The 56,860-nt window shown below is 65.5% G+C and carries 54 protein-coding genes, 1 tRNA gene and 2 pseudogenes (3 of these 57 running past the window's edge); 33 read left to right on the top strand and 24 right to left on the bottom strand.

Annotated elements, in window-relative coordinates; genetic code table 11:
* The 3 genes in view from G6N33_RS17555 to G6N33_RS17545 are tightly spaced (at most 20 nt apart) and all read left to right on the top strand, a layout consistent with a single transcriptional unit that may run on beyond the window.
* Positions 1-23, top strand: partial view of a MaoC family dehydratase gene (locus tag G6N33_RS17555; RefSeq protein ID WP_044507958.1) — the final stretch only. 430 nt of this gene lie to the left of the window's left edge; only the last 23 of its 453 coding nucleotides appear in the window; the start codon falls outside the window, past its left edge; it ends in the stop codon at positions 21-23.
* Positions 20-1,198 (top strand): lipid-transfer protein, encoded by a 1,179-nt coding sequence (locus G6N33_RS17550; RefSeq protein WP_044507960.1) that lies wholly within the window; start codon positions 20-22, stop codon positions 1,196-1,198. The genes G6N33_RS17555 and G6N33_RS17550 overlap by 4 nt, the downstream gene beginning before the upstream one ends.
* Positions 1,199-1,218: 20 nt before the next feature.
* Positions 1,219-1,815, top strand: a complete 597-nt coding sequence (locus tag G6N33_RS17545) for a TetR/AcrR family transcriptional regulator (RefSeq protein WP_044507962.1) — start codon at positions 1,219-1,221, stop codon at positions 1,813-1,815.
* Positions 1,816-1,862: 47 nt separating this feature from the next.
* Here G6N33_RS17545 and G6N33_RS17540 read toward each other — a convergent pair whose 3' ends face one another.
* Positions 1,863-2,768, bottom strand: a complete 906-nt coding sequence (locus G6N33_RS17540) for a helix-turn-helix domain-containing protein (RefSeq protein ID WP_101528107.1) — start codon at positions 2,766-2,768, stop codon at positions 1,863-1,865.
* Between the two features lie 96 nt (positions 2,769-2,864).
* Here G6N33_RS17540 and G6N33_RS17535 point away from each other — a divergent pair, with 96 nt between their 5' ends.
* From G6N33_RS17535 to G6N33_RS17510, 6 genes are all read left to right on the top strand, one after another.
* The gene (locus G6N33_RS17535) at positions 2,865-3,914 is read left to right on the top strand and encodes a zinc-binding dehydrogenase (protein WP_044507964.1); all 1,050 of its coding nucleotides are present in this window, start codon (positions 2,865-2,867) and stop codon (positions 3,912-3,914) included.
* The gene (locus tag G6N33_RS17530) at positions 3,914-4,321 is read left to right on the top strand and encodes a nuclear transport factor 2 family protein (RefSeq protein ID WP_044507966.1); all 408 of its coding nucleotides are present in this window, start codon (positions 3,914-3,916) and stop codon (positions 4,319-4,321) included. The genes G6N33_RS17535 and G6N33_RS17530 overlap by 1 nt, the downstream gene beginning before the upstream one ends.
* Positions 4,314-5,147, top strand: a complete 834-nt coding sequence (locus G6N33_RS17525; RefSeq protein WP_101528106.1) for an SDR family NAD(P)-dependent oxidoreductase — start codon at positions 4,314-4,316, stop codon at positions 5,145-5,147. The genes G6N33_RS17530 and G6N33_RS17525 overlap by 8 nt, the downstream gene beginning before the upstream one ends.
* Before the next feature lie 8 nt (positions 5,148-5,155).
* Positions 5,156-6,109 carry an LLM class flavin-dependent oxidoreductase gene (locus tag G6N33_RS17520; protein WP_101528105.1) on the top strand — a complete coding sequence of 318 codons (954 nt, stop codon included), beginning with the start codon at positions 5,156-5,158 and terminating at the stop codon, positions 6,107-6,109.
* Between the two features lie 130 nt (positions 6,110-6,239).
* A complete protein-coding gene (locus G6N33_RS17515; RefSeq protein WP_044507970.1) occupies positions 6,240-7,466 on the top strand; it encodes a cytochrome P450 in 1,227 nt (408 codons plus the stop codon).
* A 188-nt stretch (positions 7,467-7,654) separates the two neighbouring features.
* Positions 7,655-8,764 carry a dihydrodipicolinate reductase gene (locus G6N33_RS17510; protein ID WP_231382458.1) on the top strand — a complete coding sequence of 370 codons (1,110 nt, stop codon included), beginning with the start codon at positions 7,655-7,657 and terminating at the stop codon, positions 8,762-8,764.
* Positions 8,765-8,914: 150 nt separating this feature from the next.
* Here G6N33_RS17510 and G6N33_RS17505 read toward each other — a convergent pair whose 3' ends face one another.
* From G6N33_RS17505 to G6N33_RS17490, 4 genes are all read right to left on the bottom strand, one after another.
* On the bottom strand, positions 8,915-9,463 hold the full coding sequence (locus tag G6N33_RS17505; RefSeq protein ID WP_044507972.1) for a hypothetical protein: 549 nt from the start codon (positions 9,461-9,463) through the stop codon (positions 8,915-8,917).
* On the bottom strand, positions 9,460-10,698 hold the full coding sequence (locus G6N33_RS17500; RefSeq protein WP_044507974.1) for a cytochrome P450: 1,239 nt from the start codon (positions 10,696-10,698) through the stop codon (positions 9,460-9,462). The genes G6N33_RS17505 and G6N33_RS17500 overlap by 4 nt, the downstream gene beginning before the upstream one ends.
* The gene (locus tag G6N33_RS17495; RefSeq protein ID WP_044507976.1) at positions 10,695-11,927 is read right to left on the bottom strand and encodes a CaiB/BaiF CoA transferase family protein; all 1,233 of its coding nucleotides are present in this window, start codon (positions 11,925-11,927) and stop codon (positions 10,695-10,697) included. The genes G6N33_RS17500 and G6N33_RS17495 overlap by 4 nt, the downstream gene beginning before the upstream one ends.
* A gap of 140 nt (positions 11,928-12,067) precedes the next feature.
* Complete coding sequence (locus tag G6N33_RS17490) at positions 12,068-12,598, bottom strand: nuclear transport factor 2 family protein (RefSeq protein ID WP_049919352.1); 531 nt, start codon at positions 12,596-12,598, stop codon at positions 12,068-12,070.
* Positions 12,599-12,711: 113 nt separating this feature from the next.
* Here G6N33_RS17490 and G6N33_RS17485 point away from each other — a divergent pair, with 113 nt between their 5' ends.
* Positions 12,712-14,331, top strand: coding sequence for a class I adenylate-forming enzyme family protein (locus G6N33_RS17485; RefSeq protein ID WP_044512326.1), 1,620 nt, complete (start codon positions 12,712-12,714; stop codon positions 14,329-14,331).
* On the opposite strand, the gene G6N33_RS17480 is transcribed toward G6N33_RS17485, so the two are convergent.
* Entirely contained in the window at positions 14,321-14,761 is a 441-nt protein-coding gene (locus G6N33_RS17480) for a hypothetical protein (protein WP_044507980.1), read from the bottom strand. The two genes, G6N33_RS17485 and G6N33_RS17480, sit on opposite strands and share 11 nt — an antisense overlap.
* Positions 14,762-14,817: 56 nt before the next feature.
* Positions 14,818-15,542: pseudogene (locus tag G6N33_RS17475) on the bottom strand (SDR family NAD(P)-dependent oxidoreductase).
* Between the two features lie 119 nt (positions 15,543-15,661).
* Between G6N33_RS17475 and G6N33_RS17470 the strand changes: the two are divergent.
* The 3 genes from G6N33_RS17470 (at position 15,662) to G6N33_RS17460 (ending at position 18,397) form a co-directional block, all read left to right on the top strand.
* Positions 15,662-16,420 (top strand): SDR family oxidoreductase, encoded by a 759-nt coding sequence (locus G6N33_RS17470; protein ID WP_044507981.1) that lies wholly within the window; start codon positions 15,662-15,664, stop codon positions 16,418-16,420.
* Between the two features lie 32 nt (positions 16,421-16,452).
* Entirely contained in the window at positions 16,453-17,256 is an 804-nt protein-coding gene (locus G6N33_RS17465) for an SDR family NAD(P)-dependent oxidoreductase (protein WP_044507983.1), read from the top strand.
* Between the two features lie 103 nt (positions 17,257-17,359).
* The gene (locus G6N33_RS17460) at positions 17,360-18,397 is read left to right on the top strand and encodes a dihydrodipicolinate reductase (RefSeq protein ID WP_101528120.1); all 1,038 of its coding nucleotides are present in this window, start codon (positions 17,360-17,362) and stop codon (positions 18,395-18,397) included.
* Between the two features lie 59 nt (positions 18,398-18,456).
* Here G6N33_RS17460 and G6N33_RS17455 read toward each other — a convergent pair whose 3' ends face one another.
* From G6N33_RS17455 to G6N33_RS17445, 3 genes are read right to left on the bottom strand one after another with little or no spacing between them, the layout of a single operon-like run.
* Positions 18,457-19,413, bottom strand: coding sequence for an SDR family NAD(P)-dependent oxidoreductase (locus G6N33_RS17455; protein WP_163771561.1), 957 nt, complete (start codon positions 19,411-19,413; stop codon positions 18,457-18,459).
* Positions 19,395-20,474: an NAD(P)H-dependent amine dehydrogenase family protein gene (locus tag G6N33_RS17450; RefSeq protein WP_044507986.1), complete on the bottom strand. Its 1,080-nt coding sequence runs from the start codon at positions 20,472-20,474 to the stop codon at positions 19,395-19,397. The genes G6N33_RS17455 and G6N33_RS17450 overlap by 19 nt, the downstream gene beginning before the upstream one ends.
* A gap of 12 nt (positions 20,475-20,486) precedes the next feature.
* The gene (locus tag G6N33_RS17445; protein WP_044512330.1) at positions 20,487-21,737 is read right to left on the bottom strand and encodes a cytochrome P450; all 1,251 of its coding nucleotides are present in this window, start codon (positions 21,735-21,737) and stop codon (positions 20,487-20,489) included.
* A 128-nt stretch (positions 21,738-21,865) separates the two neighbouring features.
* Here G6N33_RS17445 and G6N33_RS17440 point away from each other — a divergent pair, with 128 nt between their 5' ends.
* Entirely contained in the window at positions 21,866-22,924 is a 1,059-nt protein-coding gene (locus G6N33_RS17440; protein WP_044512332.1) for a dihydrodipicolinate synthase, read from the top strand.
* Here the strand turns inward: G6N33_RS17440 and G6N33_RS17435 are convergent.
* Positions 22,916-24,061, bottom strand: a complete 1,146-nt coding sequence (locus tag G6N33_RS17435; RefSeq protein ID WP_044507988.1) for an ABC transporter substrate-binding protein — start codon at positions 24,059-24,061, stop codon at positions 22,916-22,918. The genes G6N33_RS17440 and G6N33_RS17435 overlap by 9 nt on opposite strands.
* Before the next feature lie 138 nt (positions 24,062-24,199).
* Here G6N33_RS17435 and G6N33_RS17430 point away from each other — a divergent pair.
* The 6 genes and pseudogenes from G6N33_RS17430 to G6N33_RS17405 all read left to right on the top strand — a co-directional run.
* A pseudogene (locus G6N33_RS17430) lies at positions 24,200-24,421 on the top strand (dihydrodipicolinate reductase); the annotation flags it as partial.
* A gap of 191 nt (positions 24,422-24,612) precedes the next feature.
* Positions 24,613-25,245, top strand: coding sequence for a TetR/AcrR family transcriptional regulator (locus G6N33_RS17425; RefSeq protein ID WP_044507992.1), 633 nt, complete (start codon positions 24,613-24,615; stop codon positions 25,243-25,245).
* 121 nt (positions 25,246-25,366) lie between these two features.
* Positions 25,367-26,647 (top strand): amidohydrolase family protein, encoded by a 1,281-nt coding sequence (locus tag G6N33_RS17420; protein ID WP_044507994.1) that lies wholly within the window; start codon positions 25,367-25,369, stop codon positions 26,645-26,647.
* On the top strand, positions 26,640-27,434 hold the full coding sequence (locus G6N33_RS17415; RefSeq protein WP_044507996.1) for an SDR family oxidoreductase: 795 nt from the start codon (positions 26,640-26,642) through the stop codon (positions 27,432-27,434). Before G6N33_RS17420 ends, G6N33_RS17415 begins: the two co-directional genes overlap by 8 nt.
* Positions 27,428-28,900: an aldehyde dehydrogenase family protein gene (locus G6N33_RS17410; RefSeq protein ID WP_044507998.1), complete on the top strand. Its 1,473-nt coding sequence runs from the start codon at positions 27,428-27,430 to the stop codon at positions 28,898-28,900. The genes G6N33_RS17415 and G6N33_RS17410 overlap by 7 nt, the downstream gene beginning before the upstream one ends.
* Before the next feature lie 21 nt (positions 28,901-28,921).
* Entirely contained in the window at positions 28,922-30,085 is a 1,164-nt protein-coding gene (locus G6N33_RS17405) for an NDMA-dependent alcohol dehydrogenase (RefSeq protein WP_044508000.1), read from the top strand.
* Positions 30,086-30,095: 10 nt separating this feature from the next.
* Here G6N33_RS17405 and G6N33_RS17400 read toward each other — a convergent pair whose 3' ends face one another.
* A complete protein-coding gene (locus tag G6N33_RS17400; protein WP_044508002.1) occupies positions 30,096-31,715 on the bottom strand; it encodes a thiolase C-terminal domain-containing protein in 1,620 nt (539 codons plus the stop codon).
* 733 nt (positions 31,716-32,448) lie between these two features.
* Here G6N33_RS17400 and G6N33_RS17395 point away from each other — a divergent pair.
* On the top strand, positions 32,449-32,688 hold the full coding sequence (locus G6N33_RS17395) for a hypothetical protein (RefSeq protein WP_155945904.1): 240 nt from the start codon (positions 32,449-32,451) through the stop codon (positions 32,686-32,688).
* Positions 32,689-32,967: 279 nt separating this feature from the next.
* A complete protein-coding gene (locus G6N33_RS17390) occupies positions 32,968-33,375 on the top strand; it encodes a hypothetical protein (protein WP_044508006.1) in 408 nt (135 codons plus the stop codon).
* Between the two features lie 271 nt (positions 33,376-33,646).
* Here the strand turns inward: G6N33_RS17390 and G6N33_RS17385 are convergent.
* The 5 genes from G6N33_RS17385 to G6N33_RS17365 all read right to left on the bottom strand — a co-directional run bounded on the left by G6N33_RS17385 (position 33,647) and on the right by G6N33_RS17365 (position 38,177).
* A tRNA-Ala gene (locus G6N33_RS17385) sits at positions 33,647-33,722 on the bottom strand.
* Positions 33,723-33,875: 153 nt separating this feature from the next.
* Positions 33,876-34,916 (bottom strand): divisome protein SepX/GlpR, encoded by a 1,041-nt coding sequence (gene sepX / locus G6N33_RS17380; RefSeq protein WP_044512333.1) that lies wholly within the window; start codon positions 34,914-34,916, stop codon positions 33,876-33,878.
* Positions 34,917-35,192: 276 nt separating this feature from the next.
* On the bottom strand, positions 35,193-35,846 hold the full coding sequence (locus G6N33_RS17375) for a GNAT family N-acetyltransferase (RefSeq protein WP_044508007.1): 654 nt from the start codon (positions 35,844-35,846) through the stop codon (positions 35,193-35,195).
* A 21-nt stretch (positions 35,847-35,867) separates the two neighbouring features.
* Positions 35,868-37,160, bottom strand: coding sequence for a molybdotransferase-like divisome protein Glp (gene glp / locus G6N33_RS17370; RefSeq protein ID WP_101528104.1), 1,293 nt, complete (start codon positions 37,158-37,160; stop codon positions 35,868-35,870).
* 102 nt (positions 37,161-37,262) lie between these two features.
* Positions 37,263-38,177 carry a UTP--glucose-1-phosphate uridylyltransferase gene (locus G6N33_RS17365; protein ID WP_101528103.1) on the bottom strand — a complete coding sequence of 305 codons (915 nt, stop codon included), beginning with the start codon at positions 38,175-38,177 and terminating at the stop codon, positions 37,263-37,265.
* 76 nt (positions 38,178-38,253) lie between these two features.
* Here G6N33_RS17365 and G6N33_RS17360 point away from each other — a divergent pair, with 76 nt between their 5' ends.
* The 4 genes from G6N33_RS17360 to mscL all read left to right on the top strand — a co-directional run bounded on the left by G6N33_RS17360 (position 38,254) and on the right by mscL (position 40,516).
* The gene (locus G6N33_RS17360; RefSeq protein WP_044508009.1) at positions 38,254-38,847 is read left to right on the top strand and encodes a 5-formyltetrahydrofolate cyclo-ligase; all 594 of its coding nucleotides are present in this window, start codon (positions 38,254-38,256) and stop codon (positions 38,845-38,847) included.
* A 73-nt stretch (positions 38,848-38,920) separates the two neighbouring features.
* Positions 38,921-39,262, top strand: coding sequence for an FmdB family zinc ribbon protein (locus tag G6N33_RS17355; protein WP_044508011.1), 342 nt, complete (start codon positions 38,921-38,923; stop codon positions 39,260-39,262).
* A 62-nt stretch (positions 39,263-39,324) separates the two neighbouring features.
* Positions 39,325-39,993 carry an SAF domain-containing protein gene (locus G6N33_RS17350; protein ID WP_044508013.1) on the top strand — a complete coding sequence of 223 codons (669 nt, stop codon included), beginning with the start codon at positions 39,325-39,327 and terminating at the stop codon, positions 39,991-39,993.
* Between the two features lie 61 nt (positions 39,994-40,054).
* Positions 40,055-40,516 carry a large-conductance mechanosensitive channel protein MscL gene (mscL, locus tag G6N33_RS17345; RefSeq protein WP_044508015.1) on the top strand — a complete coding sequence of 154 codons (462 nt, stop codon included), beginning with the start codon at positions 40,055-40,057 and terminating at the stop codon, positions 40,514-40,516.
* Between the two features lie 24 nt (positions 40,517-40,540).
* Here mscL and G6N33_RS17340 read toward each other — a convergent pair whose 3' ends face one another.
* The 5 genes from G6N33_RS17340 to rpmF form a co-directional block, all read right to left on the bottom strand.
* Positions 40,541-41,086, bottom strand: coding sequence for a MogA/MoaB family molybdenum cofactor biosynthesis protein (locus G6N33_RS17340; RefSeq protein ID WP_044508018.1), 546 nt, complete (start codon positions 41,084-41,086; stop codon positions 40,541-40,543).
* Positions 41,086-42,624, bottom strand: a complete 1,539-nt coding sequence (locus G6N33_RS17335) for a S1C family serine protease (RefSeq protein ID WP_101528102.1) — start codon at positions 42,622-42,624, stop codon at positions 41,086-41,088. The genes G6N33_RS17340 and G6N33_RS17335 overlap by 1 nt, the downstream gene beginning before the upstream one ends.
* Before the next feature lie 73 nt (positions 42,625-42,697).
* Positions 42,698-44,236, bottom strand: a complete 1,539-nt coding sequence (locus G6N33_RS17330) for a HAMP domain-containing sensor histidine kinase (RefSeq protein ID WP_101528101.1) — start codon at positions 44,234-44,236, stop codon at positions 42,698-42,700.
* Entirely contained in the window at positions 44,236-44,922 is a 687-nt protein-coding gene (gene mprA / locus G6N33_RS17325; protein WP_044512336.1) for a two-component system response regulator MprA, read from the bottom strand. Before mprA ends, G6N33_RS17330 begins: the two co-directional genes overlap by 1 nt.
* 120 nt (positions 44,923-45,042) lie before the next feature.
* Positions 45,043-45,216 (bottom strand): 50S ribosomal protein L32, encoded by a 174-nt coding sequence (gene rpmF / locus G6N33_RS17320; RefSeq protein WP_036471323.1) that lies wholly within the window; start codon positions 45,214-45,216, stop codon positions 45,043-45,045.
* Between the two features lie 273 nt (positions 45,217-45,489).
* Between rpmF and G6N33_RS17315 the strand changes: the two genes are divergently transcribed.
* The 7 genes from G6N33_RS17315 (at position 45,490) to G6N33_RS17285 (ending at position 54,646) form a co-directional block, all read left to right on the top strand.
* Positions 45,490-47,220 (top strand): acyclic terpene utilization AtuA family protein, encoded by a 1,731-nt coding sequence (locus G6N33_RS17315; RefSeq protein WP_101528100.1) that lies wholly within the window; start codon positions 45,490-45,492, stop codon positions 47,218-47,220.
* Positions 47,217-48,365, top strand: coding sequence for an acyl-CoA dehydrogenase family protein (locus tag G6N33_RS17310; protein WP_044508026.1), 1,149 nt, complete (start codon positions 47,217-47,219; stop codon positions 48,363-48,365). Before G6N33_RS17315 ends, G6N33_RS17310 begins: the two co-directional genes overlap by 4 nt.
* A 2-nt stretch (positions 48,366-48,367) precedes the next feature.
* Positions 48,368-49,957, top strand: a complete 1,590-nt coding sequence (locus tag G6N33_RS17305; protein ID WP_179962713.1) for an acyl-CoA carboxylase subunit beta — start codon at positions 48,368-48,370, stop codon at positions 49,955-49,957.
* Between the two features lie 5 nt (positions 49,958-49,962).
* Complete coding sequence (locus tag G6N33_RS17300; RefSeq protein WP_044508030.1) at positions 49,963-51,975, top strand: acetyl/propionyl/methylcrotonyl-CoA carboxylase subunit alpha; 2,013 nt, start codon at positions 49,963-49,965, stop codon at positions 51,973-51,975.
* On the top strand, positions 51,976-53,142 hold the full coding sequence (locus G6N33_RS17295; protein ID WP_044508032.1) for an acyl-CoA dehydrogenase family protein: 1,167 nt from the start codon (positions 51,976-51,978) through the stop codon (positions 53,140-53,142).
* Between the two features lie 10 nt (positions 53,143-53,152).
* Entirely contained in the window at positions 53,153-53,971 is an 819-nt protein-coding gene (locus G6N33_RS17290; RefSeq protein WP_044508034.1) for an enoyl-CoA hydratase family protein, read from the top strand.
* 75 nt (positions 53,972-54,046) lie between these two features.
* A complete protein-coding gene (locus tag G6N33_RS17285) occupies positions 54,047-54,646 on the top strand; it encodes a DUF1707 SHOCT-like domain-containing protein (protein WP_163771559.1) in 600 nt (199 codons plus the stop codon).
* Between the two features lie 226 nt (positions 54,647-54,872).
* On the opposite strand, the gene G6N33_RS17280 is transcribed toward G6N33_RS17285, so the two are convergent.
* Positions 54,873-56,860, bottom strand: partial view of a vWA domain-containing protein gene (locus G6N33_RS17280; protein WP_101528099.1) — the 3' portion only. It continues 7 nt past the right edge of the window; only the last 1,988 of its 1,995 coding nucleotides appear in the window; the start codon falls outside the window, past its right edge; its stop codon occupies positions 54,873-54,875.
* Position 56,860, bottom strand: partial view of an ATP-binding protein gene (locus G6N33_RS17275; protein ID WP_061556919.1) — a 1-nt sliver only. 1,385 nt of this gene lie beyond the right edge of the window; just 1 of its 1,386 coding nucleotides falls inside the window; its start codon lies beyond the right edge, outside the window — the gene reads right to left on this strand; only part of the stop codon is in view: it crosses the right edge, with 1 base visible at position 56,860. Before G6N33_RS17275 ends, G6N33_RS17280 begins: the two co-directional genes overlap by 8 nt.

The following is a 56,860-nucleotide window of genomic DNA, read 5'->3' as shown; positions in this document are numbered from 1 at the left end:
TGCTGCAAGGTATCCAGGCATGAGCGACGGCTCGGGCGGTATTGGCGGCAAGACGGCGCTCGTCGGGATCGGCCAGACCGAGTTCTCCAAGGAATCGGGTCGCACTGAGATGCAGCTCGCCTGTGAGGCGGTCATCGCCGCGATCCGCGACGCCGGCCTGCGGCCCGCCGACATTGACGGCATGGTGACCTTCAGCGTCGACGAGAACGAGGAGATCGAGGTCGCCCGGAACGTCGGCATCCGCGACCTGACATTCTTCACCCGGGTCCCGCACGGTGGTGGGGCGGCCGCGGGCACGGTGATGCAAGCCGCGATGGCGGTTGCGACGGGAGTGGCGGAAGCGGTGGTGTGCTACCGCGCGTTCAACGAGCGCTCCGGCTTCCGCTTCGGCGGGGCCGGCCGCCAGCCGGGCGTGACACCGCTGTGGATGGCGCCCTATGCGCCCTTTGGGTTCATGACACCGGCCGCCTGGGTTGCCTTGCACGCCCAGCGCTACATGACGACCTATGGGGTGACAAACGCCGATTTCGGCAAGATTTCGGTCATCGACCGCAAGCACGCCGCGAAGAACCCCGACGCCTGGTTCTACGGTAAGCCGATAACGCTTGAGCAACACCAGCAATCGCGCTGGATCATCGAGCCGGTGCTCCGTCTGCTCGACTGTTGTCAGGAAAGCGACGGCGGCGTTGCGATGGTGGTGACAAGCGTCGAGCGCGCCCGAGACCTAGCCAAGCCGCCCGCCGTCATCACGGCCGCCGCTCAGGGCGCCGCTTATGACGGCGAGGTGATGACGAGTTACTACCGCGAGGAGATCACCGGCCTGCCCGAGATGGGTGTCGTGGGCGACAAGCTGTGGCGGGATTCCGGCCTCAAACCACAGGACATATCGACGGCGTTCCTCTACGACCACTTCACCCCGTTCGTGTTCACACAACTGGAGGAACTAGGGTTTTGCGGTCGGGGTGAGGCCAAGGACTTCGTCTCGGTCGACGAGCTCTCACTTGGCGGCCGCATGCCGATCAACACTAACGGCGGGCTGCTCGGCGAGGCCTACATCCACGGCATGAACGGCATCACCGAGGGCGTGCGTCAGGTGCGCGGAACGTCGCACAACCAAGTCGACAACGTCGAACACGTGCTGGTCACGTCGGGCACCGGCGTTCCGACCAGCGGATTGATTCTCGCTCCCGATCACTGAGTACGTAGGCGAGAAGGCCGATGACACAAGCCACCGCGGTGGACACCCGCGCGGCGCTCATCTCGGCCGCGTTCGCCTGCTTCCGAACGCGCGGGTTGCGCAAGACGACGATCGTCGACATCGCTCGGACCGCGCATGTCTCCAGAAGCACGTTCTACGAGTACTTCCGGGATAAGGAGAAGATTGTCGAGACGTGCGCGGAGGCGGCCTCACAGAGCTTTTATCGCCAGTTGGCAGCCGCTATCGACCGCGACGGCGGAAGTACTTTGGAGGAAAAGCTGGTGCGCGCGGCGGTCTTCGTCACCCAGGCCCGCCGAGTGGTGGAACCCGAGTCTTATTTCGACGAAGAACAGGTCGATCTGATGTTGACCAAGAACGCGTCAACGCTCCTGCGCGAATGCGGCGAATTTTTCGCCCCGTATATTTCGGCGGCGAGGCTGACCGGTGAGGTGCGCAGCGATCTCGACATTCGGTCGGCATCGGAGTGGTATGCGCGAATTGTGTTCTCGCTGTTCACGACCCCGTCGCCGCATCACGACGCAAGCGACGTAGCGGTGGGCGATTTCATCCGCTCGTATGTGGTGCGGGGATTCGTCCCTGACCGACGCAAGGTATAGCAGCCCGTAGCTCACGGAAGGCCTTGAGCCCTGGCCATGTTCGCCGGCTAGGACCGCGCCTTGGCCCGGGCGCCGTCGAGAGAGGGCACTCGGTGGCCTCCCATTCGGTCGATCTCGCGCAGCAGCGGTTGCGCCGCAGCATGGATTTCGCTCATCGTCATGACGCGTAGCGGGTGGCATCCAAGGATGAGTCGCACATGCCCCCGCTCGTCCAGGACAGGCGCGGAGATTGTGGCAACCGGGAGCGGATCGCGTGCGCTGTCGTCGGATAGCAGGTTCGCCGAGATGAATTCGACGCGCAGTTGGTCGACGATGGAACGCAGGTTGTGCGGCACTGTCTCGGTAGACAACGTTTCGATCGCATGAGCCGCCTGCGCCAGCGCGGGAGTCATCCAATCGACGTCATAACCGCGGTCGCGCGTCTGACCCAACACCGTGCGAAGTCGCTCTGCCAGCGACGTGTCTCCAGCGGCGCCGCGCTGAATCCACGATTCCTGTTCGCTTGGGACATCCCATGCTGCGCAGGCGATCCCGAACGGCGGCGCATACGGGATGCGCTCGTGGGAAGCGACCGGCTCGGTAGACCCGTCGGGAGTTTCGAACGCGGTGATCACCAGTTCGTCTCCAGTGCGCTCGACTACCGAGGCCGGCGCACCGGTTGCCTCCGCGAGACGGCGGATGGCTTCGCGAGCGGCAGCCAGAAGCGGATGCGCCGCTTGGAACCTCTCCGCGATCAGGGCCACAGTGGGGCCAAGGTCGAACTTCTTGGAAAGCGGATCCCGAATCGCCCAACCGCGGTCGCACAGCGTCTTGAGTATGGAGTGCGCCGTGGCCTGCGAAAGGCCGAGTTCGCGAGCGACGTCGGAGAAGCGGTGGCCGCCACTCTCCGCCCGGCTCAGCAACTCAACGACATCGAGGACACGCGCGGCCGGCGCTGAAGTGACTCCGCGCATCTTGACTCCTCTCGCGGCGCATTCTACGGTCGATTCAATATTTGGATAAATAATTCTCTAATAGTAGAGATTATCGTAGGAGGATGTGGGTGTGCCGTGCGTGCCGTAGTGCTGCGAGGCGGTGAGCTTACGGTTCGCGAAACTGCCAATCCCATTCCTGGGCAGGGTGATTTGCTGCTCAAGACGTTGAGCACCGCGATCTGCGCGTCGGATGTGCACTTCATGGACCATCCGGAGCTGGCGATCGACGATCCGACGGGTCGGTCCCTTTACGACCCGGACTGCGACATCGTTTTGGGGCACGAGTTTGTGGGTGAAGTGATCGGCCACGGCCCTGGGTGCAGCGATGCCTTCCCGGTCGGCGCCAGGGTGACGTCGATGCCGATCCGGTTGGTGGACGGCGGCGCCGGGGGCTTACGCATCATCGGACAGCATCCCGAGGCGCAGGGCAGTTTCGGCGAGTTGCTGGTGGTACCCGAGGCAACGGCGAGGGTGATAGCGGGCTCGGTCTCCAGCGATGCGGTCGCCGTGGTCGACGCCTTCGCGGTCGGCGAGTTCTATGTCCGCGCCTCGAATTTGCAGCCCGGCGAAATTCCGATCGTCGTCGGCGCGGGTGCCATCGGGCTGTCCGCGGTCGCTGCGCTGAGCGCGCGCGGGGTTGATCCCATCATCGTGTCCGACTTCAGCGCCGACCGACGCGAACTGGCCCACACAGGGTTCGGCGCGCATGTTCTGGTCGACCCGGCACAGCAGTCGGTGTTCGACGTCTTCCGCAAGGTGCGTGCCGAACGCCACCTGGCCGGCTCCGCCGTGGTATTCGAATGCGTAGGTGCTGCGGGTCTCATCGACAAGATTGTCGCCGAGGCGGAGTTCTCGTCGCGCATCTACTGCGCGGGCGGCTGGTATACCGGCGACACTCTCGACATCACCACGGCCACGCGAAACGGCCTCACACTGCAGTTCGGTGGCGGACCGCTGCCGCAGGACTGGTACGGCGTTTTGGATGCGGTCGTCGAGGGAAAGCTGGACCCACTGCCCAGCGTCGGCAAGATCATCGGTCTCGACGAGGTGCCCGCGGCACTCGAGGCGGCCCGGCGGTCCCAAGGGCCACCCCGCGTCGTGATCCACCCGAACGGTGACCTCTGATGTCGGACCGCGACGACCTCTTCGACCTTACGGTCCGGTACGCAACCGCAATCGACAGCCAGCAATACTGGCTACTCACAACGGTGTTCACCGAGGACGCCCACCTCGACTACGGTGTGGTCGGCCGGTGGACCGGCGGCGCAGAGGTTGCAGCGTTTATGGAGGCAGCCCACGTCGGCGCGGCGCACACGATCCATCGAATGACCAACCAGGCCATAGCAATAGACACCGACACCGCGACGATACGCAGCTACGTCGACGCGCTGATTCTGATGGAGGACGGCTCGGGCGCGAACCCCGTCGGTTACTACGACGACCACGCCGTACGGACGCCGGACGGTTGGCGGATTGACCGTCGTACCTACACCTCTGTTCGGCTCACTGCAGTGACGGCCGCCCATGGGTGACATCGCCAACAAATATGGACCGTGGGCGCTGATCGTCGGCGCGTCCGACGGATGCGGCACGCTGTTCGCCGAGCGGTTGGCGCAGGAAGGTGTGAACGTTGCGCTCGTCGCCCGACGCCAGCACCTTCTCGATACGGTGGCCGAGGCGGTTCACGAGCGCACCGGTGTCGAAACTAGGACGCTCGCCATCGATCTCACCCAGGCCGATGCGTCGCAGGCCATTATCGACGCCACCGCAGACCTCGAGGTCGGCATGCTGGTGTACTGCGCGGGCGGCGATCCGAACTATCAACCTTTTCTCGCCAATCCGGTATCGGCAGCCGAGGCTCTGCTGCAGCGCAACTGCCTGGTACTGATGCGGTTGTGTCACCACTTCGCGGGCCTCATGGTCGAGCGAGGACGAGGTGGCATCGTGAACTTCACTTCGGGTGCCGCACTCGCCGGTGGCCGAAACATGGTGGCATACGGTGGCACCAAGGCCTTCGACATGGTTTTCACCGAGGGCCTCTGGGCGGAGTTGCACGACAAGGGCGTGGACGTCCTGGGTCTGGTCCTGGGCATGACCGACACACCGGCGCTGCGGCAATTGGAGTTCGAACGCGGCCGACTCAAATCTGTCGACGAGATTCCCCCGGGCGCGGTGACCGCGGCGAGCGTGGTAGATGAGGCGTTCGCCAATCTCGGCAACGGACCGACGATCGCCACGGGCGATGACGTCCGGATGGCGTCTGAACTTTTCAAGTCCATGTCACGCAATGAAGTGGTTCGTCTGATCATGCAGGCAAGTGCCGAAGTCATGGGTTGCGACGCACGGGATCTGGGTTAGCCGCAGCCATGTTCACCCTTCGCTTCGACATGCGAGCGCCCGCCATCGGAGCGCCGGCCACCGAGTTGTACGCGGCGGCAATTGAGATGTCGGCCTGGGCCGAGCAGCATGGCTGTGTCGCGGTCGTGCTGTGCGAACATCACTACGCAGACGACGGTTACCTGCCGTCGCCGTTGCTGCTCGGCGCGGCCATTGCCGCTCGCACGAAGCAGCTGATGCTCAACCTGACGATTCTGCTGCCGTTCTACGATCCGGCGCGGCTCGCCGAGGACATCGCCGTGCTGGATCACATCAGCGCGGGCAGAGCCACGTACGTGTTCGGAATCGGCTATCGTGCTGAGGAATACGCTCACTTCGGGCTCTCCATGTCCGACCGCGGCAAGCTGGCGGACGAGAAGCTGGGCATGCTGCGCCGCCTCCTTGCCGGCGAGGAGGTCGAACACGGCGGCAGGCAAATGAAAGTCACCCCACGACCGCGGACGCCGAAAGGTCCCATGATGAGCTGGGGCGGCGCCAGCCTAGCGACCGCCCGGCGTGCTGGACGCAACGGTCTCGGGCTGCTTGCCAACGGCGGGGTGACCGGAATGCGGGAAACGTACGAAAGGGCTTGCCGCGACAGTGGATTTGAGCCCGGCTTCGTCCTCATCCCCGAGCGTGACGCGGCGACCAACTGCTTCGTCGCCGACGACGTCGACGCGGCGTGGGACGAGATCGGCAAGTATCTCCTGCACGACGCCATGGCCTACGCGGAGTGGAACCCCGACAACGCGGTGTCCGCCAACATCACCACCGCCACGACCATCGACGAGCTTCGCAATACGTCGTCGCATGTGATCCTCTCGGTCGACGAAGCGCACAAGCGCATCGCGGCAGGTGAAATGTTCAACATCGCACCCCTCTGCGGCGGCATACCGCCCGCCATCGCATGGCCCTACTTGAAGAGATTCGCCCAGCTGCAGTAGTGGAAAGGACAAGGCCAGTTCTCAGCAGTCCGTGGCGGTCTTTATGCGGGGGCACAGAAAGTGGGGCGCTGAACGGGTCGGCCAGCTGACTCACGATCAGATGGCGCACATCGAAAGGTAAAGAATGGCGATGGACGATCACACCGGCACGTCACCGGGATCCGTTCACTTCGATCCTTTCTCGGATGAGTTCTTCAGCGATCCGTTCGAAACTTACCGCCAGCTGCGCGATCGGGCGCCGGTCTATTACAGCACGCAGTACGACTTCTGGGCCCTTTCCCGCTATGAGGATGTCGCGAGCGCAATGCGTGATCACGAAAAGTATTCCTCCGCAAAGGGTGTGACCCTCGATCACTTCATCGATCCGAACGCGATGATCCCCGAAGGCGTGATCATCATGATGGACCCTCCGCAGCACACCAGAATGCGGTCGCTGGTGAACAAGGTGTTCACCCCACGTGCGATCGCGAAGCTCGAACCGATGATCCGGAAGGTGATCGACGAAATCGCGCAACGCATCGATGTGACGTCGTTCGACATGGTCGAGGACTTCTCGGCGCTGTTTCCAGTCGAGATCATCACCACGATGTTGGGGGTGCCGCCCGACGGTCGCCAGCAGATCCGACACTGGCTCGACGCACTGCTGGAACGCGAGCCCGGAAACGTCAGTACGACGCCGCACGGCCGTGAGGCAGCGGTGACCATGTGGAGGTATTACTACGATCTTGTCGTCGAGAAACGCGCCAACCCGCAAGATGACATGATTTCGCGGCTCACCGAGGTCGAGGTCGAACGCGATGACGGTACCAAGACTCGCCTCGATGACATGGAAATTTCGGCCTTTGCATCGTTACTCGGCGGTGCGGGCGCCGAGACGGTGACCAAGCTGGTCGCCAGCGCGGCAGTGGTGTTTGCGCGACACCAAGACCAATGGCAAGCGCTGGGGCGAGACCGCAGCCTCATCCCCGCCGCGTTCGAAGAGCTGCTGCGCTACGAGGGGCCATCGCAATACGACATCCGTTGGAGCAAGGTCGATGTCGAGCTCCATGGCACGGTGATACCCAAGCACAAGCCGGTGATGCTGATCAACGGCTCGGCCACCAGGGATGAGCGTGCGTTCATCGATCCGGACCGCTTCGACATCAATCGCCGGCATTCCGGCCACAATCTGGGATTCGGCTACGGAATACACAGCTGTCTCGGCGCGGCACTGGCCCGCATGGAGGGACGCATTGCCATCGATGCTCTGTTGGACTTGATACCCGAGTACGAGGTGGACGTCTCCGGCCTGCAGCGAGTCAAGATGCCGAATGTCTTCGGCTGGGGACGCGTACCCGTGCGTGCGGTACCGCAATGATCTGCGCTGACGACGAATTCGCTGCGGTCATCGCTGCGCGAAGCGGGTGCGGACGCATCGTGACCTTCGAGCACCACCGGGGTCCGGGTGCACCGATGCCCACCGTCGCAATGCATCACGGGATCAGGCTTGGGGTGGGGCAGCCGCGGTCCGGCGCTCTTGGGAAAACGCACATAGGAGGTTGAACGGTGGCAGCTGAGAAATCCAGAAGGTATCGGGTTGTTCACGTAGGTACGGGACTGACCGGGAAGGAGGCACTCCGAGCAATCATCGATGATCCGGCACTGGAGCTCGTCGGAGTCAAAGTGTCGACGCCCGAAAAGGCCGGAGTCGACGCGGGTCGCCTGTGTGGCCGAGCGGATGTCGGTATATCGGCAACCGACGATCTCGACACAGTGCTGGCTCTCACGCCGGACTGTGTTACCTACTGTGCCACCGCCGTCCGGCGCGAGAACGACGCAATTGCCGACATTGTCACCTACCTCGAGGCGGGCATCAACGTGGTGACGATCTCGACGATCCCGCTGGTCTACCCGCCCGCCGCGCCGCCGCGGTGGCGCGCGGCCGTCGAAGCCGCGGCGGCGAAAGGTAATTCGACGTTCTATGCCACCGGCGCCGAGCCGGGCTTCGTGAGTCTCAACATCCCCACCGCCCTGCTTGCCGGCGCCGGAACCGTCGAATCGTATCGGATGGACGAATACGCAACCGACCTGGACAGGTCCTATCCCATCTGGGACGTCCTACACGAATCCATGGGATTTGGAAAGCCAGACGGGCACGTGCCCGCGCGAATCGCGTCGGGGAAAGTCAACCAGGATTGGGAGACCGTGGTGCGTTACATCGCCGACATCCTCGGTCTGGAACTCGACGGAGTCGAATTGGACTGGGAAACATTGCTCGCACCAACGGATCTGCAGACCACTCTCGGCACGATTGCCGAAGGAACGATTTGCGCGCACCGCTGGCGGCTCGCCGGCGTCATCGATGGCCGGCCCGTCGTCGCGGTGCAGTATTTCGCGACGGTGAGTTCCACACCCTGGCCGCAGCGATGGCCGAGGCCGTCCCGGGAGAACCAAGGTGGCATGGTCATCCGAGTCGAGGGACACCCCAGTATGTGTTTGGAGCTGTACTTCGAGCAATCGCCCTCGGATCGGGTCAATCCCGGTGTCGCGGTGACAGCGCTGGCCGCGGTGAACTCCGTACCGGAGGTCGTCGACGCGGCACCTGGTGTGCTCGGCTATCCCTTGGCGGGTCCAGCAGTGGTGAGCCGGCAATCACGAACGCGCCCTATCCAGTGACCGGCTTGCGCGAATCAGGCGGCCGACGCGCGACCGCGATGTGGTCGAAATTACGCCGCAAACCCGGCACGATCAGAACTTCGGTCGCGAGTTGTGTTGGGCTGGAGGCTATCTCACCTTACTCACACCCGTGACCGAGGCAGCGAAATCTCAGCCGACGATGCTGCCTTCCCGCAGGAAGTTCACGGTGTAGGCCTGATACGTCAGACTGTCGCGATCGAGGCCGATGAGGTCGAGGAAGGGGTGCCACTCCCGGGAATCGACAAACCAGTCCCAACGAGTGATGTGGCCCTCGTCATTGGTCCAGACGTAATCCCATTCGTGAAGCTCGAGCACGGTCCCGTCGGCCAGCGTTCCCGCATAGGTGTCGCGGGCCGCAAAACCCCAATCGGCAGGCCTGCAGTCGAACAGAGTGACGATTCGAAAGTCGGGCATGTGCTTCCACCACATCCGGAATTCGCAGGTAAGCATGTCGCCGTCGGGTGCGTAGTGTTGCATAGCCGCGAGAACCTCTTCGGAGGCGAGGTCGACCATCACATGATCGGCGCCGCCGTTGAACAAGGGGCACATCATTACGGCGTCCGGCGCATAGATCCACTCATCACCGTAAGTGATCTTTTTCGTTTCCGGGGCCTTGGCGTACGTCTCCCATTTTGAGTGGGCCAGCCTGCGGTGCAGGGCAACTCGATCGGAGCTCATGCTCTTTGCCTCCTGCGCACGGGCACATTGGACCACCCACAAACATTGGCCATCGCCACCCTTCGCAGTCCGCCGCGGTCGACTTCATAGTCAGGAAGGAGATCGAGCAGCGCCTCGAGCGCGATACGGCTCTCCATCCTCGCCAGCGCTGCCCCCAAACAACTGTGCACGCCATAGCCGAACGCGAGGTTGAAGCCCATTTTGCGCTCCCGGTCGATGTCCAGCCGGTCGGGATCGGGAAACATCCGTTCGTCGCGGGTCGCCGAGCCCGTGACGAGCAGGACGGCGCTGCCTGCGGGAATGGTGCTGCCGTGCAAGGTCACATCACGGGTGGCGGTGCGGACCTGGTACTGCGAGGGCGCCTCATAGCGCAGCAATTCTTCGATGGCGGCGGGCACCTTACTGCGATCCTTCTGCAACTTCTGCCACTGATCCGGAAAGTCGGCGAAGGCAACCATGGCGTTGCCGACGAGTTTCGTCACCGTCTCGGCGCCCGCTCCCCCAAGCATGGTCGCGAATCCGGTGATATCGACATCGGTGAGCTTCTCCACCTGTCCATCACGCTCGACCTCGGTCTCGATGAGCCGGCTGATCATGTCGTCACGAGGTTCGGCGCGGCGCTGCTGTACGAGGTCGTAATAGTAGAGCCCGGTTTTCATCGACGCTTCCCGGCCTGCGGCAGTGGTGGCAATCCCACCCGGGTGGCGTTCAAGGAGCAGATCCAGCCAAATGCGGATCTGGTCGCGATCCTGCTTGGGCACTCCGAGCATGGTGGTGATGACCTCATTCGGGAACAGCGCCGAGAAATCGGCCACCACGTCGAACGACGACGGGTCGAGCGCGTCGACTCGTTCGTAGACTTTCTCGCGCACCATGTCTTCCAACGCCGCGATGGCGCGCGGCGTGAACACGTTGCTCACCAGCCTGCGCATCTTCTGGTGCTCGGGTGGATCCATCGAGATGATCACGTTGGGCACTGGTATCGCGTCGTCGTGCGCCTGAACCATATCCAGCGTCGCACCCTTTGCCGACGAATAGGTTTCGTGGTCCTTGGTCGCGGACGCCACGTCGTCGTAGCGGGTCAATGCCCAGAAATCCCACTTTGAGTTGTAGTAGACGGGCGCACTGTCGCGCAGGCGTCGGTAGGTGTCGTACGCCCCGTTGAAGAAATCGTCTGAGAAAGGGTCGAATTCGACATGGCCTTCTGAGACCTCCGATGGCGTAGTTGGGGTCACAGAATCGCTCCGGCTTCTTTGTAGGCTTCGATGGTGTCCCAGTCCAGGCCCGCTTCCATCAGCACCTCTTCGGTGTGCTGGCCGTGCTCGGGCGCCCCCGAAGGGGTAACGGCCTTTTCGTCAAATTGGACCGGATTGGCCGGCAACGAGTACGGCGCTCCGCTCATCGTCGCGGTCTTCGCGACATAGCCGTTCGCGGTCACCGCCGGGTCCTGGCACAGTTCCGCCGGCGTCTGCACCACGCCCCAGGCGCCGGCGAGGTCTGCGAGCGCGGCACGCCATTCGGCGAGCGTGCGCTGGGCGAAAGCATTGTCCATGAGAGCGATGAGCTCGGTGCGGTTGGCGAATCGGGCTGCGGGATCGGCAAATCTCTCGTCGTCGATCAATTGTGGGAGGCCAATGGCGTGCATGGCCTCCGGGAAGAACTTGTCGAGTTGGAGCATCATCAGCTGGACGTATCGGTTGTCTTTGGTGCGGTAGGTTCCCACCAACGGATTGGGCGCGTCGGCATGGCCGTACTTCGGAATGGCGCTGCCGCCGTGGATCTGGCTCACGGCGACGTCGGGGCTGAGGTTCCAGGCCGCCAGTCCCAGCAGGGAGACGTCCACGACCGACCCCTGGCCGGTGGTGACCTTCTTGTACAACGCGGCCGCAATCCCGCCCGCGATTGTCATGCCGCCGAGGAGATCTCCGAAGGCGGGCCTCGATCGCACCAGCTCGTCACCGTCCTCGGTGAGCATGGTGGCGATCCCGCCGCGCGCCCAGTAAGAGACGCCGTCGTAACCAGGCTTGTCGGCATCGGGCCCCTTGGGCCCGTGGCCCGACCCCCGCACGTAAACGATGCTGGGATTGGCGGCCCGGATGTCGTCGACGTCGATGCCCAACTTCTTGCGACGGCCCGGCAGATAGCTGGTGAGGAACACGTCGCAGGTGGCCGCGAGCTTACGGATAACGTCTTGACCGCCGGCAGTGCTCAGGTCGACGCCGATCGACTTCTTCCCACGATTCGGAATTTCGATCATGTAGTTGACCGCGCCACCACCTTCGTCCACGATGCCCATCGTCACGAGGCCACGCTGCGGATCCCCGCCCTCACGCGGCTCGACCTTGATGACCTCGGCACCCCATTCCGCCAGCACGGCGCCGGCCGAGGGTACGAAGGTCCACGCGGCTACCTCCAGCACGCGCACACCGCTGAGTACTTTGTCGACGGAAATGACGGCCTCCATTAGGGATCACAGCGGCATGGGTGCGAGCGCACCGACAGGTCTGCAAGGGGCGATAACGCCTATTTGCATTAAGCGAGAATGTCAGTTTTGCAGGAATTTGTAAACCAGAATGGACCGATGAGGCACCCTCGCGCGGAACGCTAGGGGCGTGCCGATAGCCGTTCGGGCAGGGCCGGGTCGCCGTCCGCCCAAAAGGCCCGCCAGGTCGGCATCCGTTGGGGCATGGCCGCGCGCAACCGAACGTCATTCGGCCAGCGCATGAACTCGGGCCCCGGGCGCTCCGTCACATCGACGGAGTACCAGGGATGCTCCCGCCGCTTCACGAAACACCACTGGCCGGCGCGGCGCTCGTAGACGTCGTCGTAGCGCATCGTGATCACATACCATCCGTCGCCGTCCTCGTGTTCGGCGCGGCAGTAAATCGCCCCGGTCGCATGATCGGCGTCGACGAAGTCGAACTGGTGACCGCAGATCAGGTGGATGCTGCGGTAGAACCGTCGGAGCACGCGGTCATACCAGCGCTTCAACGCGTCCCTGCCGCGCCCCTCGGCGCCCGCGTCGACATCGTCAACGAACAACGCCACCAACGCGTCGAGATCACGGGCATCGAGGGCCATCGCATACTTGCCGGGCAACTGACTGATTGCGAGGCTCGACTCAACGCGGTCCAATCGGTCATCGGCGGTAGAGCTCTTCAACCCTGTGGCCATCGCGGTATTGTAGGCGCAACCACCCAATGAGAACCGATGTTCTCGGTTTTCGCAAAGGCTACTATTCTGCGCTCATGCCCTTTCCGACGATCCTGCCCACGATCCCTGCACTGGTGAGGTTTTGCGCGGCGCGTTTCGGCGACAGGCCGTTCCTCATCGCCGACGGGCGGAGACTGTCCTACGCCGATCTCGACCGGCGCTCAGCCGCCCTGGCCGTCGCCCTGTTGGGTCAGGGCATCGGCAAGGGTGACCACGTCGGAATCCTGATGCACAACAGCGTCGACTGGGCACTGGCGTGGTTTGCCACCACACGCATCGGTGCGGTCGCTGTTCCGCTCAACACCTTCTACAAGGCCTCCGAATTGGCTTGGACCGCCCGCCATGCGGACCTGAACGCGATCTTGGCGTGGCCGCGGTTCCGCAATCACGATTTGTTGACACGACTGGAAGATGCACTGCCGGGGCTCGCCGGTCAGGACCGGCCAGGCCGCATCATGGTCCGCAAGGCCCCCTTCCTGCGGACCGTCGCGGTGTGGGGACCGTCCGATCGCGCCTGGACGACGCGGGTCCACGCCGACGGCGCGCTGCCGGCCGCCGACACGGACTTTCTCGTCGACGTGGAATCGTGTGTGACCCCGGCCGACGAGGTGATGATCATCTACACCTCGGGCAGTACCGGTGACCCGAAAGGGCCTGTGCACACCCATGGCACGCTGGTCCGCCACACCTACAACCTCACGTACATGTACTGCGTCACCCACGACGACGTGATGTTCACCGCCATGCCCTTCTTCTGGGTGGGCGGGCTGATCACCGGATTGCACGCGGTGATCCATCACGGCGCAACCTTGGTCACTCAGCCGACGTTCGACGCGGCGGAAGCATTGGAACTCATGGAACGCCACCGCGTCACCATCGCGCTGGGTTGGCCGCAGCAGGGCAAGATACTGGCCGAACATCCAGATTTCTCGGCACGAGATCTGAGTGCGGTGCGGCGCACCAGTATGCCGGCGATGGTGCCACTCCATCGTCAGCCCACGGGCTCCAGTGGCCTGGGAATGACCGAGCTGTGCGGCAATCATCTCGGCGTCGACCCGTATCTGGTGCAGCCGGCCGAACGCTCCGAAACCGGCGGCCTACCGATAGACGGGCTGCACCATCTGCTTGTCGACCCCGATACCGGACAGCCGACGCCTATCGGCTCGCCGGGCGAAATCTGGGTGCGTGGGTACTCGTTGATGCAGCGGCTGCACAAGTGCGAGCGCGAGGACGTGTTCACGCCGGACGGTTACTACCGAACGGGCGACTGCGGCATCGAGTACGAGGACGGTTGGATCAAGTTCACCGGCCGGTTGGGCGACCTGATCAAGACCGGTGGGGGCACCAACGTCACACCCAGCGAAGTCGAACTGGCACTGGCCGACTGCGACGGTGTGCTCGAGGCATATGTGGTCGGAGCGGAGAGCGCTGAGCACGGAACGGTGGTCGCAGCGGCGGTGGTGCCGCGCGGGGAATCCGCACTCGACGCCGAGTCTTTGCAGGTTCAACTGCGCGACCGGCTGTCGGCGTACAAGGTCCCCAAGTACATCTGGGTCACCACCAAGCGAGACCTTCCGTTCACCGCGACCGGCAAGGTCAAGAAGTCGGAGCTGGCGCAGCAACTCAGCGGACGGTTGCGCTCGACTAGGGGCTAACCGACTGCCCGTCGGCCATATTCGTCGTCATCAATGTCAACGGGATGCCGAACAACGGCTCGAGTTTGACCTCGGTCAACTCGAATCCCTCCCCTTCGTGCCGCTGCCGGAAGTCGGACTTGGCGCCGTACCGCGCGGCGATGTGCTCGCCCGCAGCACAATCCGCCATGCGCACGATGACGGAGAACAGTCCGTCGCCGTTGCGCGCGAGGAAGTCCGCCGCGGTACCAGCGTCCGTTGGCGCCGCGGCCATGGGGGCGATGAGCTCGAACCCGCGGTCCCAGTCGAGGCGAACCTGCAAACCAAGGTGCTCGAGCTCGAAAGCCTGAAACCGAAAGCCCAGGGCGCTCAGGTAATCGGCAGCACGGTCTAGCCGCTCGAGTCCGATCGCGAATACAACGTGGTGCAACTGAGGCAGCGGGGCTGACATGGCAACGACTCTACGAGCGCACAAACACAGATTTCAATTATCGGAAATAATGATTCTCATTGCGGTAGATTCGCGGCTGCATACCCCACGTCCTGGCGGAATAGCACGCAGCCCGCGATGTCCTGCGGGGTTCCGAAGCGGCCCAGCGGAATCCAGCGCGGGATATTGTGTCGCTGCGATGGGTGAATCATGCGGTCCAGCGGGACCTGGGCGCTATCAGTGGTTTCCGGCGCCACGGCATTCACTCGGATGTTCTCTGGACCCAGCTCGAGGGCGAGGCTCATCGTAAAGCCGGTCACCGCTGCCTTGAAGGCTCCGTACACCGCGAACTGCGGTATGCCCCGGAAGCCCTCGATCGACGAGACGTTCGTGATGCTCGCGCCGCCGGCGGCGGCACGCAGCAGCGGCAGCATGACGCGGCTGACCACGAAGATGTGTTTGAGTTCAGCCGATAGATGTCGTCGATCTGTTCTTCCGTGAGCCGCTCGAAAGGCGTCGGCCGCGTCACGAAATGACCGACATTGTTCACCAACGCGTCGAGGCGCCCGTACCGACTGCCGATGACATCGGCGAGCGCCGACACGTCGGCTGCCGCAGTGGCATCGCCCGTGATTACGAGCCCCTTATCGCCGAGTCCGGTGCGCAGCTCCTGCGACCGCGCCGGGTCGACCTCGAGCGCGACGACCGACGCACCCAGGTCGGCAAAGGCCGTCGCCGTGGCGCGCCCGATGCCCGCGCCACCGCCGGTGACAAGCACCACCTTGCCCGTGAAGTCGATCATTGCGCCTCCTGTTCGCGCCGCCGAAGCGCCGACGATCGGGCCTCGACGGGAATACTGATTCTCACATGCGAGAATTACGGCTAACCTTCAGTGACGGATTCGGGCAGAGGAAGCGGGTTATGAGCGATCGGCACTCCAACATCGCGGGGACACGGATGCTGATCATCGGAGCGTCGTCCGGCATCGGGCAGGCGCTGGCCATCGCCGCCCACTCCAGGGGAGCTCATGTCGCGCTCGCCGCACGGCGAGTGGACCTACTCTCGGCACTGGCCGATCGGCTGCACGGATCGGCGTATGAACTGGACGTTTCCGACCCGCGAGCCGTAGAGACCGTCATCGATGATGTCGCCGCCAAGTTGGGCAAGCTCGATGCGGTGGTGTTCACCAGCGCCGTGGTGCCCTTCGTGCTGATCGAAGACACCGATGTTGAGACGTGGCTGCATTCGTACGCGGTCAACGCAGTCGGCGCATCCCACGTGCTGCGGGCGGCTCTGCCCCAGTTGACCGACAACGCCACGGTCGTCGTCGCATCAAGCCACGATGTCGGCCGCCCCCGCGCCGGTGTGGCGGCCTACCACGCAAGCAAGGCCGCGCTCGACGAGATCTTGCGCTCTTGGCGGGCCGAGCATCCGGAGCTGGCCGTGATCCGGGTTAGCGTTGGTCCCACGTGTGACACGGAGATCCTGCGCGGCGCCGACCGCGATCTGCTGGCCGATCTATACCGGACCTGGGCGCGCGCGGGCCAGATTCCCGACGAGATGTCCACGGTGGACGACGTGGCCAACGCGATGCTGTCCTTGATCGCCATCTCACGCGCGAACCCCACCGTCGTCAGCGAGATCGTGCATCTTGCCCCACGAATCGGGAAGAATCGGTGACGATTACCGAATCGCGAAGGGCGGATGGCTGAATGGATCTCGGCTTCGAGGGTGCCACGGCAGTCGTGACCGGCGGTAGCAAGGGGATGGGGCTGGCGATCGCGGAGAGTCTTGGGGCTGAGGGTGCCTCTGTGGCGATCATGGCGCGCGGCCGGGCGGCGCTGGATTCGGCCGCCGAGCAGATCCGTTGCGCCGGTGCCCCAGAGGTACTACCGATCAGCGTAGACATGGCCGACGCCGATTCCATTGCGTCGGCGTTCGCAACCGTCGGTGACACCTGGAGCTCCCTGAACGTCTTGGTGCACACGGTCGGCCCGAACGCGGGCGCATTCGACGATCTCGACGACGAAGATTGGTACGCTGCATTCAATCTCGGCACGCTCTGCGCAGTGCGCTCCGTCAGGAACGCGTTGCCGCTGCTGAGATCGGCCGAGTGGGCTCGCATCGTCACCCTCTCTGCGCACTCGATCCAACGACAGAGCCCGCGCCTGGTCGCCTACACGGCAGCCAAGTCGGCGCTGTCGAGCTTCACCAAAAACTTGTCCAAAAGTCTTGGAGCCGAAGGCATTCTCGTGAATTGCGTCTGTCCGGGGACCATTGTGACGGCGAGCTTCACCCAGACCCTGCGCGATGTACTGGCCGCCGACGGGCTGGACGCCTCGGATCCGAAGCACGTGATGACGTGGGTCGAGAAGACTTACGGCCATCCGTGTGACATCGGTCGCGCCGGATTGCCCGAGGAGATCGCTTCCGTCACCACCTATCTGGCGTCGCGACGCAATGGCTACGTGACGGGGGCGACCGTCAACGTCGACGGCGGGTCGGATTTCATCTGACGCCACGGCCATCCACCGGACGCTGGAGGGAGTTGAGAAATTGACCGTGAGTTCCCGGCCCCTTCGGGTCATTCAGTGGGCGACCGGCGCCGTGGGCACAGAGATGGTCAAGACGATCCTCGACCACCGGACTGACCTCGAGCTTGTGGGAGCGCGGGTGTACTCCGATTCAAAAGACGGCGTCGATGTGGGCACGTTGGTGGGCCGGAGCCCAGTCGGCGTCACCGCAACCACCGATGTCGCGGAGATTCTCGCGATGGACGCCGACGTCGTCCTCTATGCGCCGTCGTTCACCAGCCTCGACGATGTGTGTGCACTCCTGGAGACCGGCAAGAATGTTGCGACCGTGTCCTTCCTTTTCCACCCCCAGCGCATCGGCGACGCCGACCGTCGACGGCTGTTGGCCGCCTGCCACAAGGGCAACAGCACGATCCACGCCAGCGGCCTCAACCCGGGCAACCTGTCGGGCGTGCTGCCGCTCGCGCTGTCGGGTATGAGCCGCACTATCGACCGGTTCACCCTGCAGGAGCGCGCCGACTGGTCGCTCTGGGAGAGCACCGAAATAACCTTCGACGGAATGTGGTTCGGGCGACCTCCCGAGGACATCACCCCGACGGCCAACGAGTTCCTGACTTTCAACACCGCCCTGTTCACCCAACAAACTTGGTTCATCGCCGACACCTTGAACGCCGCGATCGACGATGCCGCCGTCACCGTCGACGCGGTGCCGGCCACCAAGGACTTTGATATTTTCGACCATCAGGTTCGTGCCGGCACGACGACGGGTCAGCGGTGGAACTTCGTGGGACATCGTCGCGGCCGGCCAATCATCGAGTTCGAGACGCTGTGGACGGTCGGCGGCGACTACCCGGAGCACTGGCCTGCACCGGATGACGGCTGGACCCTCACGCTCGAAGGCGATCCGTCCATGCGCGTGCACTTCTTCTGCTTGGCAAGCTTCTCGCGGCCGGCGTCGGTCGCTGAACACGTGCGAGCCGGGCTCGTGGCCGTCGCGCTGCAGGTCGTCAACGCGATACCGGCGATCTGTGCTGCGCCAGCGGGTTTCGCCACTATGGCGGATCTGCCACTGATCCGAAGCTACACGGGCTTCGGTGACGGTCCTAACGTCATCACGGATTGACGTCGAGCTGTCTGCGCTGCGCCCCATGCCGGAGAACAGCGCGCCCGGCCGCGGCCCGGTCACGGACTTGTCTGGGACTCGACAGGAGCCGCCGCAAAGGCATGCTCCATTTCGTCAAAGATGCTGCCAGGCACGAATAACTCCGGCGGATCGAGGATACGGTCGAGATTGGCCGCGACGTCCTCGGCGTCGAAGGAACCGTCGGGGGCGAACCAGCCGCCGGTCACACCGATCTGCAACGCAGCCACCCGACCGCGGAAAGCGCTCAGCACCCGGTGCGTCAGCGTGCAGCTCTCACTAGCCAGGTAGGCAACGACCGGTGCCACTTGATCGAGCCGCAGCGTCTCCAGGAAGGCCCGAGCGTCGGCGGTGCGACCAGCCTCCCCGATCAGTGCCATGGCCATTCGGGTGTCGCCCATCGGCATGATGGCGTTGGCGCGTATTCCGTATGCCGCACCCTCGAGCGCCGCGACATTCATCAATCCGAGCATGCCCGTCTTGGCCGTGGCGTACCCCGTCAACCCCGGCTGCCCGAAGACACCGGCCGCCGAGGACACGAACACCAGCCGACCGTATCCGGCGTCCCGCATCACCGCGAAACCCGGCCGGACCACATGAAAAGCGGCCAACAGGTGATGGCGCAGCAGCGCCTCGAAACGTTCGGTCGGCCAGTCCGGCAACGGGTCATCGTGGATGATGCCGGCGTTGGCGACGATCGCGTCCAATCGCCCGAACTCCGCGACGGCGAGGTCGACCGCGGCCCGGCCCCCCTGTTCGGTGCTGGCGTCGGACACGCACGCCACCGCCTGTCCCCCCGCGGCACGGATCGCCGCGGCGACGTCGTCGGCCGGTTTCGGGTCGCTTCCGCTGCCGTCGGTTGCGGCGCCGTTGTCGTGGACCACCAGAGCTGCTCCCCGCCTGGCCATTTCGTGGCAGTACGCCTCGCCTAGGCCCCGACCACCTCCGGTGACAAGCACGACCCGATCGGTGAACGAGATCAATTTTTCGCCTCCCACGTTCGCGGCACCACGCCGCGCTCGGTCCAATGCCCCCCGAACGGGCTGATGGTCGATAGGTCGTAAAGCCCTGGCTCGGCTGCGATCACCGCCGGGATGGCGTTGATAGCATGCATGGCGGTCGCCAGGCAGCCCTGCGCGGCGTGATCCTCTTCGTGTGAGCCGATCACCAGATGAAAATTCATGTTGGGCTTGCCCTCGAAGGCCACCTGATAACCGATCTCCGTCGGCCAGTCGGGGGCTAGGTCATCGGCCATCCTGGTGAGATGCTCTACCGCGAGCGTGGTTTCGCCGCAGTCGGCCAGCACGCCAAATCGCATGGCGCCGACTGTTTCCGCGGGAATCTCCCCCGCCGCGACGGTGAGGGCTCTCGGCGTGGTCGCGACCTCGCGGAAGCCCTCGACGGACCGGATCTCGAGACCGAGGGCCTGCGCGAGCACCGTCGCGCTGCCGATCCAGGCGCTCGCGGCGTAGTCGGTGTTAGTCAACAGCGGGGTGGTGTCGTCCGGCGCATGCCCGAAACCCATCGCGTTGAAAATCAGGTCGTGGCTGGCATAGGTCGAATAGTTCAGTACCTCCCGCACACTGATGCGGTCGGCGCGCTCGGTAAGCCGGGACAGAATCGGCGCCAGCGACTCGCCAACGAAGCCCGGGTACAGGCCGAGCCCGAGAAACGATGAGCTGCCCGCATGGCAAGCCTTTTCAATCCCGTCGGCCAGCGATTCGTGCAACGCGCGCGGATGGATGAACCGGCTGCCGGTCGCCACGACGTTCTTGCCAGAGGCCAGCAAGTCGCAGACATCGGTAAAGCAGCCGGGCGTATCGGTCTCCACCTTGCCCATGTAGAGCACCACATCGGCATCGGTAGCAATGACGGCGTCCCGATCGGCAGACGCCAGCACCCCTGCTTCCGCGGCCCCGCACAAGGTGCCCGCGTCGAGTCCGGCTTTGGCCGGGTCGTACACGCGCACTGCGGCCAACTCCAGGTCCGGGCGGCCCACGACATGACGCAACGACATCATTCCGGTCACCCCGGTCGCCCATTGGATCACGCGGGTCATATCGGATGATCCTCAGTCCCAGACCACGTCGAGGCGCGGCGGCGACCGGAACATCGTGCCGCTCACATAGGGCGGCGGCGCGTCGGGATCGAGGCGCAGTCCCGGCAGTTCGTCGAACAGCGCGTTGAAGAACTTGGTGCTCTCCAACCGCGCTAAGTGCATTCCCAGGCATAAGTGGGCACCGTGACCAAAGCCGATGTGCGGCTTGCGCTCGCGGAAGATGTTGAAGGACTCCGGGTCCGGCCAACGCGTCTCGTCATGATTGGCGCTACCGAGGTTCACCATCATCGTCGAGCCTTTCGGGATCTTCAGCCCAAAGAATTCGGTGTCGGTGCTGACCTCTCGAATGAAGTTGAGCAACGGAGTCTCCCACCGGATGCCCTCCTCGATCGCCTGCGCCAATAGACTGCGGTCGGCACGCACCGCATCCAGTTGGTCTGGATGAGTCAAGAGCGCCAGGGCGAGGCTGGCGGTCGATCGCGACGTGGTCTCCGCCCCCGCCGGTAACAGATTGCGCATGAAACCGTAGATCTGCTCATCCGACATCTTGACGCCCTCGATTTCGGCCTGCGACAAAATGGTCACCATGTCGTCTTTCGGCGACTTGCGCCGGTCGGCGAGAACGCCGACGAAGTACTCCTTCATCTCCGCCGACGCCTTCATCGCGGTTTCCATGTCCCCGCGAAAGCCGAGCAGATCGATGGCGAGCCGGTGAAACTCGCCGATGTCGGACTCGGGTAACCCGAGCAGGGCCGCGATGATCCGGACCGGGATGGGCATGAAGACTGCTGCGACCAAGTCCGCACGCTTGTCGCCGCGGAACTTCGCGATCGTGCAGTCCACCAGCGGCCCGACGAGTTCGGTGTCCCAGCGCTTCATCGAGGACTTGGCGAAAGCGAATTCGTGCAACCTGCGGTAGGTCGCGTGCTCGGGTTCCTGCATTTCCAGGATCGTCGGCCCCTGTAGCGGCCGCACCATATCCTCGTAGATGCGGGTGCTGAAAGTGATGTTGTCGGTGAACACGGCCTTGACGGCGTCGAACGAGTACGCCGTGAACGTCTGCTTGCCGTCGGGCCCGTCACGTGGAACGCCCATCTCCGGCCAGCCGGGGTGAACCGGCGCCTGCTGACGCAACTCGCGCAACAGCGGGTACGGCGTCGCGTCGCCGTCGGCGCCCATCCCGGCGTTGAACTTCTCCTGCGCCTCACGGATGCGCTGGTCCGCGGTCATTTCGAAGTCGTCTTTCACGGTCGGCTCCACCACGTGCACCTCATCAGGCCCTCAACCTACATATTGTCGGTTGCAAAACTACATGATGTAGGTTGAATGAACCAGAAGCTCTGCAACATCGCGAAAGCGCAACTTGGAGCGTCCGATTGGTTATTCGAGTGGTGCAGTGGGCGACCGGCGCCGTAGGCCGGGCCGCGCTGCAAGAGCTTATCGAGAATCCTCGTTATCAACTGGCCGGAGTGCTGGTCTACGACCCGGGAAAAACAGGACTCGATGCGGGCGCGCTTTGTGGTCTCGCGCCGACGACCGGCGTGATCGCCACAGCGGACAAGGACGAGATCGTCGCGCTGGGCGCCGACGTCGTCGTACACACAGCCAGCAAGGCACATGCCATCGAGACGAACGCCGAGGACATCTGCCGCCTGTTGGCCGCTGGGAGCACCGTCATCACGACCACGTCGTACAACCACTTGCCCAGCTACGGCCCGGAGACCGAATCGGCGTTCATCGGAGCTTGCCGGCAGGGCGGATCGCGATTTCACGCCGCCGGCGAAAATCCCGGCTTCATGTTCGAGCGCCTCGTCGCAACCGTGACGGGGCTCAGCAAGACGATCGACCGCATCGACCTCTATGAGGCAACCGACGTTTCGGCCGTGGACAGTCGGCCGATGTTGGTCGACCTCATGGGCATGGGGAGACCACCGGCTGACGTCAGCGTCGATTCGCCGATCATCAAGAAGCTCGACATGGCCTACCGCCAGGCGCTCAATGCCACCGCCGACGTTCTCGGAATCACGTTGTCGCACATCGACGTGGCGGTCGACGCCACCACACTGCCGCACGACATCGAGGTACTCGCCGGCACGATCACAGCGGGAACGGTTGTCGGACAACGGTTCTCGTGGGTTGGCCACTGGTCGGGCCGTCCACTACTGGCGATTCACGAGGAATGGGTGCTCACCCGCGACCTCCCTCAGTGGGGCATGGCGCCGCTGGCGCCCGGGGAGAAGGCGCCCCTGATCCGCGCGGTCATCAAAGGCGAACCGAGCTTCGAACTCCAGCTCGATGTGGGATTCGATGGCTCGGCGCAACCCGGGCAGCACGCCATGCCGGGCCACCTGATGATCGCGATGGGCGCGGTTCGCGCGATTCCGTACGTACTTGCCCAACCGCCCGGCATCGTGACCGCACCGGTATTCGGCGCAATCCAACTAGCGTGAGGCGCGCGCGACCGCGCGGGCAATATGGTCACTTGGCGCCGCGTGGAAGACGTGTGCGCTACCGTCGGCCAGCACCCTGCGGGCAACCAGATAGTCCGAGCCCATCCAGCCCTGCCGGATGAACCGGCCGAACCGCAAGAATGTCCCGGGAGCACCGCTGGCCGAGGGAACGAGCTTGACCTGCTCCATCCCGTTCTTCACACCTTCTCCCGTCAGCGGGCGCGCGGCCGCGAGGCCGCGCACGATCACGGTGGCCGCGTCGTGCGACAGCCCAGGCATGGAGTGTGCGGGCCGACGACCGTATCTGGCCTCGAAGCGGTCCAGGAAGGCCTGACCGACGGTGTTGCGCTCGTCGTAGCTGTCCAGACCAATCCAGCCGGACAGCTGACGCCGCCATTCGCTGTTGATGTGCGCCATTTCGAAGGCCGTCGTCGTGTACCGCGGGGGGTCCCAGCCCGCCGCCAGCAGCGCGTCGGTAAACCCCCACAGGCCGTGCCCGAATCCGACGTGCACTACAGCGTCGGGAGCGGCTGCGCGCAACGCAGCGACCGCCTCCGCCTTGTCGGCCTCCACCTGGGGAATAGCCACGGTGCCAACGATTTTCAGTCCCACGGCGTCGTAGGCCCGTTGGGCGAATGCGAGATACTCCTTGCCGATCAACGACGCCTCGTAGGCGATGGCGATCCGCGAGCGGCCATCCCCGATCATCACCGCGGCGAGCATCACCGGCTCCTCCGGCATCGAGCCGTTGTTCAGCGCGAAGCACCACTCGCCCAGCGCACCCTCCGACCCCGACAGGGTGACGATCGGAACGCGAGCGGTGGCCTCGACGTGGGAACGTAGCGGCACGACATTGTCCGAGACCCACGGACCGTAGATGGCCAGGCAGCCATCGGCCACCAGCTCGTCGAAGGCCCTCTCCACCGCGGCGTAGGTACCGTTGGGCAAGCCGACCACGTTGCGCATGCAGAGTTCGATCGGTCGATCGACCAGCCCGGACGACACCGCTTCGTCCATCACCAGGCGCAGTGCGTCGAGGCTGTCATTGTCGGTGTCCCCGGTGGTCGGATAGTCATTCAGCAGGCCGACTTTCAGGGGAGCGACCGACCCGTATGCGCGAACGTCGTCGTCTGGCATAGCCGCAACATACCGGATGAAGGTTGTCTAGGCCGAAGCGTATCCCCATCCAGCAAGCCGGAAATTGTGGTTTTCGCAACCGTCATATCTGCCCTCTCGGGGGTGTAGCTTTCGAAGGGGCCACCCGAAGGAGACGCAATGACGCTCGCAGCACCACTGGAATCGATCGTGCCGGCTGTCGACAAGAAATATCGCGTGATCCAGTGGGGCATGGGCAATGTCGGCACGCTGGCGCTGCGTCACTTCGCACACAACCCCCTCTACGAAGTCGTCGGAGTGCTCTGCAATCGTCCGGAAAAGGTCGGCAAGGACGCGGGCGAGCTCGTCGGGGTAGCGCCGATCGGCGTGCTCGCCAGCACGCGAAGCCCGGCTACATCGGCTACGCCTGGACGGCGATGGAACCGGTGAACTCGATCCCCGCCATCTGTGACGCTCCCCCGGGGTTCAAGTCCCACGCCGAACTAGGTCTCATGACCGTTCGCGGGATCGTGCGCTGAGACAGTTCGGCCCGACGCTCAACATTCACGCTGAAGGTTGCTACGATCGTCGGCATGGCGAAGCGTGGCGGGGCGGACGAGGATAGACGCGCCCGGGGCGAGCAGACCCGTCGGGACCTGATCGACGCGGGTCGCGCGCTGTTCGTTGAACACGGGTTCTTCAACACCAGCATCAGTGACATCGTGACAAGGTCGGGCGTCGGGACCCGCGGCGCCTTCTATCACCACTTCAAGGACAAGGCCGAGCTGTTTCGAGCCGTATTCGAAGATGTCGAGAACGATCTGACCCTCCGGTCCATCGCCGCTCCCCCGCCCGGCGCGGACGCCTGGGAACGACTCACGCGCGGATTGCACGGATTTCTCGAAGCCGCACAGGAACCTGCGGTGCAGCGAGTGATACTCGTCGACGGACCGGTGGTACTGGGCTGGCAGACCCTGCGTGAAATCCAGGAAGGCAACAGCATCGCCCTCATCAACGAGGTGGTCCGCGAAGCGATCGCCGACGGCATCATCGACGATCAACCCGTCGGCGAGCTGACGCACATGCTTGTCGCCGCGCTCGAGGAGGCCTCGCTTCTGGTCGCGCACTCCGCGAACCCGCATCGGGCGCGTCGTCGGGCCGCCAAGATCCTCGACCGACTCCTGCTCTCTTTTGCCATCGAGCCTCATACCATGCCGCGGCGCTGAACGTTGAAGCAAACTCACGCAGACCTTGCCGCGGGTATGGAAATGCATATTTCCAGAAATCGAAATAGTTCCTCTACTTCGCTGATAGCCTCGTTCTCAACCTCTGTGCGCAAGGAGAGCCATGCAGCCCGAAGACATGATCTTGGTGAGCGTCGACGACCACTTGGTGGAGCCGCCGAACCTGTTCGACGGCAGGCTTCCAAGCAAGTACGCGGACGCGGCGCCCCGGGTCATCCGCCAACCCGATGGCTCGGAGGTATGGACGTTCAACGATGCCATCATTCCCAACATCGGCCTGAACGCTGTGGCGGGTCGCCCACGCGAGGAATATGGCGTCGAGCCGACCGCCTTCGACGAAATGCGCCCGGGGTGCTACGACATCCATGAGCGGATCAAAGACATGGACGCGGGCGGTGTGCTGGGATCGATGTGTTTCCCGTCTTTCCCGGGCTTCGCCGGCCGGCTGTTCGCCACCCACGCCGATAAGGATCTCGCCCTCGCCGTCACCCAGGCGTACAACGACTGGCACATCGAGGACTGGTGCGGCTCGTATCCAGGGCGGTTCCTGCCCATGGGGCTGCCTGTGTTGTGGGATCCGGAATTGTGCGCCAAAGAGATCCGCCGCAACGCCGATAAAGGCTGCCACTCGGTCACCTTCACCGAGAACCCCGCAACGCTCGGCTTCCCGAGCTTCCACGACGAGTATTGGGATCCCATGTGGCGGGCGCTGTCGGACACCGACACGGTGCTCTCGGTCCACCTGGGCTCCTCCGGCAAGATCACCATGACCGCGGACAACGCGCCCATCGACGTCATGATCACCCTGCAGCCGATGAACGTCTGCTCGGCGGCCGCCGACCTATTGTGGTCCCGCGTCATCAAAGAGTTTCCCGACGTCCGCTTCGCACTTTCCGAGGGCGGCACCGGCTGGATCCCGTATTTCGTCGACCGACTCGACCGAACCTACGAAATGCATCACCTGTGGACCGGCCAGGACTTCGGAAACAAACTGCCCAGCGAGGTGTTCCGTGAGCGCTTCCTGACCTGCTTCATCGCCGACCCGATCGGCGTCAAGCTGCGCCATGACATCGGCATCGACAACATTGCCTGGGAGTGCGACTACCCGCACTCCGACTCGTCATGGCCCGCGTCAGCCGAGGAGCTGGCGCTGGTAATGGTCGACCTCCCCGACGACGAAGTCAACAAGATCACGTATGAGAACGCATGCCGTTGGTATTCATTCGACCCGTTCCAGCACCGCACCCGGGAACGATGCACGGTCGGCGCCCTGCGCGCCGAAGCCGGTGACCACGACGTCGAGATCCGTAGCTTCGACCATGGCCGGTTCGAACGCACCGCAGGTGCAACCCTCGGCGCTATGAGCACCAAGCTCGATGTCTGACAACGGAAACCGCCCACTGCGGGTCGCCGTCGTCGGCGCCTCCGCCGGTCTTGGACGATGCATCGGCATAGGGCTGGCCCAGCGAGGTGCCCACGTCGCGCTGCTGGCCCGTCGATACGAGAGGCTGGTCGGCGCGGCCAAGGATGCCGGCAACGACGCGGTCGCCGTGGCCTGTGATGTCACAGTCACCGACGACTGCCAGCGGGCGGTATCGGAAGTCGTCGGGGCGCTCGGCGGTCTCGACGCCTTGGTGTACACGACCGGTATGGGCGTGCTCGCGCCACTACACGATGTGACCGCGGAACAATGGGCACAGTTGTTCGCCACCAACGTCACCGGAGCCTCTCTGGTGACGGCGGCCGCCGCACCGCACCTGGCCGCTTCGGCAGGTTCGGCCGTTTACCTGTCCTCGCTCAGTGCGTCCTACACGACCCCCTGGCCGCTGCTCGGCGCCTACGCGGTGACCAAGGGTGCGTTGGACAAACTCGTCGAGGCCTGGCGCATCGAGCATCCGGAAATCGGCTTCACCCGCCTCGCCGTGGGCGACAGCCTCGGCGGTAAGGGCGACGCTCAGACGGAGTTCAACAAGAGCTGGGATCCCGACGCTCTTGAGTCTGCCATCCGGTTTTGGATGGACAACAAGTACATGGTGGGCGGTCTGGTCGACGCCGAGCACCTGACCGAGGTCGTCAATTCCGTTATCCGCTGTGGAAATAGCAGTTTCATCCCCTACCTGACCTTGGCGCCGCGCGCCTCCGACGCGGTAAAGGAGCTTCGTCAATGGTGAACCATGAATCGCGAATGCTGATCGACGGCAAGCTCGTCGAGTCCGAGACCGGACGGCAGTTCGAGAACATCAACCCGGCGACCGAGGAAACCCTGGGTGTGACTGCCGACGGAACCCGTGCCGACCTGGAGCGCGCGATCGCCGCCGCGCGGCATGCGTTCGACAACACCACGTGGTCGCGTGATGGCGAGGCGCGGGCCGCCAGCCTCCGGCAGCTGCAGGCGGCGCTGGAAGCCGAACGTGAGGAGCTGCGCAGCGAGCTCGTCGCGGAGGTCGGCTGTCCCGTGCTTTCCACCTATGGACCGCAGCTCGACGTGCCCCTCCGTGAAGCCCTCACCTGGCCCGCGGACATGATCAGCGAATTCGCCTGGAAGCGGTCGCTTCCCGACAAGGACGCGTTTGGCATGGGCAACCTAACGACGCGCGAAGTGTGGAAGGAGCCAATCGGCGTCGTCGGGGTCATCACCCCATGGAACTTTCCTTTCGAGATCATCCTCAACAAGATCGGCCCGATCCTGGCAATGGGCAACACATGCGTGCTCAAGCCGGCCCCGGACACGCCGTGGAACGCCACCAGGATCGGCCGCATCATTGCCGAGCACACTGATATTCCGCCCGGCGTCATCAACATCGTCCCGTCGGCCGACCATCTTGTGGGCGAGGTGATTTCGACGTCGCCGCTGGTTGACATGGTGGCGTTCACCGGCTCGACGGCCACCGGCAGACGCATCATGGCCGCCGCTGCCGAAACCGTCAAACCCACCTTCCTCGAACTCGGCGGTAAGTCGGTGTACCTGGTTCTCGACGAGGAGAAAGACATCGGCGGTGCGGTCGGCGGCAGCGCGTTCATCTGCATGCACGCCGGGCAGGGCTGCGCGATGCCCACCCGCCTACTGGTGCCCAACTCGCGCTACGAGGAAGCGGTCGAAATCGTCAAGACCGCGATGGAGAACACCAAATACGGGGACCCGACGGATCCATCTGTGCTGCAGGGTCCATTGGTTTCCAAGAAGCAGCACGACCGGGTGCTCGGCTACATCGAAAAGGGCAAGCAGGAAGGCGCCCGGCTGGTCACCGGCGGCCGGGTGCCCAAGCATCTGCCGAAGGGCTATTACGTGGAGCCAACGGTATTTGCCAATGTCGACAACAAGATGACCATCGCGCAGGAGGAGATTTTCGGACCGGTGCTGTCCGTCATCGGATTCGACGGTGACGACGACGCTGTGCGAATCGCGAACGAATCGATTTACGGCCTGTCCGGCGTGGTTTTCGCCAGCGACCTGGATCGCGCCAAAGCCGTCGCACGTCGGATCAGAACCGGCACCCTGGGCATCAACGGCGGCCTTTGGTACGGCGCTGACGCGCCCTTCGGCGGCTACAAGCAGTCCGGTGTCGGTCGCCAGTGCGGCATCGAGGGGCTCGAGATCTTCACCGAGACAAAGACTGTCGGCTGGCCGGCGTCGTAATTCCCAACGAAAGAATTGACAATGAAGTCAAAGGCAGCAGTGTTGCGCGGTGTCGGTATGGACTGGGAGGTCACCGACGTCGAACTCGATCCACCGCATGCGGGCGAAGTGCTGGTGAAGATGGCCTACGCCGGAGTGTGTCACTCCGACGAGCACTTCTACACCGGTGACAGCGTACCGACCGCCGAGATGGAAGACATGATGCGGGCGTCCGGCGTTCCCGTGCCCGAATGGTTTCCGATGCTGGGTGGCCACGAGGGCGCCGGTGTCGTCGAGGCGGTCGGTCCTGAGGTGACGACGCTGAAACCCGGCGATCACGTGGCTATCTCCTTTTTGCCCGCCTGCGGCAGCTGCCGCTGGTGCGCCACCGGCTACACCTACCTGTGCGACGTGGGAGCCGACATCTACAGCAAGGCGATGACCACCGACGGCACCAGGCGTCGCCACCTCGGAGACGAGGACCTCATGGCGATGATGCAGGTGGGCACGTTCTCCGAATACGTGGTCGCATCCGAGCGCTCGCTGGTCAAGGTGCACGACTGGATCCCCTTAGCGGCCGCCTCTCTCGTGTCATGCGGGGTAACAACGGGATTCGGGTCAGGATCGGTCGCCGCCGGAACCCAAGCGGGCGACACCGTTGTCGTGATAGGAGTCGGCGGCATCGGCATGAACGCCGTGCAGGGAGCCAAGGTCTCCGGCGCCAGGCACATCATCGCCGTCGACCCCAACGAGTTCAAACGTGAGATGGCGCCGACGTTCGGAGCCACCCACACTGCTGCGGACGCCGGTGCGGCATTAGAAACGGTTAAGGAAATCACCTGGGGCGTGATGGCCGACCGGGTTGTCCTCACCCCCGGCGTAGTGCCGGTCGACATGATATTCACGGCAATGATGTTGTTGCGCAAGGGCGGAACCTGCGTGGTGACGGGAATGGCGAAGCTCACCGAGATGATGGTGCCGATGCTCCTCGCGGACATGGTGAGTTCCTGCAAGACGCTCAAGGGCGTGCTCTACGGCGAGATGAACCCGCGCGAAGCCATGCCGAAACTGCTGTCGATGTACGAAGCGGGCCTGATCAAGCTCGACGAGCTGGTCACCCAGAAATACAAACTCGACGACATCAACGAGGCGATGAAAGACCTTCGCGCCGGCAAGAACATCCGCAGCGTCATCGCGTTTGAATGACGTTATGGCCTCAGGTCGCGCGCTGGAGCAGCATGACGCCGGATGGGACGCCGCCGCCGGTACTTACGACAGCGGTGTGTGCGTCCTTGACCTGACGGCTACCGGCTTGGTCGCGCAATTGCAAGACCGCCTCGTAGACGAACCCGAATCCGTGTAGACGGCCCTCGGACAGCTGACCGCCGTGGGTGTTCAACGGCAGCTCGCCGTCCAGTGCGATGCGCCGACCGCCGTCCAACCACGGCTGAGCCTCACCGAATTCGCAGAACCCCAGCGCCTCGAGCCACGACACGCAGTTGAACGTGAAACCGTCATACAGCAGCGCGAGATCGACGTCCTTGGGGCGAAGATCAGTGCGACTCCACAAATGCGCGGCCTGACCGATGACTTGAGGTTCGTGCGTCAGGGTGCCCTGATCCCACGAAATACGTTCGGCGACCTGCGTTCCGACCGCCTCGCAGCGCACCGGCGGGCGTGGCAAGTCACCCGCAACGGAAGCATCGGAGACCACGACGGCGATCGCACCGTCACAAGGAACGTCGCAGTCGTACAGTCCGAATGGTGACGTGATAGGCCGCGCGGCGAAGTAGTCGTCCATTGTCATGGGCTCGCGGTAGATGGCCAGCGGGTTGAGCGCCGCATTGCGTCGCGCATTCACCGCGATCATGCCGAAGAGTTCCCGATCCGCACGGTATCGATGTAGATACTGGTTGGCGTTCACGCCGATCCAGTTGGCCGCCGACGCCGCGCCGAAAGGCAGCGACCACTGCTGTTGCCCCGTAACCCGTCCGCCCCCGCCGTGGAGGCGAAGTGCGGCAAACGTCGACTCCCAGACGGTGCGGAAGCACAGGACGTGTCGGCACAGACCGCAAGCCACCGCCATCATCGCCGCGATGATCGCACCGCCCTGACCGGGCAGCTCCATGCCGCCGTTAATCCACGTTGGCTGCAGTCGCAGCGCCTCTTCGACCGCGGCGACCCCTCCTTCACTCATACCCATGCCCACCGGGCCGGGATATGTCGAAAGACCGTCAATGTCAGCAAGTTCCAAACCCGCGTCGGAGACCGCAGCCAAGCAGGCGTCGACGGCGAGCGACAGCGGATCGACCATCAGGCGACGCCCGCTTGCGGATCGGCCGACGCCTGATATCACGGATCGGTGCTCGAATCGCTTCGCCGCGAGCGCCACCCGCGGCGCGGGAGGGGAAGGAGGGCCGAGTAGGTCACGCTCGTCGGTAGCGCCCGTGGGCTTGAACAAGGGGATCCACACGTCGTCGACGTTTTCGAAACACACCGTAACCCGCTGCCCGACATGCACTTCCTCGGTCAGGCAGCCGACGATGTTAGTTGTCAGACGTACCTCGGCGCACTCGTCGACGGCGACCACGGCGATGGCGTAGGGCGGCTCGAATCCGGGCAGCCACTGATGCTCGTTAACGGTATAGCCCACCACGGTCCCCTGGCCCGAGACCACTTGGACTCCAGACGCCGTGGACCGGCACGACGGACAAATCGGCACCGGAGGGTGCACATATGTATCGCATTCGGTGCAGCGCTGGATGCGTAGCTTGCCGTCCTGGCCCGACGTCCAGAACCACTGATTCCACGGGGTGAGCTGCGGCAGTGGTCTCATGTCATCGCCTCGGGCACTGGTCGACAACCGACGTCGTATCGGTGGCGGCCGGCGAGAAATTCACCGCACGTCCTCAGACCGGAGGGGCGCCGATTTGGCGTGCGGATATCCGCGCTCTCGGAAATGATAATATTCATTGTCATTATGCTCGCACAGGCCATCACGAAACACCTAAGCCAAGTGCCCGCATGCAGATTGGACGGAACCCCGATCCCAACTCCGAGCGGCGTCCAGGCCCCGAATACGACGCGGACAGGAGGCGAACACCGATGAAGACGAGGATGGATTTTGGTTTACCGGAAAGCAATGGCGGGGGTGAGGGTTTGGCCCGCACAGTTTTGCCACTCAGGGACGTAGCGCGCCAGGGCCCACCCCAAACGATTCCTGTAGTCAGATGACCCCAGCGACGAGCCCGCAAAATATCATCGGTAGGCTCGACGAGCCGGCACCCCTACGCGCCCCTGATGCCAGGCACCACCTCATGGTGCTCGGGGCTGGTGAATCCGAGGTTATCTGCGCGGCCGGCGGACTGATTTATGACTGGTCGCAACGGGGCTGGGACGTCACGGTGCACTTGCCGGCGCCGTGCGAGAACCGGTCATTTCGGATCCTGGGCGCCAAAGCCACACCACTGACGGTCCCCGAGTGTCTGTGCAGTGATCCGCGGAGACCGAACGCGATCATCGTGTCTTCGCTTCTGTGCCGCCAAAATTGGCCCGTTAGACATTATTTCATGGAGGCAACGCTGCACAGCTATGCGGCAACGGCCATATTGGGCAATGACTGGCCGGATGGACTCGGCAGCGAGGCCGGAGCGGTCCAACATCGGCTCAGCTCTGCCGCCCGCGCGTTCAAACGGCAGGCCATGATCGCCGCCGAACTGGCGTCGGCGCCGCTGGAGTCCGTCGAAACCTTCCGGGGGTCCGTGCAGCGATTCCGGTCGCACACATCCGTCGACGTCACGCCAGCCTAGCCAGTCAACATCCTCGCGCTCTACGGCGAGCTTCGTGCTACCCGCAAGCGGCGCGCGCTCATCTCACGCAGGCAACGATCCACACAAGAGCACGCAAATAGTGACTATCGAATATGCAAGCGCATATTCTCACAAGGTGCCCAGCCCGCAATAGCATCCGAAGTGGCAAACGCCAGGTGACTCTTCTATCGGCGTCGGAACGCCCGGCTATCCCGCTAGCGATGGCAGACCCGGTCCGGCGAGAGGGGGGCGAGAGGGGGGCGAGAGGGGAATGAAGCGATGGAGATGCCCGACATGAACGAATCGGGCCCTTTCTGCATGGATCCCGTTGCGACCGTATGGAAGCTGGTAGGCGAGCTGGTGAAACAGCAGCGCTCGGTTGTTCAGGTCGAACGAATGCTCGCAGCGATGCAGGCCGAACATGCAGACCAAGACCGCGAAGTCCTGAGTCTCGCCTATGACCTCAAGAATGTCTGTGACTTGGCCGCCCTGCGTGAACTCTGGTACACACGAACGCTGCCCAGCATGGTTGCACAGCTTGCCCTCGCGCTCGAGGTTCACGAAACCTTTGGCGAAGGAACGGTCACGATTGACGACCCGATCGATGCTTCCCTTTGGCGGAGCAAGTATTTCGTCGCAATGCAGGACATGACGGCCAGCCGGACACCAGACCGAAAACGAGCGTAAGGCGACTTGCAATCAGCCACGGCAGCGAGTGAGACACCGTTCGCTCTCCTCGCGCGACTGTCCGGTCGCTACCCCGCCAATCGACCAATCATCCACCGGGGGTCTCCGCACTGGCCGTTAAAGGCGTCCTGGATCCGATGGGCGCGGTCTCGGCTCCAGGGTCGATAGCCATCGGATGGGCAGCATCGTCGATCGTCCTATCGAAGAGCAGGCCGACGATGCGGACGTGGCCTCGCACTAAAGCTGGCCGCCACGTGAACAGCGGTTTTGCTGGTGGAGCTAAGGGGAATCGAACCCCTGACCTACTCGATGCGAACGAGTCGCGCTACCAACTGCGCCATAGCCCCTGACCGCTAGCAGGCTACCAGTTCGGACGAGCCGCCATCACTGCCAGCCACCCCGAGCACTGGCGTGTTCGGTGCCCAATGCCCCGCCAGCCGGGCGCTCGGCCCCTTCAGCCCGGCTGGCCGGTCGTTCGGGAGGTGGAAGAGGCTGCAGCGCTACTGGCCGACGGCGCGCGGCAGATCCCGCGGCCAGCCGTAGTTCTGCGCAGGCATCGCGTAGTCGAGATGCTCGAAGATCGGGTCTTCGTCGTCGATCTCCAGGACCACCGCGCCGGGGCGGCGCAGCCGGGACGGGACGACGTCGTAGTAGCCGCGATCGCGGGCGTTCTCGACACCAAGGCGCGCGCGGGACATCCGCTGCGCGCGGCGACGCCGCACTTTTTCCTCGATCCTGGTCTGGCGGCGCAGATACCCAAGGTAGAGCACGGTGATCGCGGTGGCGAAGCCGCAGAACCACCACGCGGTCGCAGCGATCTCGAACGCGGCCGTCGCGGAACCGACCAGCATGACGGCCATCACCAACAGCACCTTCCTGCGGAAGGCGTACTTGCGCGCGGTGACAGCGGCGGCGGTTTTGGTGTCGAAGCGGCGCCGGCGCTGCGCGCTCGCCGGAACGACGCGCTCACGCACACCCGCGTCTTCGTCCTCGGCCTCGGGCTCCAGCCCCGACGAGTCCTCGACGTATTCGTACTCGTCGTCGAGGTGATCTTCAGCGGTCTCGTCGTCCTCGTCATCCGCCTCGTCGTGGGCCTCGTCGAGGTCGTCTTCGTCGACCGGGGCGAGCACGGGTTCGGTGACCTCGGCGCCCGCGCCGGCGGGCAGGGCACCCGAGTCCTCGACGACGTCGACGTCCAGGTAGTCGGGCTGGGCCGGCTCGGCAACCGGCATCTTCATCACGACAGGCCGGGCGGGACGCAGCTCCTCGGTCTCGGCGTCGTGACCGTCCTCGGTGTCATCCAGCGCGTCGTCGGGCGCGTCTGCTTCGGGCTTCCAGTGCGGGTCGCTGCGGTGACCTGCGGCCGGGCCGGTGCGGCGCAGCAACCTCGATCCAGCGCCGCCGTTGAGCACCCGGGTGGCCAACGCCACGTCGCTGGTGCGTCGCACCGCATCGCGCTTGCTGATCAGCATGGGGACCAGCACGAACAACCAGAGCACCACGAGAGAGATCCACAACAGCGACTGCGGGATGCTTGGCATGATGACCTGCTCCTTCTGGCCGGACTCCCCCACGAGGTGACCTGCGCGGCCGGGACCGTTGACCAGGGCAATTACACACCTGTAATTTGCATCGATCAAGCATCACACGCCACATATGTCACGTTAGCCACATATTTATTGCGATTTCCCCGCGGCGGCGCGTCGACCCCCGCCGCGATTGCCGGTGGTTGCGATTCCGCAGGGCGGCACGGTTGGCGGAAATCTCGGGGCCCAGCACGGGGCGATGCACGCGCGCGCGACACCAGCACTCAACAACTACGCCCAGCGGGCGTGCCCTGCACGGACCAGCGTCGAGGTCACCGATCCGTAGACCTCCTCGGCGGTGATGGCCATCAGCAGATGGTCGCGCCACGCCCGATCCACCTCGAGGTAACGACGCAGCAGGCCCTCCTCGCGGAACCCGACCTTCGCGAGCACGGCCCGGCTCGCCACGTTCTCCGGGCGCACGGTCGCCTCCACGCGGTGCAGCATGACCGGCCCGAAACAGTGGTCGAGGCCCAGCGCCAGCGCACCCGTCGCCACCCCACCTCCGGTCGCGCAGCTGGCTACCCAATAGCCGATCCACGCCGAACGCAACGCCCCGTGCGTGACATTGCCGATGGTCAGCTGCCCGCAAAACTGCCCGTCGAGCTCGATCACATAGGGCAGCATCCGGCCGTTACGAGCCTCGGCACGCAGCCCGGAACACAATGCCGGCCAGGCCGCGACGGTGTGCCGGACCGTCCAATCCCCCTCCGCGGTGGGCTCCCACGGCTCCAGGTGGGCTCGGTCGGCCAATCGATGGCGGCTCCACTGGGCTCCGTCGCGCATCCGCACCGCCCGCAACCGGATCACGCCGGCCGCGACCCGCAGCGGCCCCACGGACGAGGGCCAACCGGGATGACGCGAGGTGGGGCGCAAAAGGTTCACGAGCGTGCGCAGTCGTCGGGATCAGCCGCGCTGGGCCAGGAACGCGACGTCGACGATCTCACCGGTTCGGATCTGTTCGGCCCCACTGGGCACCACAACTAGACAGTTTGCCTCAGCCAGCGTCGCGAGCAAGTGCGACGACGCTCCCGGTCCCCCGCCCAGCGCTTGCACCAGGTACTCGCCGCTGTCCTGATCACGCATCAGCTGGCCGCGCAGGTAGCCCTTGCGCCCGGCGACCGAGGTGATCGGCGAGAGCGTCCGGGCCTGCACGATGCGACGCATCGGCTGGCGTTTGCCCAGCGACAGCCGGATCAGCGGACGGACCATGACCTCGAAGACGACCAGCGCGCTGACCGGGTTGGCCGGCAGCAAGAACACCGGCACCCCCTCGCGGCCCAGCTGCCCGAATCCCTGCACCGAACCGGGATGCATCGCGACCCGGACCACCTCCATGTCGCCCATCTCGGAGAGCACTACCCGCACCGCCTCAGCGGCCGCCCCCCCGACTCCCCCGGCGATCACCACGACCTCGGCGCGGTTGATCTGCCCCTGGACGATCTCGCCCAGTTCGTTCGGGTTGTTGGACACGATGCCGATGCGGTTGACCTCCGCGCCGGCGTCCCGGGCCGCCGCCGCCAGGGCATACGAGTTGACGTCGTAGACCTGGCCGTTGCTCGGTGTTCGCGAGATGTCGACCAGCTCGCCGCCCACGGCCATGATGGACACCCGCGGCCGCGGATGGACCAGCACCCGCTCCCGGCCGACCGCGGCGAGCAGACCCACCTGCGCCGCCCCGATGATCGTGCCCGCCCGCACCGCGACGTCGCCGGGCTGGACATCGTCGCCGGCGCGCCGCACGTAGGCACCGGACGGCGCCCCGCGCAGGATCCGCACCTTCGAGGTGCCGCCGTCGGTCCAGCGCAACGGCAGTACCGCGTCGGCCAGCGTGGGCAGCGGCGCCCCGGTCTGCACACGCACGGCCTGCCGCGGCTGCAGCCGGCTGGGCGTACGAGCACCCGCCTCGATCGTTCCCATCACTGGCAGGACCAGGCCGCCCACATTGTCGTCGTCAGCCATCGGCTCGCCGGTTTCGTCGAGCGACAGATCACCGGCCACTTCGCCAATCCCGAGCACGTCCACGCTGCGTACCGCGTAGCCGTCGATCGCCGCCTGGTCGAAGCCGGGCAGCGGCCGCTCGGTCACCACCTCTTCGGCGCACATCAACCCCTGCGCCTCCGCGATGGCAACACGTATCGGTCGCGGGGCTACCGCCGCCGCCGTGATCCGGGCTTGCTGTTCTTCCACCGAACGCATTGGCCGCGCCTCCCTGCCGTCAACCTTGACGGGCGCCGTATCGATCCCGGTACACGGACCGAGTCCGATCGCCGACCGTCCACCAGCCCGGCATGTGGCCGGCTACTGCTCGTTCAGGCCCAATCGCGCCACCAACCACCGCCGCAACTCCGGGCCGTAGTCGTCACGATCCAATGCAAAGTCAACCGCAGCCTTGAGGTAGCCGCCGGGATTTCCCAAGTCGTGTCGAGATCCGCGGTGCACGACGACGTGAACCGGGTGGCCCTCCTTGATCAACAACGCGATCGCGTCCGTGAGCTGCACCTCGCCACCGGCCCCCCGGTCGATGCGGCGCAGCGCGCCGAAAACGGCACGGTCCAGGACGTAGCGGCCCGCCGCGGCATACATCGACGGGGCGTCTTCGGCCTTGGGCTTTTCGACCATCCCGTTGACCTTGAGCACGTCCGGATTGTCGGCACCGGCCACCGGCTCGACGTCGAACACGCCGTAGGCGCTGATCTCCTCCGGCGTGACTTCGATGGCGCACAGCACGGTGCCGCCGTGCACGGCGCGCACCTTGGCCATCGTCTCCAACACACCCGTCGGCAACACCAGGTCGTCGGGCAGCAGCACCATGACGGCGTCCTCATCGGGCGTCAGCGTGGGCTCCACGCAGCCGATCGCGTGTCCGAGCCCGAGCGGCTCGGCCTGCACCACCGACTCCACCTTGATCAGCTGCGGTGCCCGTCGCACCTTGTCGAGCATGGCCTTCTTGCCCCGCGCCTCGAGGGTGCCCTCGAGCACCAGATCCTCGACGAAGTGCGCAACGACGCCGTCCTTGCCCTCGGAGGTGATGATCACCAACCGCTCGGCACCCGCGGCGGCGGCCTCTTCGGCGACCAGTTCGATACCCGGCGTGTCGACCACGGGCAGCAACTCTTTCGGCACCGTCTTGGTGGCCGGCAAGAAGCGGGTGCCCAGACCGGCTGCCGGGACGATCGCCGTGTACGGGATCGGTACTTCATCTGGCCGTGACATCGTTCACACCTTAGCGCTCATAGGCTTTGCCTCCGCCGCATGGCAGGCCGAATTCCCGTCCTGTCATCGTTGACACATGACAGCCCCGGCCAAAGCCGCGGTGCGCGAGCAGGTCTTGGCGGCCCGCAGTGGCGTTGCCGAGGAGATCCGCGCCGCTGAAGCGCAAAAGCTCAACGAGCAGTTGGCGCTTGCGGTCAGTAGCTCCAGCACCGTCTGCGCGTACGTTCCGGTCGGCACCGAGCCGGGATCGGTGGCGATGCTGGACATGTTGCTGGCGCGCGCACGCCGGGTGCTGTTGCCGGTTGCCCGCACCACCGGCGACGGCACACCGATGCGGCTGCGGTGGGGCGTGTACCGCCCGGGTCAGCTGGTCTTCGGCCGGTGGGGGCTGCTCGAGCCGCCCGAGCCGTGGTTGCCGGAGTCCGCGTTCGCGGAGGCCGAAACGGTGATCGTGCCCGCGCTGGCCGTCGACCGTCGGGGCACGCGGCTGGGCCGGGGCCGGGGCTTTTACGACCGCTCGCTGGACGGCAGGAACCCGCAGGCCCGCCTGATCGCGGTGGTGCGCGACGAAGAGTTCGTCGACGAGCTGCCGGCCGATCCGCACGACGTGCCGATGACCCACGTGGTCACTCCAGGCCGGGGACTCGTCGCGCTGTACACGGGGGAATGAGATGGATTTCATGGCTGTTTTAGCACTCGTGCACTGTAGAGTGCTAACGAGACTTATTTGACGGAGGTTTTCAGTGCCGACCTACAGCTACGCGTGCACCGCGTGCGGCGACCGCTTTGACGTGGTGCAAGCCTTCACCGACGACGCGTTGACCACCTGCCAGAAGTGTGCGGGTCGCCTGCGCAAGCTCTTCAACTCCGTGGGCGTGGTGTTCAAGGGCAGCGGCTTCTACCGCACCGACAGCCGAGAGTCGGGCAAGAAGCCAGCCTCGAGTAACGGCTCGTCGACCAACGGATCCAGCGAGAGCTCCAGCTCCAGCGAGAAGTCGAGCGCTAGCGAGAAGTCCGGCTCCAGCGAGAAGTCCGGCTCCAGCGAGAAGTCGTCAGCGTCATCCGCAGCGGCCGCGGCAAGCTAGTTATCCACAGACCCAATCGCTGACCGGCGGCCTCGGAGCCGCGTGGCACTTACCGTGACGGCGTGGGCGAATCGTCGCTGAATCCAACGCTGTTGCGCCGGTTGTCGGTGTCGCTGCGCCCCGACTGGACCCGCACCGTGTTGGCTCGCCGCGTGGTTGCGGGTGGGCTTGTCGTGTTGGCGGGCGTTGCGGCACTGCGTCCGGATCCGGCTGGTGAGCGGGCCGACGCCGTAGTGGCGACCCACGACCTTCCCCCCGGCACCGCGTTGACCCCCGACGATGTGCGGGTCGAAAGCCGCTTGGCAACAACGCTTCCCGACGGTTCACAGGCCGACCTGAGCATGGTGCTGGGATCCACGCTGACCAGTCCGACACGCCGCGGCGAGGTACTCACCGACGTCCGGCTGCTGGGCAGCAGGCTTGCCGAGGTGACGGCCGGGCCGGGGGCCCGGATCGTGCCGCTACACCTGGCCGACGGCGCGCTGATCGATCTCGTGCGCGCGGGCGACGTCGTCGATGTGCTGGCCGCACCGCCGGCCGACCCGGCCCCGAGCACGCCGGCGGTCAGCAAAGTGGTGGCGACCGATGCCGTCGTGGTGCTCGTGTCGCCCCGGCAGAAAGCCCAGTCCGCCGACGGTGACCGCGTAGTGTTAGTTGCGCTGCCGGCTCGCGTGGCGAATACGGTGGCCGGCTCGGTCTTGGGGCAGACGGTGACCCTCACCCTGCACTGAAGTGCCTGGCTCCGACGCCACACCCGCAGCAGACTGTGTCCAGCTCAGAAAGGACGTCGGAATGCTCAAGGGGTTCAAGGAGTTTCTCGCGCGGGGCAATATCGTCGACCTGTCCGTCGCGGTGGTCATCGGTACTGCGTTCACCGCGTTGGTCACAAAGTTCACCGACAGCATCATCCAGCCCCTGATTAATCGCATCGGGGTCAACCAGCAGTCCGACGTCGGCATCCTGAAGATCAGCATCGGTGGCGGGCAGACCATCGACCTGAATATCTTGCTGTCGGCCGCGATCAACTTCGTGTTGGTCGCCGCGGTGGTGTACTTCCTAGTTGTTTTGCCGTACAACACGTTTCGTAAGCGCGGCGAGGTGGAGCAGGCCGACGACGCTCAGATCGTGTTGCTCACCGAGATCCGCGACCTGCTCGCCCAGACCAACGGCGCCACCTCGTCGGGCAGACACGGCGGGATCGGCACCACACCGCCGCCCGAGTACGGGCCCCGCGCCGACGCCGAGTCGCAGTAACGCGACCCGACCGCTGGGCGACGTTTAGATTTCGAGGCTCGATAGCTGCCCGATGATCTGGGCCGCGAGCGGATTCAACGTCGCCATCCCGTCACGCACCGCGTACCGCGATCCGGCGAGGTTGACCACCAGCGTGCTGCCGGACACCCCGGCCAGACCGCGCGACAATCCCGCGTCGATGATCCCGGCGGACAGCCCAGAGGCCCGAATGGCCTCGGCGATGCCCAGGATTTCGCGGTCCAGGATCTCCCGCGTCGCCTCCGGCGTGACGTCACGCGGGGTGACGCCGGTCCCGCCGACGGACACCACCAGGTCGACGCCGCCGATCACCGCGGTGTTCAGCGCATTGCGGATCTCGACCTCGTCGGCCGCCACCGCGACCACACCGTCGACCACGAATCCGGCCTCGGTCAGCAGCTCGGTGACCAACGGCCCGCTGTGGTCCTCATCGCCGTGCGCGGTGCGATCGTCGACCACGACAACCAGCGCCCGGCCGACTACCAATTCCGCACCCGTTTCCATGGGTGCCACCGTATATCCGAGCTCCGAGATGGGCTCATCGACTCTCATCACTGATCCGCCTTGCCGAGGGTGACCTGCACGGTCCGGCTACCGCCGCCGGGATCGGAGTAGGTCAGCGTTACCTTGTCGCCGGGCGCCTTGGACCGCACGGCGGCGACCAGGGCATCGGCGTTGTTGATCGGGCGATCATCGACCTTGGTGACCACCACATTCTTGGGCAGACCCGCGTTGGAGGCTGCACCGCCTTGCACGACGTCGACCACCTTGGCGCCAGGTGTGCTCTTGTCGCTGGTTACCTGCACACCGAGCGAGGCGTGGGTGGCCTTGCCGCTGCTGATCAACTCGTCAGCGATGCGTTTGGCCTGGTCGACGGGAATTGCGAAGCCCAGCCCGATCGAGCCGCTTTGGGCGTCAGGCGAGTCGGAGCCCAAGGTCGCGATCGCCGAGTTGACCCCGACTAGCTGCCCGCTCAGGTTGACCAGCGCGCCACCGGAGTTACCCGGGTTGATCGCGGCGTCGGTCTGAATCGCGTCCAGCACCGTGTTCTGGTTACCGGACTCGCCGGTCGTCGACACCGGCCGGTTCAACGCGCTGATGATTCCGGTGGTCACCGTGCCCGACAGACCCAGTGGCGAGCCGATCGCGATCACCGGCTGCCCGACTCGCACGTCCGATGACGAGCCCATCGCGATCGGGGTCAGTCCGGACATGCCCTGCACCCGGACGACGGCGATGTCACTGGTCGGATCGGCTCCCACCACCGTGAACGGTGCGGTGCGGCCGTCGGAGAAGGTGACCGTTGTCTTCGGGGTGGGGTTACCCGGTCCCCCCGGTCCGCCGGGCAGCAAGGGCGGTCCGCCGGGTCCGCCCGGCGCCCGCGGCGGGCCGGCAGCGGCCGCGATGACGTGGTTGTTGGTCAGGATCAGCCCATCGGAGGACAGGATGATGCCGGAGCCCTCTTCCGAGGCGCGCCCGAGGTCGGTCTCCAGCATCACGACGCTGGGCACTACCTTTGCGGCGACCTGTTCGACGGTCCCGGGCGCCATGTTGGCCGCGGGAACGCCGGGCGTGGCCCCCGAGGATTTGCCGGTGCCGCTGGCGATTGTGGAGTGCGTGTTGAGCTCGACGACCGTGGCCGCCGCGCCGCCGATACCAGCCGACACCACCGCGATCGCGACTGCGCCCACGGCCAGCAGGCCGGCGCGGGATCGCTTCTGCGGGCCACGCGGCGGGCCCATCGGCGGCAGCATGCCGGGTATCGGACCCGCACCCGTGCCCCCGGGGATCGGACCCACACCGGTGCCACCCGGGATCGGCCCGCCACCGGTTCCGCCGGGGATTCGGCCAGGCCCGGTGCCACCGGGGACCGCGCCCGACCCCGTGTCGCCGAACGGTTCGTACGGCCGCCGGTATTGCGTCGTCTGCGGAGGCTGGCCCTGGTGGTATCGCCAGTCGTAAGGCTGATTGAACGATTGCTGCGGCCCCTGGCCGTACGCGGACGCCATTCCGGGTTCAAAGGGCTGGTTAGGCGCGCTGCGGTATCCCGGCTGCTGCGGCGGTGGCGAATACCTCGGGTCATTCGTCATGTCGCTAAGTCGCTCTTCCTCTAAATGGGTGCTATCGAGCTCGACTTCGCTCGATTTCCAACAGTAACTGCAACTACCTTGCGCGCGCGGACTGAGAGTCCACTGAGATAACGTTCGTCGTATCCCGAGAGTTCGCCGCGGCGTTCCCGGCGGGGTCCGTCATGGCTTCGTGGTGGGCTTCGCCCCCGGCGGCAGGGTAGGTCGACACCGGTAGCGGCCGGCCCGGGAGCAGCACGTAGATCGATGTTCCCGGCGGATGGCCGCCCGAAACCGTGTCTTCCACCCGCAGCATGCCGCCGTGGTTGAGCACCACCTGCTTGACAATCGCCAGGCCCAGGCCGGAACCGGGCATCGCCCGCGCCTGCGTCGACCGGTAGAACCGTTCGAAGACCAGGCGCCGCTCGTGTGGCGGGATGCCCGGGCCATAGTCGGAGACCACCAACTCGGCATGTGTGGGATCGAGCTGGCGCATCCGCACCCCGACTCGGCCGCCCGGCGGGCTCCACTTGGCCGCGTTGTCCATCAGGTTCAGCGCCGCTCGGGACAACCCCGCGGCGTCGCCGTAGATCTGCCACGGAATCACGTCGACGTCGAAGTGAATGTCGTTGCGCCGCCGTCGAACTCGCTCCAGACTCCGGTCGATGACCTCGGACATGTCGACCGGCTCGTGCACCACCTGGCCGGCGTCGTCGCGGGTCAGGTCGACCAGATCGCCTACCAGCGTGGACAGTTCCTCGATCTGGGCGAGTACATCGGCGCGCAGCTCGATCATTTCCTGTTCGGGAAGCCGCGGGGCACCCGGTTCCATGGACGCCATCAGCAGCTCGACGTTCGTTCGCAGTGACGTCAGCGGCGTGCGCAACTCGTGCCCGGCGTCGGTGACCAGTCGCGCCTGACGCTCGCGCGACTCGGCCAGCGCGCGCAGCATCAAGTTGAAAGCTTCAGTGAGCCGGGCTAATTCGTCACTACCGAACACGGGGATGGGCCGCAAGTCGTCGGTACGGGCCACCCGCTCGGCGGCCTCGGTCAATCGGGCAACGGGCCGCAACCCCGCCCGGGTGACCATCCCGCCGGCCACTGCGGCCACCGCGACGCCGATACCGCCGACGATCAACAGCACCCACCTCAACTTCGTCATCACCGCCTCAGTGGGCTTGAGACTCTTGGAGATCAGCAGCGAGCTGCCGTTGGGCAGATGGATGGCCAGGATGCGCTGGTCGGATGCGGTGCGCCGGGACATGAACAAGTCGCCACGGATCACCGCCTTCTCCGGCGAATCCACCGGCAGAGTCTGCCCCGGCTGCTGAGCCGTGTAGATCGAGTGCCCGGGGTTCACCAACATCGCGTTGACGTCCGAATACGCCGTGCCTTCGATTGCCTTGGCCGGGTCGGCGGCCAGCGAACCGCTGGCGATCAGCAGCTGGGCGCGGCTGTCCAGCTGGTTGTCAATGTCGCTGTACAGCGCGGCCGCGATCACCGCGTAGACGGCGAATGCCATCAACACCACGACCATCGCCACCATCGACATCGCCAGCAACATCACCCGCCACCGCAGCGATAACGAACTGGGGGCTCGCAACGGCGCGTGCCGACGTCGTTGGGACCGGATCATCAGGGCGGCGTCTCCCGCAGGACGTAGCCGACACCGCGGACCGTGTGTATCAACCGCGGCTCACCGTCGGCCTCCGTTTTGCGGCGCAGGTACCCGACGTACACCTCGAGCGCATTGCCCGAGGTGGGAAAGTCGAAACCCCAGACCTCCTCGAGGATCCGGCTGCGGGTGAGTACCCGGCGCGGGTTGGCGATCAGCATCTCCAGCAGCGCGAACTCGGTGCGGGTCAGGCTGATCCGGCGCTGGCCCCGGGTCACCTCCCGGGTCACCGGATCCAGCGCGAGGTCAGAGAACCGCATGGCCACCGATTCGGCGTCATCGTCGGGTTTGGTGCGGCGCAACAGCGCCCGCATCCGGGCCAACAGCTCCTCGAGGGCGAACGGCTTGGGCAGGTAGTCGTCGGCGCCGGCGTCCAGGCCGGCGACCCGCTCGGACACCGAATCGCGGGCGGTCAGCACCAGGATCGGCAGATCATCGCCGGTACTGCGCAGTTGGCGGCAGACCTCGAGACCGTCGAGGCGCGGCATCATCACGTCCAGCACGAGCGCGTCCGGTCGATCGCTGGCGATCAGTTCCAGTGCCTCGACACCGTCGTTCGCCAACTCGACCGAGTAGCCGTTGAAAGAGAGCGATCTGCGCAGCGACTCGCGGACCGCGCGATCGTCGTCGACGACAAGAATGCGCACGGCCACTAGTTTCGTCCTAGGGCCTGAGAGCGGCCTGAGAGGCGCGCCGGGTATATCCCGAGATCTCCGTCGCGCGACGATACGCGCGGACGCGGCCCGGGAAGCGGGCGGGCAATGTGGCTAGCGACGGTCGAGATCGATGAGGCCCAGGCGAGCGGCCTTGAGCAGCCGGCGCGGCACCTTGTGCTTCTGGCCGGCCACGGTCACGCCGACGAGCTCGGTCTTCTCCGCCTTCCACTGCGAGCGGCGGCTGCGGGTGTTCGAGCGCGACATTCTGCGCTTGGGTGTGGCCATGGTCGGGCCTTACTCCTCGTGTGGGGTTTCGGGTCGTGCATCGCACGGCATGACCTAACGGCTGACGGCGCGACGATTGCGCACCAGAATAGTCGGTGACCTGCTGGGCGCCAAAATGGGCGGCGTGGGCGACCGACTGGACGGGGGGGGCGAACCGCGGCTATGCCGGCGGCGCCGGGACGGGCATCCTTGACGTGACACCGGCGGTACCCGCTAACCTACCGGGTGGTTGGTTGGTTGAGCCGGTAATCACTGAACGGAGGACGTACTCCCATGGCCTCTGCTCTTGCTGGTTCTGGTGGTTCCGGCACTGTCCGCATCGCGAACTGCTCGGGGTTCTACGGCGACCGGCTCTCTGCCATGCGCGAGATGCTGACTGGCGGCTCCACTGACCCGGTGGACTACCTCACCGGCGACTACCTGGCCGAGCTCACCATGCTCATCCTGGGCCGCGACAAGATGAAGCACCCCGAACGCGGCTACGCCAAGACGTTTTTGACCCAGCTCGAGGATTGCCTGGGCGAGGCCTGCGACCGCGGGGTGCGCATCGTCGCCAACGCGGGCGGCCTCAACCCGGCCGGTCTGGCCGAGGCGATCCGCGGCCTGGCCGAGCGCCTGGGCATCCCGGCTCGCGTCGCCCACGTGGAAGGCGACGACCTGCTGCCGCGTGTGGCCGAGCTGGGACTGGGCACCCCCTTGACCGCCAACGCCTACCTGGGCGCCTGGGGCATCGTCGACTGCTTGCGCGACGGCGCCGACGTAGTGGTCACCGGCCGGGTCACCGACGCGTCGGTGATCGTCGGGGCGGCGGCCGCCCACTTCGGCTGGGCCCGCACCGACTACAACGAACTCGCCGGCGCGGTGGTCGCCGGTCACGTCATCGAATGCGGTGTGCAGGCCACCGGCGGCAACTACGCGTTCTTCACGGAGATCCCCGACTTGACCTACGCCGGGTTCCCGCTGGCCGAGGTCCGTCGCGACGGATCGTCGGTGATCACCAAGCACCCGGGTACCGGGGGGCTGGTCAGCGTCGACACCGTCACCGCGCAGCTGCTCTATGAGGTCACCGGGGCCCGCTACGCCAACCCGGACGTGACGACCCGGCTGGACAGCGTCGAGCTGTCGCCGGACGGGCCGGACCGGGTGCGTATCAGCGGCGTGGTGGGCGAACCGCCACCGCCGACGCTGAAGGTGTCACTGAATAGCATCGGCGGGTTCCGCAACGCGATGACCTTCGTGCTCACCGGTCTAGACATCGAGGCCAAGGCCGCGCTGGTGCGCCGCCAGCTCGAGGCCGGTCTTACCGTCAAGCCCGCCGAGCTGGAATGGACGCTGGCCCGCACCGACCACGCCGACGCCGACACCGAGGAAGCGGCCAGCGCGTTGCTGCGCTGCGTGGTTCGCGACCCCGACCCCGCGAATGTGGGTCGTCAATTCTCTTCGGCAGCAGTTGAATTGGCGTTGGCTAGCTATCCGGGGTTTCACGTCACCGCCCCGCCGGGCGACGGACAGGTCTACGGCGTGTTCACCGCGGGCTATGTCGCGGCCACCGAGGTGCCGCACATCGCGGTGCACGCCGACGGCACCCGAGTCGATATCCCCTGCGCCACAGAGACGTTAGAGCTCGGCCCGGTCGCCGAGCCGACGCTGCCCGAACCGTTGCCGGTCGGCCCGACCAAGCGCGTGCCGTTGGGTCGCGTCGCCGGCGCCCGCAGCGGCGACAAGGGCGGCTCCGCCAACATCGGGGTGTGGGTGCGCACCGATGACCAATGGCGCTGGCTCGTCAACACATTGACCGTGGACTTCCTCAAAGAGCTGTTGCCTGAAACGGCCGACCTGCCGGTGACCCGGCACATCCTGTCGAATCTGCGGGCGGTCAACTTCGTGATCGAGGACATTCTCGGTCAGGGCGTCGCCTATCAGGCCCGTTTCGACCCGCAGGCCAAGGGCCTGGGCGAATGGTTGCGCAGCCGCCATGTCGACATTCCGGAAGGACTGCTGTGAATCTGTGGAATACCCCGGAGCGCGAACAGTTGCGAAAGACGGTGCGCTCCTTCGTCGAACGTGAGGTCCTGCCGCACGTCGACGAGTGGGAGCGCGGCGGCGAATTGCCGCGCGAGTTGCACCGCCTCGCCGCCGACGCCGGCCTGCTGGGGGCCAACTTTCCCGAATCAGTGGGCGGGGGCGGCGGTGACAGCGCCGATGCGTTGATCATCTGCGAGGAGATGCATCAGGCCGGTGCGCCGGGCGGGGTGTTCGCGTCGCTGTTCACCTGCGGCATCGCGGTGCCGCACATGGTCGCCTCCGCAGATCAGCGCCTGATCGAAGAATTCGTCCGACCCACCTTGGCCGGTGAGAAGATCGGGTCGCTGGCCATCACCGAACCTGGCGGCGGTTCGGACGTCGGCCACCTGCGCACCAGCGCGGTGCGGGACGGCGACCATTACGTCGTCAACGGCGCCAAGACCTATATCACCTCCGGGGTGCGCGCCGACTACGTGGTGACCGCGGTGCGCACCGGCGGGCCCGGCGCAGCGGGGGTTTCGCTGTTGGTGGTCGAAAAGGGAACACCCGGCTTCGAAGTCACCCGCAAGCTGGACAAGATGGGCTGGCGATCCTCCGACACCGCCGAACTCTCCTACACCGACGTCCGCGTGCCGGTGGCCAACCTGGTCGGACCGGAGAACAGCGGCTTCGCCCAGATCGCCCAGGCATTCGTCGCCGAGCGTATCGGGCTTGCCGGACAGGCATATTCGAGTGCGCAGCGCTGTCTGGACATCACCGCGCAGTGGTGCCGCGATCGGGAGACGTTCGGCCGGCCGCTGATTTCCCGGCAGTCCGTGCAGAACACGCTGGCCGAGATGGCCCGGCGCATCGACGTCGCCCGCGTCTACGCCCGGCACGTCGTGGAACGCCAACTGGCCGGCGAAACCGACCTGATCGCGTCGGTGTGCTTCGCCAAGAACACCGCCGTGGAAGCCGGCGAGTGGGTGGCCAACCAGGGCGTCCAATTGTTCGGCGGCATGGGCTATATGGCCGAATGCGAGATCGAACGTCAATACCGTGACATGCGCATCATCGGCATCGGCGGCGGCACCACCGAGATCCTGACCGCCCTGTCCGCCAAGCTTCTCGGCTACCAGTCATGACGGTGCTGCAGTCCACGCTCGACCCGAAGGCCGCCGGCTACGCCGACGCGGCGCAGACCATGCTCGCCAAGCTGGCCGAGATCGACGCCGAGCACGCCAGGGCCCTGGCGGGCGGCGGGCCCAAATACGTCGAGCGTCACCACGGCCGGGGCAAGCTCACCGCCCGGGAACGCATCGAGCTGCTCCTGGACCCCGACTCGCCGTTCCTCGAGCTGAGCCCGTTGGCCGGCTACGGCAGTTCATTCACCCTCGGGGCCAGCGTCGTGGTCGGCATCGGTGCGATCGAGGGCGTCGAGTGCCTGGTCGTCGCCAACGATCCGACCGTCAAGGGCGGCACCAGTAACCCGTGGACGCTGAAGAAGATCCTGCGGGCCAACCAGATCGCGCGGGAGAACCGGTTGCCGGTGGTGTCGCTGGTCGAGTCGGGGGGCGCCGACTTGCCCACCCAGAAGGAGATTTTCGTCCCGGGCGGTCGGATGTTCCGTGACCTCACCCGGTTATCGGCCGCAGGTATCCCGACCATCGCGTTGGTCTTCGGCAACTCAACCGCCGGCGGGGCCTACGTCCCCGGCATGTCCGATCACGTGGTGATGATCAAGGAACGGTCAAAGGTGTTTCTGGCCGGGCCGCCGCTGGTGAAGATGGCCACCGGCGAGGAGTCCGACGACGAATCGCTGGGCGGCGCCGAAATGCACGCTCGCACTTCGGGTTTGGCCGACTACTTCGCCGTCGACGAGCTCGACGCGATCCGCATCGGCCGGCGCATCGTCGCCCGGCTCAACTGGGTCAAGCAGGGCCCGCGGCCGCGACCCGTGGTCGAGCCGCTGTTCGACGCCGAGGAGCTGATCGGTGTCGTGCCGTCGGACCTGCGGATCCCCTTCGACCCGCGCGACGTGATCGCACGCATCGTCGACGGCTCCGAATTCGACGAGTTCAAACCGATGTACGGCTCATCGCTGGTGACCGGCTGGGCGACGCTGTGTGGCTACCCGATCGGGATTCTGGCCAACCACCGGGGCGTGCTGTTCAGCGAGGAATCGCAGAAGGCCACCCAGTTCATCCAACTGGCCAACCGCTACGACACGCCATTGGTGTTCCTGCACAACACCACCGGATACATGGTCGGCAAGGACTATGAAGAGGGGGGCATGATCAAGCACGGCTCGATGATGATCAACGCCGTGTCCAACTCCACCGTCCCGCACCTCTCGCTGCTGATCGGCGCGTCCTACGGTGCTGGTCACTACGGCATGTGTGGGCGCGCCTACGATCCTCGATTCCTGTTCGCGTGGCCCAGCGCCAAATCCGCGGTAATGGGCGGCGTCCAGCTGGCCGGCGTGCTGTCGATCGTGGCCCGGGCCGCCGCCGAGGCGCGCGGGCAGCAGGTCGACGAGGAGGCCGACGCCGCGATGCGCGCCGCCGTCGAGGGACAGATCGAGGCCGAGTCGCTACCGATGGTGCTGTCCGGAATGCTCTACGACGACGGTGTGATCGATCCCCGCGATACTCGCACCGTGCTAGGAATCTGCCTGTCCGCCATTGCAAATGGCCCGATCAAGGGGACGTCGAATTTCGGCGTCTTCCGAATGTGAGCCCAATGGCCATCACTCGAGTACTGGTTGCCAACCGCGGCGAGATCGCTCGCCGCGTCTTCGCCACCTGCCGGCAACTCGGGCTGGGCACCGTCGCGGTCTACACCGACCCCGACGCCGCCGCCCCGCACGTCGCCGAGGCGGACGCCAGGGTCCGCCTGGCCAAGACCAACGACTATCTCAACGCCGAGGCGATCATTGCCGCCGCCCGCGCTGCCGGAGCCGACGCTATCCATCCCGGGTATGGATTCCTATCCGAGAACGCCGATTTCGCCGCCGCGGTCCTGGAAGCGGGCCTGATCTGGGTGGGACCGCCGGTGGACGCGGTGCGCGCGATGGGATCGAAGATCGAGTCGAAGAAGTTGATGGCCTCGGCCGGTGTACCCGTCCTCGACGAACTCGATCCCGACTCGGTCACACCGGCTCAGCTGCCGGTGCTGGTCAAGGCCTCTGCCGGTGGCGGCGGCCGCGGGATGCGGGTGGTGCGCGAGTTGTCGGCGCTGGCAAGCGAAGTCGCCGCGGCGCAGCGAGAGGCGCAGAACGCCTTCGGCGACCCGACCGTGTTCTGCGAGCGCTACCTGCCGACCGGTCACCACGTGGAGGTGCAGGTCCTCGCCGACACCCACGGCACGGTGTGGGCGGTCGGCGAACGCGAGTGCTCGATTCAGCGCCGCCACCAGAAGATCATCGAAGAGGCGCCGTCACCGCTGGTGGAGCGCATTCCGGGCATGCGGGACAAGCTTTTCCACGCGGCGCGGCTGGCCGCCGGGGCGATCGGATACGCCGGTGCCGGCACGGTGGAATTTCTCGCCGACGATAGCGGGGAGTTCTTCTTCCTGGAAATGAACACCCGGCTGCAGGTCGAGCACCCGGTCACCGAGGAGACCACCGGGGTGGACCTGGTCGCGCTGCAGCTCGCGGTCGCCGCAGGCGACCGCCTGGATGCCGAACCGCCCACTGCTCGAGGACATTCGATCGAGGCCCGGCTGTACGCCGAAGACCCCGCGCGCGGGTGGCAGCCGCAGGCCGGTCGGGTGCACACCGTCGACGTGCCCGGCGTGCGAGCGCAGTTCGGCTCGCTGCGAGAGCGCACCGGAATCCGCCTGGACTCCGGCATTGTCGACGGATCGTCGGTGTCGATTCACTACGATCCGATGCTGGCCAAGGTCATCTCCTACGCGCCGACGCGCCGGCAGTGCGCACTGGTGCTTGCCGACGCGCTGGCCCGAACGCGGCTGCACGGGCTACGGACCAACCGCGAACTACTGGTGAACGTGTTGCGCCATCCGGCCTTCCTCGATGGGGCGACCGATACCGCGTTCTTCGACACGCACGGGTTGGCGCAACTGGCGGCGCCGCTGGCCGATGAGGGCGTTGTCCGTCTGTCGGCAATCGCGGCCGCGCTCGCCGACGCCGCGCACAACCGCGCGACCGCCGCGGTTTTCGGATCCCTTCCCAGCGGTTGGCGCAACCTGCCGTCGGGCCATCAAGTCAAGACGTATCGCGATGACCGGGACACCGAGCATCGGATCGAATATCGGTTTAGCAGAACCGGATTGGTGCTTGCCGGAGATGGATCGGTACGCCTGGTCTCGGCGACGCCAAACGAGGTGGTGTTGACCGACGCCGACGGGGTGGACTGCCGGTTTACCGTCGCGCGCCACGGCCGAGACGTCTACGTCGATTCGGCACGCGGACCCGTTCGTCTGGACGCGATCCCCCGGTTCCCCGACCCTGGTTCGTCGGTCGCGAAGGGATCGCTGGTGGCGCCGATGCCAGGCAGCGTCATCCGGGTCGGCGCCCAGGTGGGCGACAGCGTGACAGCCGGGCAGCCGCTGATCTGGCTGGAGGCGATGAAGATGGAACACACCATCAACGCCCCTGCCGACGGCGTGCTCGCCGAACTCAGTGTCCAGGCCGGTCAGCAGGTCGAAGTCGGGGCAGTCCTGGCGCGCGTCAAAGCCCCCACCGCGGATGCGGCGCCCCAATCCGAAGACCAACCACAAGGAGATTCCTGAATGACCGACACCAGCTTCATCGAAAACGAAGAGCGGCAGGCGCTGCGAAAGTCGGTGGCAGCCTGGGCCGCCAACTACGGCAGCGAGTACTACCTGAAGAAGGCGCGTGCGCAGCAGCACACCGACGAATTATGGTCGGAGGCCGGCAAATTGGGCTTCCTCGGGGTGAATCTCCCGGAGGAATACGGCGGTGGCGGAGCCGGGATGTACGAGCTGTCGCTGGTGATGGAGGAGATGGCCGCGGCCGGCAGCGCGCTGCTACTGATGGTCGTCTCGCCGGCCATCAACGGCACCATCATCAGCAAGTTCGGCACCGAGGAGCAGAAGAAGCGTTGGATTCCCGGCATCGCCGACGGAACCCTGACGATGGCCTTCGCGATCACCGAGCCGGACGCCGGCTCCAACTCGCACAAGATCACCACCACCGCTCGCCGCGATGGCAGCGACTGGATCTTGACGGGTCAGAAGGTCTACATCTCCGGTGTCGACCAGGCCCAGGCCGTGCTGGTGGTCGGGCGCAGCGAGGAGGCCAAGACCGGCAAGCTCCGCCCGGCACTGTTCGTGGTACCCACCGATGCGCCCGGATTCACCTACACGCCAATCGAAATGGAGCTGATCAGCCCCGAGCGTCAGTTCCAGGTCTTTCTCGACGACGTCCGGCTGCCGGCCGACGCATTGGTCGGCTCCGAGGATGCCGCGATTGCTCAGTTGTTCGCCGGCCTCAACCCGGAGCGGATCATGGGGGCGGCCAGCGCGGTCGGCATGGGGCGGTTCGCGCTCAGCAAGGCCGCCGACTACGTCAAGACCCGTCAGGTGTGGGGAACACCGATCGGTGCACACCAGGGCTTGTCGCATCCGTTGGCGCAGTGCCACATTGAGGTCGAACTAGCCAAGCTGATGATGCAGAAGGCCGCCACGCTCTATGACAGCGGTGACGACGCGGGCGCGGCCGCGGCCGCCAATATGGCCAAATATGCTGCGGCGGAGGCGTCTACCCGGTCGGTCGACCAAGCCGTGCAGTCGATGGGTGGAAACGGGTTGACCAAGGAATACGGCGTCGCCGCCATGCTCGCCTCGGCGCGGCTCGGGCGGATCGCCCCGGTCAGCCGCGAGATGGTGCTGAACTTCGTCGCGCAGACATCACTGGGCCTGCCTCGAAGCTACTGAGATCCCGCTGATGGACACTTTGGTCGAATACGCCGGCCCCGACGATGTCGCGGGTCCGTTCGCCCGGCTGACGCTGAACTCGCCGCACAACCGCAACGCCCTGTCCACCGCCCTGGTGAGCCAGCTGCACCAGGGCTTGCGGGACGCGGCGACGGATCCCGCGGTGCGGGCGGTGGTGCTGGGCCACACCGGCGGCACCTTCTGCGCCGGTGCCGACCTGAGCGAGGCCGGTGGTGGCGGCCCGCGTGCCGATCCGTTCGATCTGGCGGTGGCGCGCGCGCGGGAGATGACCACGCTGTTGCGTGCGATCGTCGCGTCGCCGCTGCCGGTGATCGCCGCCATCGACGGCCACGTCCGGGCCGGCGGGTTCGGTCTCGTCGGCGCCTGCGACATCGCGGTCGCCGGGCCGCGCAGTACCTTCGCGTTGACCGAGGCCCGCATCGGGGTCGCCCCGGCCATCATCTCGCTGACTCTGCTGCCGAAGCTGTCGCCCCGGGCGGCGGCCCAGTACTACCTCACCGGCGAGACGTTCGGTGCCGCCCAGGCCGCGCAGATCGGCTTGGTCACGTCGGCAGCCGAGGACGTGGACGCGGCCGTGGCGAAACTCGTCGCCGACATCGGGCGCGGCTCACCCCAGGGCCTGGCGGCCTCCAAAGCGCTCACCACAGCGGCCGTGCTGGAGGGGTTCGACCGTGACGCCGAACGGCTTAGCGAGGAATCCGCGCGATTGTTTGTGTCCGAGGAGGCGCGCGAGGGCATGCTGGCGTTCTTGCAGAAACGTCCGCCCAGTTGGGTCCGCCCGACCAACTCCGACGATGCCGACCAGTAAGCCGCGCGTAGGCGGATGGTTGCGATTTAGCCAACCCTCTTGCAGCAACAGTTGCACGTCGTACGCTCGTGGATGATGAGCGACTCGCCGCAACACGACGCGAAGGCCGCGCGCGACGATTTGTCGCGTGCGGCCGACACGGATCGCATTCAAATCGCGCAACTGCTGGCCTACGCGGCTGAGCAGGGGCGGCTGCAGCTCAAGGACTATGAGGACCGCCTGACCAGGGCGTACGCGGCGACGACGTACGAGGAATTGGACCAGTTGCGGGCCGATTTACCCGGCGCCCAAATGAGCCCGCGCCGCGGTGGCAAACCGAACCCGGCGCCGTCCACCCTGCTGCTGGCGCTGCTGAGCGGATTCGAGCGGCGCGGTCGTTGGAACGTACCGAAGAAGCTGACCACCTTCACGCTCTGGGGCACCGGGGTGGTCGATCTGCGTTATGCCGACTTCACCTCGACCGAGGTGGACATCCGGGTGGTGTCGATCATGGGCGCGCAGAGTATTGTGCTGCCGCCGGAAGTCAACATCGAAATCCACGGCCGCGGCGTGATGGGCGGTTTCGACCGCGATGTCCTCGGTGAGGGCACGCCCGGCGCGCCCCGGGTGAAGATCCACGGGTTCTCGTTCTGGGGCGGCGTGGGCATCAAGCGCAAAGCGCGCCGCGCGCACTAGGGAATCGACGCCTCGAGCCGATCAGGTGAATCACTGAGGCTACCGGCTGTAGCCCAAATGGACCAGCGTCCCACTCAGCGGCGCGCCGAAAAACGTTGCCCCGGCACGCGTTCCAGCACGCTCGGCCACGCAGCGCCGCGCACTGCCGCCGAGTTAACCTCGAAAGCAGTTGCGCAACAATGAATTTCACGCGACATGCTGGCAAGCCAGCAGCCCGGTCTGAGCACTAGCGACGGCGCCGAGTGCGCAGATAGTCGCCGACCACGGCGGCACCCAACCCGTCCAGGTCGGGCACCACGACGCGGCCCTCGACTCGCCTTGCCACCTGGTCGATGAACCGCGCCAGGCCCGGGTCGCTACCCAGCCGGAAGATGGTGATCTGCGCGCCCAGCCGCGCCATGTCGTCGAAGCCACGCACGGTGTGCGCGATGGTCCGCGGGTGCGGCGGATAATCGAAGAACACCGCGGAACCGTCACCGTCGAAGTCCTCGAGGTGCGCGGTCGGTTCCCCGTCCGTCACAACCAGGACGACAGGCTGCGCATTCGGGTGCCGGCGCAGATGGCGACCCGCCAGCGCCAGGGCGTGATGCAGGTTGGTGCCCTGTTCGTACACCCCCTCCAGGCCGGTGAGCTCGGCGGCCGTCACGGTGCGGGCATAGCGGCCAAAAGCAATGATCTGCAGGGCATCTGAGCGGAAGCGGGTGCACACCAGATGGTTGAGCGCGAGCGCCGTCTGCTTCATGGGCAGCCAGCGATTCTCCATCACCATCGAGAACGAGGTATCGACGAGCAGGGCGACGGCAGATTGGGTGCGGGTCTCGGTCTCGGACACCTCGACGTCGTCGACGGAGATGTGGAGGGGACCGGCCGGTCCGTCCAGCGTCGCGGTGCCCGCCCGCCGTAACACGGCGTTGGTCAGCGTACGAGGAATGTTCCACGGTTCGGTGTCGCCGAACTGCCACGGCCGCGTCGCGCCGGTCAACTCACCTGCAGCGCCGGCACGACGGTGGTCCCGTTCGCCGCGACGGCTGGAAAGTTGTTGCGCCACATCGCGTAACGCTGTCTCGCCGAGTCTGCGCATCGCCTTGGGCGACAGCCGCCACTGGCCGTCGGAACCGCGATCCAAAAAGCCCTGGTTGACCAGTGCCCGCTCCAACTCGGCCAACGTCCGCGCATCGATGGCAGCCTGGTCGCCGAGCTGGCGTGCCAGCGCGTCCAGGTCGACGTCGTCCATCGTGGCGCCGGGATAGCTTTGCGAGAGCTGATCGGCGAGCTGCTCGAGCTCGGCGATGTCGGACAGCGCCTGGGTGCCTTCGCCCATGCCGAACGGATTGTCACCGGAGAACTGCTCGGAACCCGTCCAGTCTTCACCCGGCCGGGCGGATTGCAGGTGCGAGTCGAGCCGGCTCAACGCCTGCATGAGCGACGGCGAACCGAAGGCCTGCTGCGCCAGGGCATCGAGTTCGGCCCGCTGGTCTGGGCTCAGGCTGTTACGGAAGCGCTGGGCGGCGGCGGCACGCTTGGCCAGCGAGTCCAGTAGCTCCTCCACGTTGCGTGGGTTCTCCGGGAAGAACTCGCCGTGCTTGTCCATGAAGTCGTCAAAGTCTTGCTGGGTGTCTTCACCGCGCGCATGCTTATCCAGCAGCTCGTTGAGGTCGTCGACCATGTCGGTGACGCGCTGCCGGTCCTCGTCGGTCGCGCCTTGCAGTGCTTCCTTCATGCCGGCGAAACGCTGGTCGAGCATTTCGCGGCCAAGCAAATCCTTGATTTGGTCGTACTTTTCCCGCGCCTCGGCGCTGCGCCAGTTGTATTCGGATAGTTCTTGCACCGCCTTGGCCGGCGATGCCGGGAGCGCGTCGAGCTGCAACTCACCGAACCGCGCGTCGTCGTCGAGCGCGCGGGCCAGCTCCTTGCGTTCAGCCAGCACCGCCTCGTCGAGCAGCTTCTTGATCTCCTGCAAGGTGCCGTCTAAGTTGTTCCTGCGCAACAGATCCCGTCGCCGACGGTTCGCTTCGGCGGCCAGCCGGTCGGCGCCGGGCATGTTCTTGGTGCCACGGCGGAGCAACTCGGACAGGGCCCGGCGCGGCGAGGTGCCGGCCATGACGTCCTGTCCGATCTGCTCGAGCGCCTCGCGCAGGTCCACCGGCGGGGCCAGCGGGTCCGGCCCGCCGGTGTACGCCGAGTAGCGAGACGAGTGTCCCCGCGAAACTGGCT

Origin of the sequence: Mycobacterium simiae (assembly GCF_010727605.1) — a bacterium.
Lineage (GTDB): Bacteria > Actinomycetota > Actinomycetes > Mycobacteriales > Mycobacteriaceae > Mycobacterium > Mycobacterium simiae.
Note: the sequence above shows the minus strand (reverse complement) of the source record. Positions and strands in the feature narration are given on the sequence as shown.

Bases quoted from the DNA above. Each gene is read 5' to 3' on its own strand.
- G6N33_RS17550 (WP_044507960.1), top strand. From the start codon at position 20: ATGAGCGACGGCTCGGGCGGTATTGGCGGCAAGACGGCGCTCGTCGGG.
- G6N33_RS17545 (WP_044507962.1), top strand. From the start codon at position 1,219: ATGACACAAGCCACCGCGGTGGACACCCGCGCGGCGCTCATCTCGGCC.
- G6N33_RS17540 (WP_101528107.1), bottom strand. From the start codon at position 2,768: ATGCGCGGAGTCACTTCAGCGCCGGCCGCGCGTGTCCTCGATGTCGTT.
- G6N33_RS17530 (WP_044507966.1), top strand. From the start codon at position 3,914: ATGTCGGACCGCGACGACCTCTTCGACCTTACGGTCCGGTACGCAACC.
- G6N33_RS17525 (WP_101528106.1), top strand. From the start codon at position 4,314: ATGGGTGACATCGCCAACAAATATGGACCGTGGGCGCTGATCGTCGGC.
- G6N33_RS17520 (WP_101528105.1), top strand. From the start codon at position 5,156: ATGTTCACCCTTCGCTTCGACATGCGAGCGCCCGCCATCGGAGCGCCG.
- G6N33_RS17515 (WP_044507970.1), top strand. From the start codon at position 6,240: ATGGACGATCACACCGGCACGTCACCGGGATCCGTTCACTTCGATCCT.
- G6N33_RS17505 (WP_044507972.1), bottom strand. From the start codon at position 9,463: ATGAGCTCCGATCGAGTTGCCCTGCACCGCAGGCTGGCCCACTCAAAA.
- G6N33_RS17495 (WP_044507976.1), bottom strand. From the start codon at position 11,927: ATGGAGGCCGTCATTTCCGTCGACAAAGTACTCAGCGGTGTGCGCGTG.
- G6N33_RS17485 (WP_044512326.1), top strand. From the start codon at position 12,712: ATGCCCTTTCCGACGATCCTGCCCACGATCCCTGCACTGGTGAGGTTT.
- G6N33_RS17480 (WP_044507980.1), bottom strand. From the start codon at position 14,761: ATGTCAGCCCCGCTGCCTCAGTTGCACCACGTTGTATTCGCGATCGGA.
- G6N33_RS17470 (WP_044507981.1), top strand. From the start codon at position 15,662: ATGAGCGATCGGCACTCCAACATCGCGGGGACACGGATGCTGATCATC.
- G6N33_RS17465 (WP_044507983.1), top strand. From the start codon at position 16,453: ATGGATCTCGGCTTCGAGGGTGCCACGGCAGTCGTGACCGGCGGTAGC.
- G6N33_RS17460 (WP_101528120.1), top strand. From the start codon at position 17,360: ATGGTCAAGACGATCCTCGACCACCGGACTGACCTCGAGCTTGTGGGA.
- G6N33_RS17450 (WP_044507986.1), bottom strand. From the start codon at position 20,474: ATGACCCGCGTGATCCAATGGGCGACCGGGGTGACCGGAATGATGTCG.
- G6N33_RS17435 (WP_044507988.1), bottom strand. From the start codon at position 24,061: ATGCCAGACGACGACGTTCGCGCATACGGGTCGGTCGCTCCCCTGAAA.
- G6N33_RS17425 (WP_044507992.1), top strand. From the start codon at position 24,613: ATGGCGAAGCGTGGCGGGGCGGACGAGGATAGACGCGCCCGGGGCGAG.
- G6N33_RS17420 (WP_044507994.1), top strand. From the start codon at position 25,367: ATGCAGCCCGAAGACATGATCTTGGTGAGCGTCGACGACCACTTGGTG.
- G6N33_RS17415 (WP_044507996.1), top strand. From the start codon at position 26,640: ATGTCTGACAACGGAAACCGCCCACTGCGGGTCGCCGTCGTCGGCGCC.
- G6N33_RS17410 (WP_044507998.1), top strand. From the start codon at position 27,428: ATGGTGAACCATGAATCGCGAATGCTGATCGACGGCAAGCTCGTCGAG.
- G6N33_RS17405 (WP_044508000.1), top strand. From the start codon at position 28,922: ATGAAGTCAAAGGCAGCAGTGTTGCGCGGTGTCGGTATGGACTGGGAG.
- G6N33_RS17400 (WP_044508002.1), bottom strand. From the start codon at position 31,715: ATGAGACCACTGCCGCAGCTCACCCCGTGGAATCAGTGGTTCTGGACG.
- G6N33_RS17395 (WP_155945904.1), top strand. From the start codon at position 32,449: ATGGAGGCAACGCTGCACAGCTATGCGGCAACGGCCATATTGGGCAAT.
- G6N33_RS17390 (WP_044508006.1), top strand. From the start codon at position 32,968: ATGGAGATGCCCGACATGAACGAATCGGGCCCTTTCTGCATGGATCCC.
- sepX (WP_044512333.1), bottom strand. From the start codon at position 34,916: ATGCCAAGCATCCCGCAGTCGCTGTTGTGGATCTCTCTCGTGGTGCTC.
- glp (WP_101528104.1), bottom strand. From the start codon at position 37,160: ATGCGTTCGGTGGAAGAACAGCAAGCCCGGATCACGGCGGCGGCGGTA.
- G6N33_RS17365 (WP_101528103.1), bottom strand. From the start codon at position 38,177: ATGTCACGGCCAGATGAAGTACCGATCCCGTACACGGCGATCGTCCCG.
- G6N33_RS17360 (WP_044508009.1), top strand. From the start codon at position 38,254: ATGACAGCCCCGGCCAAAGCCGCGGTGCGCGAGCAGGTCTTGGCGGCC.
- mscL (WP_044508015.1), top strand. From the start codon at position 40,055: ATGCTCAAGGGGTTCAAGGAGTTTCTCGCGCGGGGCAATATCGTCGAC.
- G6N33_RS17340 (WP_044508018.1), bottom strand. From the start codon at position 41,086: ATGAGAGTCGATGAGCCCATCTCGGAGCTCGGATATACGGTGGCACCC.
- G6N33_RS17335 (WP_101528102.1), bottom strand. From the start codon at position 42,624: ATGACGAATGACCCGAGGTATTCGCCACCGCCGCAGCAGCCGGGATAC.
- G6N33_RS17330 (WP_101528101.1), bottom strand. From the start codon at position 44,236: ATGATCCGGTCCCAACGACGTCGGCACGCGCCGTTGCGAGCCCCCAGT.
- rpmF (WP_036471323.1), bottom strand. From the start codon at position 45,216: ATGGCCACACCCAAGCGCAGAATGTCGCGCTCGAACACCCGCAGCCGC.
- G6N33_RS17315 (WP_101528100.1), top strand. From the start codon at position 45,490: ATGGCCTCTGCTCTTGCTGGTTCTGGTGGTTCCGGCACTGTCCGCATC.
- G6N33_RS17300 (WP_044508030.1), top strand. From the start codon at position 49,963: ATGGCCATCACTCGAGTACTGGTTGCCAACCGCGGCGAGATCGCTCGC.
- G6N33_RS17295 (WP_044508032.1), top strand. From the start codon at position 51,976: ATGACCGACACCAGCTTCATCGAAAACGAAGAGCGGCAGGCGCTGCGA.
- G6N33_RS17290 (WP_044508034.1), top strand. From the start codon at position 53,153: ATGGACACTTTGGTCGAATACGCCGGCCCCGACGATGTCGCGGGTCCG.
- G6N33_RS17285 (WP_163771559.1), top strand. From the start codon at position 54,047: ATGAGCGACTCGCCGCAACACGACGCGAAGGCCGCGCGCGACGATTTG.